The organism is Streptomyces sp. NPDC001513, assembly GCF_042894695.1.
Lineage (GTDB): Bacteria > Actinomycetota > Actinomycetes > Streptomycetales > Streptomycetaceae > Streptomyces.
The window spans coordinates 112101-167615 of the sequence record NZ_JBIAVU010000015.1; the positions used below are offsets into that span (position 1 = coordinate 112101).

The following is a 55515-nucleotide window of genomic DNA, read 5'->3' on the forward strand; positions in this document are numbered from 1 at the left end:
GCCCAGCCAGTCGCGGGACGGGCCCGCACCCTCGGCCTTCGAGGTGAAGACCTCGACCAGGTCGCCGTTGTCGAGCGTGGACTCCAGCGGCACCAGCCGGCCGTTGACCCTGGCGCCTATGGTCCGGTGGCCGACCTCCGTGTGGACGGCGTACGCGAAGTCCACGGGGGTGGCGCCGGCGGGCAGCGCGATGACGTCGCCCTTGGGGGTGAAGACGAAGACCTCGTTGCGAGAGAGGTCGAAGCGCAGCGAGTCGAGGAACTCGCCCGGGTCCTCGGTCTCCTTCTGCCAGTCCAGCAGCTGGCGCAGCCAGGCCATGTCGTTGACCGTGTCCTGGCCGGCGCTGCCCTTGGCGGCCTGCGGGACGTCGGTACGGACCTTGGAGGTCCCCGCGACGGTCTGCTGCTTGTACTTCCAGTGCGCGGCGATGCCGTATTCGGCGCGGCGGTGCATGTCGAAGGTGCGGATCTGCAGTTCGACGGGCTTGCCGCTGGGCCCGATGACCGTCGTGTGCAACGACTGGTACATGTTGAACTTGGGCATCGCGATGTAGTCCTTGAACCGGCCGGGGACCGGGTTCCAGCGCGCGTGCACGGTGCCGAGGGCGGCGTAGCAGTCCCGGACGGTGTCGACGAGGACGCGGATGCCCACCAGGTCGTAGATCTCCGCGAAGTCGCGGCCGCGGACGATCATCTTCTGGTAGACGCTGTAGTAGTGCTTCGGCCGGCCCGTGACGGTGGCCTTGATGCGGGCGGCTCTGAGGTCGACCATCACCTCGTCGGTGACGACGGCGAGGTACTCGTCGCGCTTGGGCGCCCGCTCGGCGACCAGGCGGACGATCTCGTCGTACATCTTCGGGTAGAGGATCGCGAAGGAGAGGTCCTCCAGCTCCCACTTGATCGTGTTCATGCCCAGCCGGTGCGCCAGCGGGGCGTAGATCTCGATCGTCTCGCGGGCCTTCTTCTCCTGCTTCTCCCGCTTGAGGTAGCGCATGGTGCGCATGTTGTGCAGCCGGTCGGCGAGCTTGATGACGAGGACGCGCGGGTCCTTGGCCATCGCCACGACCATCTTGCGGACCGTCTCGGCCTGGGCGGCCTCGCCGAACTTCACCCGGTCCAGCTTGGTGACGCCGTCGACGAGCAGGGCCACGGCGTCGCCGAAGTCGCGGCGCAGGTCCTCCAGGCCGTACTCGGTGTCCTCGACGGTGTCGTGCAGCAGACCGGCCATCAGGGTGGCCGGGTCCATGCCGAGCTCGGCGAGGATGGTGGTCACCGCGAGCGGGTGGGTGATGTACGGGTCGCCGCTCTTGCGCTTCTGGCCGCGGTGCCAGCGCTCGGCGACCTGGTAGGCCTGTTCGAGCTGGCGCAGCGTCGACGTCTCGATCTTCGGGTCGTTGCTGCGGACTATGCGGAGCAGGGGCTCCAGCACCGGGTTGTACGGGTTCGAGCGCTGCACGCCGAGCCGGGCGAGACGGGCGCGCACCCGGTTCGAGGAGCCGGCCGACTTCGCCGGCGCGGGCTTGACCGGCGGGGCCGGCGGAGCCGGCGGGGGCGGCGGGGGCGTAGCGGGAACCGCCGTGGCCGGCTCGGCCTTCGGGTCGGGCTGCGCGGCGGAGATTGGCTGGACCTCGTCTGGCAAGAGCGCTCCTCTGGGGGTCCCCCCGGACGAAGGTGGGGGAGGATCCGGTGCCCGTGTCCGGTCCGGACAACCCATGGTAGCGAGGGTTCGGCCCCCTCGTTCCGCGAGCCCGTTCCGCGTGCGGCGCCGCTGCCGGGGGTCCGGGGGCTGGCCCCCGGCAACCGGCCTGCACCCGGAAAGGAAAGCGGCGGGCACCCGGGATGTCCCGGATACCCGCCGCTCGGCGAGAAAAGAGGTCAGACCACGATCAGCGCATCCAGCGGAGCCCCGTCCAGCGCGGGCGCCAGCTTGGCCCGCCCCGGCAGGAACGACAGTTCCATCAGGACCGCCACGCCCACGACCTCGGCCCCGGCCCGCCGGATCAGCGAGAGCGAGGCCTCGGCGGTACCACCGGTGGCCAGCACGTCGTCGATGACCATGACCCGGTCACCCGCCGCCAGATCCTCCGCGTGGACCTCGATCTCCGCGGTGCCGTACTCCAGCTCGTACGACTGCGCGAGCGTCGCACCCGGCAGCTTCCCGGCCTTGCGCACCGGCACGAAGCCGATACCGGCCTGCACGGCCACCGGAGCCGCCAGGATGAACCCCCGCGCCTCCAGTCCGACGATCTTCGTCGCCCCGTACCGTCCGGCCAGCTCCACCAGCGCGTCCGTCAGGGCCGCGAAGGCCTTAGGGTCGGCCAGCAGCGGGGTGATGTCCTTGAACATCACGCCCGGCTTGGGGTAGTCCGGGACGTCCTTGATCCGTGCGAGCAGCAGGGCCCGTACGTCCTCGGACAGCGGCGCGGTCAACGCCGCCGCCCCGGCCGGCCCTGCGCCACGACCTGCGGCTCGTCCTCGGACGCGTAGCCGTCGTCCGGGGACTCGCCCCTGGCCGCCGCGGCCGCCCGCTTCGCGAGCACCCGCTTCTTCAGGGCCTTCATCGCCGGCTCGCGCTCCTTGAGGTCCACGACCAGCGGGGTCGCGATGAAGATCGAGGAGTACGCACCGGCCGCGAGGCCGACGAACAGCGACAGCGAGATGTCGTTCAGCATGCCGGCGCCCAGGAAGCCGCCGCCGATGAAGAGCAGCGCGGCGACCGGGAGGAGCGCGACGACCGTGGTGTTGATCGAGCGGACCAGGGTGCCGTTGATGCTGCGGTTGGCGACCTCGCTGTACGTCCAGCGGGTCTGCTTGGTGATGTCCTTCGAGCCCTCCTTGAGACCGTCGAAGACGACGACGGTGTCGTAGAGGGAGTAACCGAGGATCGTCAGCAGACCGATGACCGTGCCCGGCGTGACCTCGAAGCCGACGAGCGCGTACACGCCGACGGTGATCGTGAGGTCGTGGATCAGGGCGATCAGCGCGGCGACGGCCATCCGCCACTCGAAGGCGATGGCCAGGTAGATCACCACGAGGACCATGAAGACGCCCAGGCCGGTCCAGGCCTTGTTCGCGATCTGCTCGCCCCAGCTGGGACCGACCAGGTCGGCGTTGATGTCGGCCTCGGTGACCTTGAGGTCGGCGGCGAGGACCTTCTTGACGTCGGTCGCGGCGGCGGTGTCCAGACCGGAGATCTGGATCCTGAGGCCGCCGGTGCCGAGCTCCTGGACGATCGCGTCGTGGCCCGAGGCCTTCTCCGCGGCTTCCGTCGCCTTGGCCACGGAGACGGTCGTCTTCGGGGTGGTGAAGACGGCACCGCCCTTGAACTCGATGCCCATGTTGAGACCCTGAACCGCCAGGGCCACGATCGCCGTGATGGTGATCAGGATGGAAACGCCGTACCAGAGAAAACGCTTGCCGACGAAGTCGTAGCCGACCTCACCGCGGTACAGCTTGGCGCCGAGATCTCCCAGCTTCGACATCTCTCACGCCTCCTTTGCTTCGACGGGGGCGGGGGCGGAACCGGTACGGCGGGAACCGCGCAGCGGGGGCTTGGCACCCAGCCGCTTCGGGTCCAGCCCGGACCACGGGTGACCGCTGGCGAAGAACTTCGTGCGGGCCAGCAGCGTCATGATGGGCTTGGTGAAGAGGAACACCACGACCACGTCGAGCAGGGTGGTCAGACCCAGGGTGAAGGCGAAGCCCTGCACCTTGCCGACGGTCACGATGAACAGCACCGCGGCGGCGAGGAACGACACGAAGTCGGAGACCAGGATCGTGCGCCGGGCGCGCGGCCAGGCCCGCTCGACGGCCGGACGCAGGGTGCGGCCCTCGCGGATCTCGTCGCGGATGCGCTCGAAGTACACGATGAACGAGTCCGCCGTGATGCCGATCGCCACGATCGCGCCACAGACCGCGGGCAGGTTCAGCGCGAAGCCGATGCCCTTGCCGAGCAGCGCCATGATCGTGTAGGTGAGGACCGCGGAGACCAGGAGGCTCAGGATGGCGACGAACGCCAGGCCCCGGTAGTACACCACCAGGTAGATCACCACGAGCAGCAGGCCGATGGCACCGGCGATCAGGCCGGCCCGCAGCTGCTCGCCGCCGAGCGCGGCGGTGACGGTGGTGACGCTGTCCTCGCTGAAGGAGAGCGGCAGGGCGCCGTACGAGAGCATGTTGCCCAGGTCCTGCGCGGACTGCTGGGTGAAGCCACCCGAGATCTGGGCGTTGCCGCCCATGATCGCCTGGCTGACGGACGGGTCCGAGACCACGTCGCCGTCGAGCACGATGGCGAACTGGTTCTGCGGCATCTGCTTGGCCGCGAGCTCGCCGGTGACCTTCGCGAAGGCGTCGGAACCGCGGTCGTTGAAGTCCATCGTGACGATCCACTGACCCGACTGCGGGTCGATGACGCCCTTGGCGCTCTTCACGTCCTTGCCCTCGACGGCGGCCGGGCCCAGGACCCACTTGCCCCAGGCTCCGCCGCGCTGACCGCAGGCGAGCGTCGGGTCCGTGGGCTTGGCGCCCTTGATGGCGGCGCGCTGCTTCTCGTCCGTGCAGTCGAGCGCGGCGAACTTGGCCTGCAGGTCGGCGGCGGCCGCGTCGTCACCCGTCGCGGGAGCGGACGCGGACGGCGACGGAGCCTTGGTGTCGTCTGCCTTCTTCGACTCGCTCGCCGAGGGCGAGGGAGTGGCGGTGGCGGCCGGGGCCTTGAGGGCCTCGCTGAGCGCACGGCCCTGGGAAGTGGCGCTGGACGACGGGGTGGCGGAGGGACTGGCCTTCTTGTCGCCCTCGGCCTTGGGGGCACCGGAGCCGCTCGCGGAGGGGCTCGGGTTCGGGCTCTGGGTGCCCTCGGGCGCGACGGGGGTGCCGTCCGCGAACGCGATGACCGGGCGGAAGTAGAGCTGGGCGGTCGTGCCGACCTGCTCGCGCGCCTGCTGCTCGTTCGTCCCCTTGGGGATGTTCACGATGATGTGGTCGCGGCCCTGGGTCTGGACCTCCGCCTCGGACACGCCGAGACCGTTGACGCGGCGGTCGATGATGCCGACCGCCGTGTTCATGTTGGTCTCGTTGATGGCGTTCTCTTTGCCGGGCTCGCTCTTGGCCTTGAGCGTGATGCTCGTGCCGCCGGCGAGGTCGATGCCCAGCCGGGGAGTCGTCTGCTTGGAGATGAACATCCCCGCGGTGAGCGCCACCATCGCGATCAGGATGATCGCCAGGGCACGCCCCGGCCTCCCCTGAGCCCCCGTGGGCCGCCGGCCCTTCTTCGGTGCTGCCACCTTGTCGTTTCTCCCTGTCCAACCGCCCCGCGCCGGGTCAGCGCGCGGACGGCCACGAAATGTGTGGTGGGGACCCCTGCCCCCCGCAGAAGTGTCACTGACGGGGACCGCGGCGGCCGCCGGTCTGGCGTTCCCACGGTCCCCGGCCGCGCGCTACTTCGCGCCGGCCTCGCCGTCGGTCTTGCCGTCCTTGGGCTCTTCGTCGCCCTCGGCCCCGTCCTTCTTGCCCAGGTCGAGCTTGGGAGCCTCGTCCTCGCCCTCGACCTTGTCCTTGGTGAGGTCCGCCTTCGGCTCCTCGGTGAGGGAGGAGGCGTCGTCCGGGACGACCGGCGTGTCGGTGGTCACGTCATCGGTGATGCCGTGGACGATGCGGTTGTACTCCGCGTCCTCGAGAACGGCGCCGATGGCGTTCTTGGCGAAGATCGCGTGGACGCCGGGAGCCACCTCGAGGGTGACGGTGTCGTCACCGATCTCCTTCACCGTGGCGTACATGCCGCCGATGGTGCGGACCCCGGTGCCGGGCGCCATGTGGTCGCGCATCTGCGCGGCTGCCTGCTGCTTCTTCTTCGCGGAGCGGGTCATCAGGAACATCGCCCCGATGAGCACGATGAACGGGAGGAGTGTCACGAGATTCACGGGACGGAGATCCTTCGCACGACCGCACGCGGACGGCGGCCTTTTCTACGGGGGGTGGGCATACCGACCCGAAGGGTCGGCATCGGCGGAGTCTAGGCGAGTCCGCACCGATGGAACAACGCCCAGCATGGCACCGCAGTTCCTGAGGGGGCGAACCTCCGCGCCGTCAGGCCCCGAACAAGCCCTGTTGTCCGCTTGATCCACTCCCACCGTGCTGCGGCGGGACGAGCCCCAGGTGAGCCCATGCGGCGGGCGTCGCGACCCGTCCCCGGGGGGTGCGCGCGAGCAGGCCCTCGCGGACCAGGAAGGGCTCCGCGACCTCTTCGACGGTCTCCCGTTCCTCGCCCACGGCCACGGCGAGGGTGGACAGCCCGACGGGGCCGCCGCCGAACAGTTTCAGCAGCGCCTCCAGGACGGCCCGGTCCAGCCGGTCGAGCCCGCGCGCGTCCACCTCGTACACCTGGAGGGCGGTACCGGCCACCTCGCGGTTGATCACACCGTCGGCCCGGACCTGGGCGTAGTCGCGGACGCGGCGCAGCAGACGGTTGGCGATGCGGGGGGTGCCGCGGGAGCGCCCGGCGATCTCGGCGGCGCCGTCGGTGTCGATCTCCACGTCGAGGAGGCGGGCGGAGCGGTGGATGACGCGCTCCAGCTCCTCGGGGGCGTAGAACTCCATGTGCCCGGTGAAGCCGAAGCGGTCCCGCAGCGGCGGGGGCAGGAGTCCGGCCCGGGTGGTGGCGCCGACCAGGGTGAAGGGCGGCAGCTCCAGCGGGATCGCGGTGGCCCCGGGGCCCTTGCCGACGATCACGTCGACGCGGAAGTCCTCCATGGCCATGTACAGCATCTCCTCGGCGGGCCGGGACATGCGGTGGATCTCGTCGAGGAAGAGGACCTCGCCCTCCTGGAGGGAGGACAGGATGGCGGCGAGGTCGCCGGCGTGCTGGATGGCGGGGCCGGAGGTGATGCGGATGGGCGCGCCCATCTCGGCCGCGATGATCATCGACAGCGTGGTCTTGCCGAGGCCGGGCGCGCCGGAGAGCAGGACGTGATCGGCGGTGGCCCCGCGCTGCCGGGCCGCCTTGAGGACCAGGTCGAGCTGCTGGCGGACCTTCTCCTGGCCGACGAACTCCCCGAGGTCCTTGGGCCGCAGCGCCGCCTCCACGGCGGTGTCCTCCCCGTCGGCCGAGGCCGCGACGAGTCGCTCGCTCTCGTCTGCGTTGGTCTCGTCGTCCCAGTTCACGGTGTCACTCTGCCTTATCGGTTCGTGCGGTGGTCGGTCGCCCGCGGGCACGCTTCCGGGGCGGAGCCCCGATCCTTGAGGCGCGGCGGCGGCGCGCGGCTAGCGGGCTCGGTTCAGGGACTGGAGGGCGGCTCGCAGGAGCTGCGGAACCGGGGCCGAACCGCCGGCGGCAATGGCGGCTTCGGCCTGCGGCGTCACCGCCGAGACGGCCTCCTCCGCGTCGCGCGACGCGTAGCCCAGCCCGATCAGCGCGGCGGACAGCTGTTCCGTCCACGGGGCGGGCCCACTGGCCACGGCCCGCTGCGCCCCCACCAGCCCGCTCGCGCCCAGCGGAGCGCCCAGCTTGCCCTTCAGCTCCAGCAGCAGCTTCTGCGCGCCCTTCTTGCCGATGCCGGGCACCGCCACCAGCGCCTTCTCGTCCCCCGTGGAGACGGCCAGCCGCAGCGCGTCCGGGCTGTGCACCCCGAGCATCGCCTGCGCCAGCCTCGGCCCGACCCCGCTCGCGCCCTGGAGGAGCTCGAAGACCTGCCGCTCGTCGTCGTCGGCGAAGCCGTACAGGGTGAGCGAGTCCTCCCGTACGACCAGGGAGGTGGCCAGCCGGGCCTGCTCCCCGATCCGCAGGCCGGCGATGGTGTTCGGCGTGCACTGCACGGCCATGCCCACTCCCCCGACCTCGATCACGGCAAGGGTGGGGGCGAGCGCGGCGACCGCGCCGCTGACGAAGGCGATCATCGGGTACGGCCTTTCGAGCCTGAGGCGTGCAGGGCGACCGCCTGCTGGAGGCGGTTCTGGGCGGGGGCCCGCCAGATGTGGCAGATGGCGAGGGCGAGGGCGTCGGCGGCGTCCGCCGGCTTGGGCGGTTCGGCCAGCCTCAGCAGCCGGGTGACCATCGCTCCGACCTGGGCCTTGTCGGCCCGGCCGCTGCCGGTGACGGCGGCCTTCACCTCGCTCGGGGTGTGCAGGGCGACCGGTATCCCGCGGCGCGCGGCGCACAGCATCGCGACGGCGCTCGCCTGGGCGGTGCCCATCACGGTGCTGACGTTGTGCTGGCTGAACACCCGCTCCACGGCGACGACTTCGGGCCGGTGCGTGTCGAGCCATTCCTCGATGCCCTGCTCGATGGCGACGAGCCGGTGCCCCAACTCCGCGTCCGCGGGGGTGCGTACGACCCCCACCCCGAGCATGGTCAGGGGGCGGCCGGCGACACCTTCGACGACGCCGACACCACACCGCGTCAGTCCCGGGTCCACACCGAGTACGCGCACACGTCCCTCCCCAGCTCACGATCAGACGTGCCGCCAGGCTATCCGCTGCCACCGACAACGACGGCGGGCCGGTAGGACGTGTCCTACCAGCCCGCCGAACCGCTCAGCTCGCGGCAGCGTTACGCGTCGACCTTCTCCATGACCTCGTCCGAGACGTCGAAGTTGGCGAAGACGTTCTGCACGTCGTCACTGTCCTCCAGCGCGTCGATCAGCTTGAAGATCTTGCGCGCGCCCTCTTCGTCCAGCTCGACCTGCATGGTCGGCAGGAAGTTGGAGTCGGCCGAGTCGTAGTCGATGCCGGCCTCCTGGAGCGCGGTGCGGACCGCGACCATGTCGGTGGCCTCGCTGATGATCTCGAAGCTCTCGCCGAGGTCGTTGACCTCTTCGGCACCGGCCTCGAGCACCGTCTCCAGGACGTCGTCCTCGGAGAGCTCGCCCTTGGGCAGGAGGACGACACCCTTGCGGTTGAACAGGTACGACACCGAGCCCGGGTCGGCCATGGAGCCGCCGTTGCGGGTCATGGCGACGCGGACGTCGGAGGCGGCGCGGTTGCGGTTGTCGGTGAGGCACTCGATGAGCACCGCGACGCCGTTCGGGCCGTAGCCCTCGTACATGATCGTCTCGTAGTCGGCGCCGCCGGCCTCGAGGCCGCCGCCGCGCTTGACCGCGGAGTCGATGTTCTTGTTCGGGACCGAGCTCTTCTTGGCCTTCTGGATGGCGTCGAAGAGGGTCGGGTTGCCGTCGATGTCGGCACCGCCCATACGGGCCGCGACCTCGATGTTCTTGATCAGCTTCGCGAAGAGCTTGCCGCGCTTGGCGTCAACCACGGCCTTCTTGTGCTTCGTCGTAGCCCATTTAGAGTGGCCGGACATCTGCCTGTCTCCTTCGCGTCACCAAATATGTTCGCCTCAGATCCTACCGGGATGCCGTTACAGCCCCGCGCGCACCATGTCGACGAAGTACGCGTGAACTCGGTCGTCTCCGGTCAGCTCGGGGTGGAACGAGGTGGCGAGGACGTTGCCCTGGCGGACGGCGACCGTGTGGCCGTCGTACGTGGCGAGCACCTCGGCGGCGCCGCCGACGGACTCGACCCACGGGGCGCGGATGAAGACGCCCTCCACCGGGCCGCCCTCGATGCCCGCGAAGTCGATCTTCGCCTCGAAGGACTCGTTCTGGCGGCCGAAGGCGTTGCGGCGGACGATCATGTCGATGCCGCCCAGGGTCTCCTGGTCCTCACGGCCGTCCAGGAGCTTGTCGGCGAGCATGATCATGCCGGCGCAGGTGCCGTACACGGGCATGCCGGCGGCCACGCGCTCGCGCAGCGGCTCCAGCATGCCGAACAGCACGGCCAGCTTCGACATGGTCGTGGACTCGCCGCCGGGGATGACCAGGGCGTCGATCTCGGCGAGCTCCTCGGGACGCCGGACCGGCCTGGCCACGGCGTCCGCCGCGGCCAGGGCGATCAGGTGCTCCCGTACGTCGCCCTGAAGGGCCAGGACTCCAATGACGGGGGTGGTCATGTCCGACTACCAGCCGCGGTTGGCGTAGCGCTCGGCCTCGGGGAGGGTGTCGCAGTTGATGCCGACCATGGCCTCGCCCAGGTTGCGGGAGGCGTCCGCGATGATCTTCGGGTCGTCGTAGAAGGTGGTGGCCTTCACGATGGCGGCGGCACGCTTGGCCGGGTCGCCCGACTTGAAGATGCCGGAGCCGACGAAGACGCCCTCGGCACCGAGCTGGCGCATGAGCGCGGCGTCGGCGGGGGTGGCGACGCCACCGGCGGAGAACAGCACGACGGGGAGCTTGCCGAGCTCGGCAACTTCCTTGACGAGCTCGTACGGGGCGCGCAGCTCCTTGGCGGCGGCGAACAGCTCGTTGTTGTCGTAGCCGCGCAGGCGGGCGATCTCGTTCTTGATCTGGCGCAGGTGGCGGACGGCCTCGACGACGTTGCCGGTGCCGGCCTCGCCCTTCGAGCGGATCATGGCCGCGCCCTCGGCGATGCGGCGCAGGGCCTCGCCCAGGTTGGTGGCACCGCAGACGAAGGGGGTGGTGAACGCCCACTTGTCGGAGTGGTTGACCTCGTCGGCCGGGGTCAGGACCTCGGACTCGTCGATGTAGTCGACGCCGAGGGACTGCAGGACCTGGGCCTCGACGAAGTGGCCGATGCGGGACTTGGCCATGACCGGGATCGAGACGGCCTCGATGATCTCTTCGATCATGTTCGGGTCGGACATGCGGGCCACGCCGCCGTCCTTGCGAATGTCGGCGGGCACCCGCTCCAGGGCCATGACGGCCACGGCGCCCGCGTCCTCGGCGATCTTCGCCTGCTCGGCGTTGACCACGTCCATGATCACGCCGCCCTTGAGCTGCTCGGCCATGCCGCGCTTGACGCGGGAGGTGCCGATGGCCGACTCAGCGGACTGGGGGGAGGTGGGAAGCGTGCTCACGGATTGACCTCACTCGAAGGGAACTCGAAAGGAAGACGGGTACTACCTGCCCGAGGAAACCTCACGGGTCAGTCCACTACAAGGGCCAATGTGGAGCCTGTGGCTCCTTCATTTGTCCCTCACGGCCCTAGGTGGGCCGGTCGGCAAGATCCACCGGGGGTTCGTCGTCCATTTCGAAGGCCAGCGGGAACGGTGCGTGCCCGGCCAGTCTGAACCAGCGGACCTTGCGATGGCGGCGCAGCGCGCGGGCGGCCCGTACGGCGTCGTTGTGGAACCGGCGGGCCATGGGCACGCGGCGGACGGCCGCCGCCAGCTCCTCGGTGGCCTGCGCCCCGCCGGGCGCCGCCTTCAGCACCTCGACCTGGTCGGCGTCGGCGAAGACCGCCCGCAGCGCCTGGCTGAGCTCGCTCTCGGCGACCTCCCGGTGCTCCTCCTCGGCCTGCCGGGCGGCGTGCGCGGCCTCGTACAGCACCAGCGAGGAGGCGGGGTCCAGCACCCCGGAGGTGGCCACCTCCAGCACCACGGAGGCCCGCCGGACGAGCTGCGCGTCGAGCGCGGCCCGCGCGGCGTCCATCCGCGAGTGCAGCCGGTCCAGCCGACCGGCGGTCCAGCTGAGGTAGACCCCGACGACTCCGAGAGCCAGGGCAATCCAGACAAGGGTTTCGATCACGCTGCGCGACCTTACCGCTCCCCGGGGCCCCGGCCCCCATCGCCCCTGACGGGCGGCGGGACCTCAACGCCGGGTGGTGAGCCTCAGGAGGAGGAGGTGTCCTTCGAGAAGCCCAGGCGGGTGCGGAGGCTGGTGCTGCGGTCGTCCTCGGCGACCGCGGCCGCGCCGTCCGTGACCGTTTCGTAGACCGCCAGGATGTCCGCTCCGACCGTGGACCAGTCGAAGCGGCGGACGTGCGCCGAGCCGCTGGCGCTGAGCTTCGCGCGGCGGGCCGGGTCGCGCAGGAGGGTGATCGCCGCCGTCGCCAGGGCGTCGGCGTTCTCGTTGGCGAAGAGGTCACCGGCCCCGCCCTGGTCCAGGACCTGCGCGAAGGCGTCCAGGTCCGAGGCCAGGACCGCGGCGCCCGCCGACAGGGCCTCGACCAGGATGATGCCGAAGCTCTCGCCGCCCGTGTTCGGGGCGACGTACACGTCGACGCTGCGCAGCAGCCGCGCCTTGTCCTCGTCCGAGACCATGCCGAGGAATTCGACCCGCGGGCGGAGTTCCGCGGGCAGCGAGGCCACCGCCTCCTCCTCGTCGCCGCGGCCCGCGACCAGCAGCCGTACGTCCGGACAGGCCTCCACGATCTTCGGGAAGGCCGCCATCAGCACCGGCAGGCCCTTGCGCGGCTCGTCGATGCGGCCGATGAAGCCCAGGGTCTGCCCGGACCAGTCGGGGTTCGGGTCGGCCTTGGCGAAGAAGTCCACGTCGACGCCGTTGGGGATGACGACCGCGTCGCCGCCGAGGTGCTCGACCAGCGTGCGCCGCGCGTACTCGCTCACCGCGATCCGCGCGCTGATCTTCTCCAGCGCCGGCTGGAGGATCGGGTACGCCGCGATCATGGCGCGCGAGCGCGGGTTCGAGGTGTGGAAGGTGGCCACGATCGGGCCCTGCGCCGCCCAGCAGGACAGCAGCCCCAGCGAGGGCGAGGCCGGCTCGTGGATGTGGATCACGTCGAAGGTGCCGTCGTGCAGCCAGCGGCGTACCCGCGCGGCGGAGAGGAACCCGAAGTTCAGGCGGGCCACCGAGCCGTTGTACGGCACCGGCACCGCCCGCCCGGCCGAGACCACGTAGGGCGGCAGCGGGGTCTCGTCGTCCGCCGGGGCCAGGACCGACACCTCGTGGCCGAGCCGGATCAGGTGCTCGGCCAGATCCCGGATGTGGAACTGGACGCCGCCCGGCACGTCCCACGAGTACGGGCACACGATGCCGATCTTCACTACGCGCGCTCCTCCAGGTCGTCCAGCCACAGTCGCTGCAGCATGTGCCAGTCCTCCGGGTGCTCGGCGATCCCCCAGGCGAAGGCGTCCGCCAGCGCCTGTGTCATGACGGCGGTCTTCTCGATCCGCGTGCCGGTCTTCGGCACCTCCACCTCGGGGTGGATCCGGCCGTACATCGTCGGCGTGTCGCCGTAGTGCAGGGTGGCAGGGAGCAGGACCGCACCGGTCTGCTGGGCCAGCAGCGCCGGCCCGGCCGGCATCCGCGCCGTGGAGCCGAAGAAGTCCACCTCGACCCCGGAGGCCGACAGGTCCCGGTCCGCGACCAGGCAGACCAGGCCGCCGGAGCGCAGCCGGCGGGCGAGCGTGCCGAAGGCGGCGCCGCCGCTGTGCGGCAGGACCTCCATGCCCAGGCTCTCCCGGTAGGCCACGAAGCGGTCGTAGAGGGTCTCGGGCTTGAGCCGCTCGGCGACCGTGGTGAACGGCACCCCGATGTGGCCGATGGCCCAGGCGCCGGCGAGGTCCCAGTTGGCGAGGTGCGGCAGCGCGACGACGACCCCGCGCCCGGAGGCGAGGGCGTCGCGCAGCAGGTGCTCGTCCGTGAACACGACGTCCGTACTGAACCGCTCCGGGTCCATGGTCGGCAGCCGGAAGGACTCCATCCAGTACCGCATGTACGAGCGCATGCCCGCCTGGGACAGCTCGCGCAGCCGCTCCGGACCGGCGTCGGGCACCACCCGGGCCAGGTTCGACTCCAGCCGCAGCACGCTCTTGCCGCGCCGCTTCCACGCGAAGTCCGCGATCCGCCGGCCGAGGGCCACCGCGGCCGGTTCGGGCAGCTTCTTGACCCCGGCCCAGCCGAGCCCGTACAGCCCGCTGACCAGCTTGTCCTGTGCGCTGCCCATCAGGCGGCGCCGCCGTCGGCGGCAGCCTCGGCGTCGGCCTCGGCCGACTCGCGGCGTACGGTGACCACCCGCTGGATCAGCGTGACGAGCGAGCCCACGGCCACGATCCACAGCGCGATCGGCAGCAGCACCCCGATCCAGGACGGCACCCCGAAGATCTGCAGCCCCGACAGGCCGGCCGCGACCAGCGAGATCACCAGGCGCTCCGCCCGTTCGATGAGCCCGTTGACGGCCACCGGCAGGCCGATCGACTCGCCGCGCGCCTTGGTGTACGAGACCACCTGGCCGCTGGCCAGGCAGAAGATCGCCACCGCGCAGAGCACGTTGTCGTTCCCGGATCCCGCGTACCAGAGCGCGAGACCGCCGAAGATCGCCGCGTCCGCCACCCGGTCGAGGGTGGAGTCGAGGAAGGCTCCCCAGCGGCTGGAGATCCCGGCCTGGCGGGCCATGTTCCCGTCCACCAGGTCGGAGAAGACGAAGAGGGTGATGGTGATCGTGCCCCAGAAGAACTCGCCCCGGGGGAAGAAGAACAGCGCTCCGGCCACCACTCCGGCCGTGCCGATCAGGGTGACCGCGTCCGGGCTCACCCCCCGCCGGAGCAGAAAAGCGGCGAATGGCGTGAGAACACGCGTGAAGAATGCACGCGCGTACTTGTTCAGCATGGCCTTCCCGGAGGGTCGCTGGGCCGCACGGCCACCACGGCCACCGGCTGGCCCATCGTAGCCAGCGCGCCGCCGCCCGAACGCCGCGCACCCACCGGTTCGTGCCACGTAAGACGTACTTCACGTCACGGACGGCCTCCGGTGCGCCCCGGGTACGTGCCCGGTACGACGTATGGACGCGGTGTGACAGCAGTGCAAAGCTCGAAGAACCCCGTGTTCCTCATCCGAGGAGCCGCGCAGGGAACCGATCGGGAGACCCCTCGGGAAATCCGTCGGGAAACCGATCAAGGAACCCACCCTCCTCACCGTCACCACCGGGAGGTACGAGCACCATGGGAGCCACATCACACCACGCCGGAGCCGCCGGCAGGGCACTGACGGCCGACCGCCCCTCCTCCATCCGGAACGTCGTGCTGGTCGGCCACAGCGGATCGGGCAAGACCACGCTGGTCGAAGCCCTCGCCCTGACCGCCGGAGCGGTCAACCGGGCCGGCCGCGTCGAGGACGGCGCGACCGTCTCCGACTACGACGAGATCGAGCACCGCCGACAACGCTCCGTCCAGCTCTCCCTCGTCCCCGTCGAATGGGGCGGAATCAAGATCAACATCCTGGACACCCCCGGATACGCCGACTTCGTGGGGGAACTCAGGGCCGGTCTGCGCGCCGCGGACGCGGCCCTTTTCGTCGTCTCGGCCTCGGACGGCATCGACGGGGCCACCCGCATGGTCTGGGACGAGTGCGAGGCCGTCGGCATGCCCCGCGCCATCGTCGTGACCCACCTGGAGGCCGCCCGCTCCGACTACGCGCAGATGACCACCGTCTGCGGCGAGATCTTCGGCGCCGAGGACCCCGACGCGGTCGTCCCCCTCTACCTCCCCCTGCACGGCCCCGCCGGCCCCGACGGCCACGCCCCCGTGACCGGCCTCCTCGGCCTGCTCTCCCAGCGCGTCTACGAGTACTCCTCCGGCGAGCGCGTGGAGCGCGACCCGGACCCCGCCGAGCTCGCGCTCATCGCCGACGCCCGCTCCCGCCTCATCGAGGGGATCATCGCGGAGAGCGAGGACGAGAGCCTGATGGACCGCTACCTCGGCGGCGAGGACATCGACGTCAAGACCCTCGTGGACGACCTGGAGCGGGCCGTCGCCCGCGGCACCTTCCACCCCGTCCTGATGGCCGCGCCCGCCGGCGACGGCGCCCGCCAGGGGCTCGGCACGGTGGAACTCCTCGAACTGGTCACCGGCGGCTTCCCCACCCCGCTGGAACGCGCCGCCGTCACCGTCACCCGGCCCGACGGCTCCGCCCGTCCCGAGGTCACCTGCGATCCCGCCGGCCCCCTCGTCGCCGAGGTCGTCAAGACCTCCTCCGACCCCTACGTCGGCCGCGTCTCCCTCGTCCGCGTCTTCTCCGGCACCCTGAACCCCGAGGAGACCGTCCACGTCAGCGGCCACGGGCTCGCGGACCGCGGCCACGAGGACCACGATGTCGACGAGCGGATCGGCACCCTCACCGCCCCCTTCGGCAAACAGCAGCGCGCCCTCACCCGATGCATCGCCGGCGACCTGGCCTGCGTGGCCAAACTCACCCGCGCGGAGACCGGCGACACCCTCTCCGCCAAGGAAGACCCGCTCCTCATGGAGCCCTGGACCATGCCCGACCCGCTGCTCCCCCTCGCCATCGAGGCCCACAGCAAGGCCGACGAGGACAAGCTCTCCCAGGGCCTGGCCCGGCTCGTGGCCGAGGACCCCACCATGCGCCTGGAGCAGAACCCGCACACCCACCAGGTCGTCCTGTGGTGCCTCGGCGAGGCCCACCAGGACGTCGCCCTGGAGCGGCTGCGCACCCGCTACGGCGTCCAGGTCGACCCCGTCCCGCACAAGGTGAGCCTGCGCGAGACCTTCGGCGCCAAGGCCGCCGGCCGCGGCCGGCACGTCAAACAGTCCGGCGGCCACGGCCAGTTCGCCATCTGCGAGATCGAGGTGGAACCGCTCCCGCCGGGCAGCGGCATCGAGTTCGTCGACAAGGTGGTCGGCGGCGCCGTGCCCCGCCAGTTCATCCCGTCCGTGGAGAAGGGCGTACGCGGCCAGGCCGCCCGCGGGGTCGCGGCCGGCTACCCGCTGGTCGACGTCCGCATCACCCTCCTCGACGGCAAGGCCCACTCGGTGGACTCCTCCGACGCCGCCTTCCAGACGGCCGGCGCCCTCGCGCTGCGCGAGGCCGCCGCAGAGGCCCGCATCGACCTGCTCGAACCGGTCGCCGAGCTCGCCGTCCTCATCCCCGACGAGTACGTGGGCCCGGTCATGAGCGACCTCGCCGGCCGCCGCGGCCGCGTCGTCGGCACCGACCAGGCCGGCCCGGGGCGCACCCGGGTCCGCGCCGAGATCCCCGAGATCGAGATCGGCCGCTACGCCGTGGAGCTGCGGTCCGTCTCGCACGGCACGGGCCGCTTCGCCCGGGCCTACGCCCGCCATGAGCCCATGCCACCCCAGATCGCGGAAAAGGTGCGCGAACAGGCCGAGAAGGGAAGCTAGTTGACATAGCACCGGGAAGGCCGCCCACCCAACCAGCTTGCGGTGGGCGGCATTTCCCTGTCCCATGACCATGGGGCGAGATCCGCCGATAGGCTCGTCGGCGCGCCAAAAGAGCACGAACGCACAGCGATGGGGGCAGCGGTGGCGGACGACGGATTCGACTTCAGGCCCGGAGCGCAGATTCCTCTCCAGGGTGGCGGTGGGCAGACGGCGGCGACCAACGCCCTCGCCTCGGCCGCGTACCGCGACGGCGGCAAGGACACCAGGCTGGACGTCATACTCGGGGCCAACAGCGATCTCCACCCGGCCACGGTCAAGCCCCCGAAGATCTCCCTCTTCGAGCCCAGCCTCGGCGAGGCCTTCTGCCGGGCCGTCGAGGCCCGCACGCTCGGCTCGGGCCGCAAGCCGCTGATCCAGTCCTTCGGAGCCGATCCGCAGACGGTGGTGGAGCACTGCCTGGCCGCCTCCCGCATCCGCAAGGAGCGCGACCGCCGGCTCCGGCTGATCACACTGGTCTGCGGTGTGCTGTTCCTGCCCGGCCTGCTGCTCTGGCTGGGCCTGTTCCAGCTCCGCAAGAGCCTGGCCGGCAAGGGGCGCGGCTCCTGGATCGGGACCGCCGTCCTGGTCGGCATCGGCATCGTGGCCGCCGTCCTGATGTTCAGGCTGCCGCTCACCGGCTTCCTCGGGCTCTACGCACGCGGCATGATCATCGCCCCGGCCCTGGGCTGGCTGCTCGCCCGCCGGACCTGCGAGGCCACCGCCAGGGACCTGCGCGCCCGCTGGGACGGACTGCTCTCCGGCGACGGGATCGGCGCCAAGATCCCCGAGGCCGTGCCGGGCAACCCCGACGAGAAGGCGCGCGAGGACCTGCGCCACCAGCTCGCCAAGCTCACCGCCGAGGACCGCAGCAACCAGGTCTTCTACGCGGGCCCCAAGGGCATCCTCGGCATGGGCACCCGGTGGGGCAGCTGGCAGATGGCCGAGGAGCTCGCCCCCAGGAAGGAGGGGATGGAGATCCACCCCTTCCGCAGCTGGGACGTCATACGCGGGATCGACGCCCAGCTCCGCAAGCTGGAGCGGGGCCCCCTGCACACCGGCGGCTTCCCGCCCGCCGCGATCCAGCACTGGATCGTCACCCCGGTCGGCGAGGGCGCGGGCGAGGTCGCCCGCCCCACCGGCGAGAACGTCGACGCCTTCCTCATCAAGCCGCACGAGATCACCCGGATCTGCAACGAGCAGCAGTTCAACGCCGGGAACCGGCACTACCTGGGCATCCAGTACCCGCTCTGGGACGGCCAGCTGGTCATCAACATGCTGGTCACGGTCACCGTGCTCTACAAGACCCTGCGCGTGGACGTCACCGCGCACGCCCTGGGCCCCGTACACGGCCTGTTCACCACGAAGTCCAAGGCCCCGGTGGTGGAGGTGCCCAAGAGCATCCGCTTCTGGGAGACCGTGGAGCGCCCGCTGCCGCTGGTGGACGTCCAGGAGGTGGTACGGCTGGCCGTGCGGGCCCCGCTGACCTGGTACCCGCCGATCCTGGACTTCTTCGGCGGCAAGCTGGTCCTGCCGGAGCCCTTCGGCCTGCGGCACGTCTGGGCGAGCTCGATGTGGCGCCACCGGTTCATGGCCGACGACGCCCTGCGCACGGTGGCTCCGGTCCTGCGGTCGATCCACGCCGCGACCTTCAAGGTGCTGGAGGAGAACGGCGTCGACACCGACCGCTTCACCAACCGCTCCTCGATCATGAGCGGGCTCATCCAGGAGCCGTCGCCGCGCAAGGCCGACGTCTACGACGCGTGAACCGGCGCGTGGGTACGCTGGAGGCGCGGACAGCAGGGGCAGCGGGCAGGGCACCCCACGATCCGGAGGAGCGGCCGTGACCGAGCGCAAACCGCCTGGCGTCAGCGTCGAGTCCTTCGTGGACCGGCAGATCCGACAGGCCGCCGAGCGGGGCGAATTCGAGAACCTGCCCGGCTACGGCAAGCCGCTGGCCTCCCTCGACGCCCCGTACGACGAGCTGTGGTGGATCAAGGGCAAGCTGCACGGCGAGGGGTTCGCCGTCCTGCCTCCGGCGCTCGCGCTGCGCAAGGAGGCGGAGGACGCCCGGGAGGCCGCCCTCGCCGCGCGCTCGGAGCGTCAGGTGCGGGACGTCCTCACGGCGGTCAACGAGAAGATCCGCGCCGCCCTGCTCAGGCCCCCGCCGGGACCGCCCCTGGGCCTGACCGAATTCGACGTCGAGGCCGTACTGGAGACGTGGCGCGAGAGCCGCGGAACCCGCGGGGACCGGCCGGCCGGCTGATCAGTCGACGGGCCAGGCGTCGGCGAGCATCTGGCGGGTGTCCGCGAGCAGTTGCGGCAGCACCTTGGTGTGGCCGACGACCGGCATGAAGTTCGTGTCCCCGCCCCAGCGGGGCACGATGTGCTGGTGCAGGTGCGCGGCGATGCCGGCCCCGGCCGCGGCGCCCTGGTTCATGCCGATGTTGAAACCGTGCGCGCCCGAGGCCTTGCGCAGCGCGACCATCGCCCGCTTGGTGAGGTCCGCGAGTTCGGCCGTCTCCGGCCCGTCGAGCTCGGTGTAGTCGGCGACGTGCCGGTACGGGACGACCATCAGGTGGCCGCCGTTGTACGGGTACAGGTTCAGCACGGCGTAGACGTGCCTGCCTCGGGCGACGACCAGGCCGTCCTGGTCGGACATCTCCGGAATCCCGCAGAAGGGACAGCCGTCCCCGGCCTCCGGGCCGGTCGGCTTGTTCTCCCCCTGGATGTAGGCCATCCGGTGGGGCGTCCACAGACGCTGGAACGCGTCCTGCGTGCCCACACCGATCTGCTGCTCCGGCTCAATCGTCATGGCGGCAAGCATATGACCTTGCCTTCGCGTACGAGGAAGGCCCCCGGAAGTGATCACTTCCGGGGGCCTTCCTCGTACGCATCGGCGCACGGCTCGCGCGCGGATCCGACCTGTGCGGATCAGACCTGGACGCGGTCCGCGACGACCTTGGCCAGCTTGGCCAGCGCCTCGTCCTTGCCGATGCCGTTCTCCTGCGAACCGTCGCGGTAGCGGAAGGAGACGGTGCCCGCCGCCATGTCCTCGTCACCGACGATGACCATGAAGGGGACCTTGAGCTTCTGGTGGTTGCGGATCTTCTTCTGCATGCGGTCGGAGGAGGCGTCCACCTCGACCCGCAGGCCCTGCTTCTTCGCCGCGGCGGCGAACTCCTGCAGGTACTCGACGTGCCCGTCGCCGATCGGGATGCCGACCGCCTGGACCGGGGCCAGCCACGGCGGCATGGCGCCCGCGTAGTGCTCCAGCAGCACGGCGAAGAACCGCTCGATCGAACCGAACAGCGCGCGGTGGATCATGACCGGGCGCTGGCGGGAGCCGTCCGGGGCGGTGTACTCCAGGTTGAAGCGCTCCGGCAGGTTGAAGTCCAGCTGCACGGTCGACATCTGCCAGGTGCGGCCGATGGCGTCCCTGCACTGCACCGAGATCTTCGGACCGTAGAAGGCGGCGCCGCCCGGGTCCGGGACCAGCGGGAGACCCTGCTTCTCGGCGACCTGCGCGAGGACGGCGGTCGCCTCCTCCCAGGCCTCGTCCGAGCCGACGAACTTCTCCGGGTCCTTGGTGGACAGCTCCAGGTAGAAGTCGGTCAGACCGTAGTCGCGCAGCAGGTTCAGCACGAAGGTGAGGGTGCGGTCGAGCTCCTCGGCCATCTGCTCACGGGTGCAGTAGATGTGCGCGTCGTCCTGGGTGAACCCGCGGGCGCGGGTCAGGCCGTGCACCACGCCCGACTTCTCGTACCGGTACACGGTGCCGAACTCGAACAGGCGCAGCGGGAGCTCGCGGTAGGAGCGGCCGCGCGCGTCGAAGATCAGGTTGTGCATCGGGCAGTTCATGGGCTTGAGGTAGTAGTCGGTACCACCGTCGAGCTGCATGGGGGGGTACATGCCCTCCGCGTACCAGTCCAGGTGCCCGCTCTTCTCGAAGAGGGCGCCCTTGGTGGCGTGCGGGGTGTAGACGAACTCGTAGCCCTCCTCCTCGTGCCGGCGGCGCGAATAGTCCTCCATGGTCCGGCGGATGATGCCGCCGCGCGGGTGGAAGACGGCGAGGCCGGAGCCGATCTCGTCCGGGACGGAGAAGAGGTCGAGCTCGTTGCCGAGCTTGCGGTGGTCGCGCTTCTCGGCCTCGGCGAGGAAGTCGAGGTGGGCCTTCAGCTCGTCCTTCGAGGGCCACGCGGTGCCGTAGATGCGCTGGAGCATCGGGTTCTTCTCGCTGCCGCGCCAGTAGGCGGCGGCGTTGCGCATGAGCTTGAAGGCCGGGATGTTGCGGGTGGTGGGCAGGTGGGGACCGCGGCAGAGGTCCTTCCAGCACAGCTCGCCGGTCTTCGCGTCGAGGTTGTCGTAGATGGTCAGCTCGCCGCCGCCCACCTCGACGTTCGCGCCGTCGTCGGTCGACGCGGAACCCTTGATGCCGATGAGCTCCAGCTTGTACGGCTCGTCGGCGAGCTCCTCGCGGGCCGCCTCGTCGGTGACGACGCGGCGGGAGAAGCGCTGGCCGCGCTTCTGGATCTCCTGCATCTTCTTCTCGACGGCCTTCAGGTCCTCCGGGGTGAAGGGCCGGGCCACGTCGAAGTCGTAGTAGAAGCCGTCCCGGACCGGCGGGCCGATGCCCAGCTTGGCCTCGGGGAAGAGCTCCTGTACGGCCTGCGCCATGACGTGCGCGGTCGAGTGGCGCAGGATGTTCAGGCCGTCCTCGGAGGAGATCTCCACCGGCTCGACGGTCTCGCCGTCCTTCACCTCGTACGCGAGGTCCTTCAGCTCACCCGCGATGCGGGCGGCGACGATGGTGCGCTCGCCGGCGAAGAGCTCGGCCGCCGTAGTGCCCGTGGCCACCACGCGCTCGTCCCGCTCGGAATCGCGTTGGATGATCACACGGACGTCTGACACCGGTCTCTCCTGAACTCTGGGGGTGCGCGAGCGAACACTGCGCGCGTTGAATCGTACCGAGCGGAGTGGCCGCGCCGCTAAACGGTTACCGCGCGGGCCGGGGCGGCGCCCCGCCCGAAGTAGCCTGGGCGGCATGCCGAGCCCACGGATACGCCGACTGGACCTGACCGACGACGCCACCGCGACGGCCGTGCACCGGATCGGGCGGGCCGCGTACGCGGTCGAGGCGGAGCTGATCGGCTTCGACGGCATCCCGGCGCTGGGCGAGAGCCTGGCGGAGATGCGCTCGCAGGAGCTGAACTGGATCGGCGCCGTCTGCGACGGGGACGGGGAGCTCGCCGGCTTCCTCGCCTGGGAGGAAGAGCCGGGTGGGGACGTCTCCCTGGACCGTGTCTGCGTGTCCCCGGCCTGGTTCCGCCGGGGCATCGCCTCCCTACTGCTCCGCCACGCCCTGACCGACCTCTTCCCTGGCCGCCCCGTCAAGGTCACCACGGGCGCCGCCAACACCCCCGCGATCTCCCTCTACACCCACCTGGGCTTCACCCGAGGCCCCGACTTCTCCCCCGCCCCGGACTTGACGATGGCCGCCTTCCGTTTCAGCCCCGCCGGCGTTTGAGGCGCTCTTTCAGCCCCGCCGGCGTTTGAGGCGCGGGGTCCGGGGCGGAGCCCCGGCAGCGGCGCCGCACCCTAGTCGTCCGTCGGCAGGACATCCGCGGGGTCGAAGGGCTCGTCCAGCGCCTTCATGAGCCGATCCCGCTCGACCTCGTCCAACGGCACCGGCGCCACCCCCGTCGCGTCCGTCAGCCGGCGGAAGCCACCCCGCCGCTGCAGCCGCCCGCCCACGCGGATCGGCAGGCCCACCAGGTGCGCGTGCCCCGCCACCCGGTACGCCTCCTCGTCCAGCGCGGCGCGTACGTACGGGACCTCCGCCCCCGCGAGGACCCGCAGCCGGACCGTGCCCCCGCCCCCCGGGGCCGAGCGCCGCATCCGGACCACCGCCCCCGCGATGCGGACCTGGACGGCCGGCTCGTCCCGGGTGTACCGCGCCGCCGCGTCCCGCAGCACCGGCAGGTCGCCCGGTGAGAACTCCACCGGCTCCGGCCGGGCCGCGCAGCCCGCCGGGACCCCCGCCGCCGGCGCCCAGGCCAGGGCGATCCGGGCTCCCTCCGTGCCCCGGACCAGCGCGATCAGCGCCTCGGCGAGCTCCCGGCTGACCCCGGCCCGCACCGCGGCGTCGAAGGCCTCCATGCCGCCGGTGGCCCGCCGGTAGTCCACGGCCTCGCGGGCCGCGTGCAGGGCGTGGTGCAGCCGGGTCACGGTGCCCCGGCCACCGTCGACCGGGACGTACGCGGTCAGCCGCCGGCCGCCCGGATTCGGGCCCACCAGGACCCCGTCCAGGGCCCGTTCGGCCTGGGTCCGGTGCCGGGCCCCGTAGTACCCGGCGCGGGCCCGTTCGGCCAGGGCCCCGGCGAGCAGCAGCTGCCGGGCGGCCGAGCGCAGCTGTTCCTGCACGGTCCACGCGGCCTCGCCCTGGAGCCCGTACGCCCCCTGCGGTATCTCCCGGTCCCAGCGGATCTCGTCGCTGGGCACGCTCAGCCCGTAGAGCACCTCCCGCGCGGAGGGCAGGCCGCTGCGGGTGAGCGCGGTGATCGCCTCTTCGAGCAGGTCGGCGCAGTCGGGGAAGGTGCGGCTCTCGGGGACGAGCAGGCTGGTGGCGGCGCGGGCCGTCGGGTGCGTGGCGGGCGGGGTCCAGCGGCCGTAGCGTCCGGCGGCCCCGCCCCGGCGCAGCCAGCCGTGGCGGTGCAGCAGCGCGCCGAGCACGGCCGGATCGACCTGTGCGGGATCGGGTGCGGCGGTGTGCGCGGGGTCCGCGAACCCGCCGTAGTCCGGGGACGGCAGCGGTTCCAGGTTCGGTGAGTGCCAGTGCATCAGGGTGTCCCTCCCGACCCGACCCGGGTCATGATCTCGCAGAGCGCCCGGTCGTCGAAGATCCGCGTGGTGGGGATCCGTACGGTGGTCCGGCGCCGGCCGGTCACCGGGTGTCCGGCGAGATTGGTCCAGTAGCAGCAGTGCCGCAGGTCGAGCCGGTCGTGCCCGGCGGCGAGCCACTGGTCGCGCTCCCGCGGGACGAGCATCACGACGAGGATCTTGTGGACGGCGACCGGGGTGCGGGCCAGTTTCACCAGGTGCTCGTTGTCGAGGGTGAAGGAGAAGGTGGGCCCGGCCGGCCGGGGCGGTATCTGGTAGGTCGCCTTCAACTGCACCTTGATGGTGACCTCGTCGTCGACGACGTGCTCGGGGGCGCCGTGGCTGACGTGCCAGTCGATGCCGTTGTCCGGAAAGGGCTGGGAGAGCGAGCAGCCGGCCGCGGCGGCGACGGCGTGCAGGTATCCCACCTGAAGGGTCTCCATGCAGGCGGTGGTGGCGAGTGTGCCGCGCAGCGGTCCGCTCCGCGCGTCGTCCGGTGTTCCGGTGCGCGGATCGATCTGCAACGCCGGCACCCCGCCCGGTTCGGGCTGCGCGAGCGCCATGGCCGGCTCCCCATGCCTTCCGGGCTCTGCCGTCGGTGGTGGGTGGGGTGATGACCGGTCATGTGTGCGGCCCCCCATGGGTGTTGTTGCCGCACCCGGGTCCCCGCAAACGGCGTACGGGGCAAACAGCCCGGGTATCACCGATGCGGGCGAAGGTGTGGCGTGATCCGAGTGCGCCCCATCTGCCGACCGGGGACGAGGAGTTCGCCATGACACGCTGGTACGAGGGCCCGCTGGCCGCATTCGACACGGAGACCACCGGGGTGGACGTCGAGCAGGACCGGATCGTGTCCGCCGCGCTCATCGTGCAGGAGTGTGCGGGGGGCCGGGTCCGCACCACTCGCTGGCTGGTCAATCCCGGAGTTCCGGTGCCCCCGGGGGCGACGGAAGTGCACGGGCTCACCGACGAGCACCTGCAGCGTCACGGACGCTGGCCGGCGCCGGTGGTGGAGGAGATAGCGCGTGCGCTCGGGGAGCAGCAGGTGGCCGGCCGGCCGGTGGTGGTGATGAACGCGCCGTTCGATCTGACGCTGCTGGACCGGGAGTTGCGTCGGCACCGGGCCTCCTCGCTGGCCCGGTACCTGGACAACCGGCCGCTGACGGTGCTGGATCCGCGGGTGCTGGACAAGCACCTGGACCGGTACCGCAAGGGGCGGCGGACGCTGACGGATCTGTGCGCGCACTACGGGATCGAGCTGGAGGGCGCGCACGACGCGGCGGCGGACGCGATGGCCTCGCTGGAGCTCGTACGGGCGGTGGGGCGCCGGTTCGCGTCCCGGCTGGAGCGGCTGTCGCCGGCGGAGCTGCACACGCTGCAGGCGGTGTGGCACGCGGCGCAGGCGCGGGGCCTGCAGGCGTGGTTCGCGCGGCAGGGGACGCCGGAGCCGGTCGATCCGCACTGGCCGCTGCGGCCGGACCTGTCGACGGCGGCGTAGGTCGCGGCAGGGCCCCGTACATGCGGAAGGCCGGTCCGTCTTGCGACGGACCGGCCTGTCCCGGTGGGCGATACTGGGATCGAACCAGTGACCCCTTCGGTGTGAACGAAGTGCTCTCCCGCTGAGCTAATCGCCCGGGAACGCACTGAACAATACAGAAGGCGCGCGGCTCGTTCAAACCGCTTCCCTCCCTGTGTGTACTCAGTGCGGATCTGAGTACGCACGCCCATGTCCTGACGGCGTGACCGGCGCCACACTCCCGGTATGAACACCCCTCTGCCGCCGGCCGAAGAGCTGGCGCTCATCGACCGTGAGCTGGCACAACTCGATGCCCGGCGGGTCCATTTGCTGGCCCGCCGCGACTGGCTGCTGCACATCCTCCGGCAGCCCGGCCACGTCCCCGCTCCCGCCGGCTGGGGGCCGGTGCCCGCCGGACCGCCGAAGGAGACCTCGGCCCCGAGCGCGCAGAACGTGCTGCTCGCCCTGGGCGCCGTGCTGCTGGCCGTGGCCGCGCTGGCCTTCACGCTGGTCAGCTGGGGGTCGATGGGGATCGCCGGGCGCTCGGCGGTGCTGGCCGCGGTGACGGCGGCGGCGCTGTTCGCGCCCGTGCCGCTGCTGCGCCGGGGGCTGGGGTCAACGGCGGAGTCGGTCGCCGCGGTGGGGCTGCTGCTGACGGTGCTGGACGCGTACGCGCTGTACGCGGTCGGCATGCCGGACGCCGACGGCTTCGGGTACGCGGCGGGGGCGGCCGCGGTGCTGGCGGCGGGGTGGGCCGGGTACGGCTCGGCCCTGCGGAAGCTGCGGCTCCCGCTGCCGGCCGCGGTGCTGGCGGCGCAGTTCCCGCTGCCGCTGGCGGCGCTGGCCGCGCAGGCGGGCCCGCCGGAGCTCGGCTGGGCGCTGCTGGCGACGGCGGCGCTGGACGCGGCGCTCGCCCTGCGGGCCCGTGCGGCGGCGGTCCCGGCGGCCGTGCTGACCGCGGTGGCGCTGCTGATCGGCGTGGCCGAGTCCTGGTCGGCGGGGTCGGCCGGGCAGGCCCTGGCTCCGGCGGCGCTGCTGCTGGCGGGCGCGGCCCTGGGCGTTGCGGCGGCCTGGCGGGAGCCGCGCGCCTGGGTCGCCGCGCTGGTGGGCGGTCTGGCGGCGGTGGTGGCGCTGGGCGGCCTGGCCCGGCCGGGTCTGACGGATTCGGTGGGCGACGGCGCGTGGGTGGTGCTGGTGCACCTGCTGGTGGCGCTGCCGCTGCTGGCGGCGGTACGCGTCTCCGCGCTCCCGGCGGCGGTACGGCGCGGCCTGGCGCGGGCCGGGGTGGCGGTGGCGGCCCTGGCGGCGCTGTCGGCCGGTGCCGCGGTGGTTCCGACGCTCCTGGCCCGGCTCCGGGTGCTGGAGGAGGTGTGGGCGGTGACCACCCCGGCCCCGACGGCGTACGCGCCGGGCGCGGCGGGTGTGCTGGTCCTGCTGACGGCGGCGGGCGCGGCCTGGTGGCTGTCCCGGGTGCTGGCGCGGCCGGAGCCCGGGGTGGTGGCGGTGGTCCTGGCCTGGGCGGGGCTGTTCACGGCCCCGGTGCTGCTCGGCTTCCCGGCGGCGGCGGTGTTCGCCGCCCAGCTGGCGGTCACGGGCGCGGCCGGGGTGCTCGCCCTGCGCTCCCCCGGGCGCGGCGCCGGGATCGCGGCGGCGGTGTGCGCGCTGGTCGGCGCCGCGAACGTGTCCGTGGGCGCGCTGGACGGCCGGGCGGCGACCTTCGCGGTGTGGGGGCTGCTGGGTGCGGCCTGCGCCGTGGGGGCGGCGTACGGGCCCGCTCCGCGGTGGGTCCGGGCCGGAGCCGCGGTGTGCGCCGTCGGGTACGCCACCGGGCTGCTGGTGGCGGCGGCCGCGGTGACGGACCTTGCGGTCGTCTGGTGGGCGCTGCCGGTGCTCGCGGTCCCGGCACTGGCGGCGGTGCTCGGGCCGCGGCTGGGCGGCGTACGGGTGCCCGTGGAGATCGCGGCGGCCGTGGCGGGCGTCTTGGCGGTGGCCCTGTCGGCCGGGCGGACGGGAACGCTGGCGCTGGTCCTGGCCCTGGCCGGGGTGGTCTGTGCGGGGGCCGCGGTGCGCCCGGAGCGGCGCGCGGTGGGCTGGGCGGCGGGGGCGCTGTTCGTGGCGGCCACCTGGGTCCGGCTGGCCGACGCCGGGGTCACGACGCCGGAGGCCTACACGCTGCCGGTGACGGTGCCGGCCCTCGTGGTGGGCTTCCTGCGGCGGCGCAGGGACGCGGAGGCCTCGTCCTGGACGGCGTACGGCCCGGGTCTGGCGGCGACCCTGCTGCCGAGCCTGCTGATGGTCCTGGAGGACCGAGACTGGGTGCGTCCGCTGCTGCTGGGGCTGGCCGCGCTGGCGCTGACCCTGATCGGCGCCCGGCGGCGGCTGCAGGCCCCGCTGCTGCTGGGCGGTGCGGTGCTGGCGGTGGTCGCGGTGCACGAGCTGGCCCCGTACGTGGTGCAGGTCGCGGGGGCGCTGCCGCGCTGGGTGCCGCCGGCGCTGGCGGGCCTGCTGCTGCTGGCGGTGGGAGCGACGTACGAGAAGCGGCTGCGCGACGCCCGGCGGCTACGGGACGTGATCGGACGGCTGCGGTAACGCCAGAGGCCCGGAGACTGTGAAAGTCTCCGGGCCTCTGGTCCGGGTGGGCGATACTGGGTTCGAACCAGTGACCCCTTCGGTGTGAACGAAGTGCTCTCCCACTGAGCTAATCGCCCGGACGCACCGCAAACATTACCGCATGTCAGCGGTGCTCTTTGACCATCACTGGTCCTTGAGGTTCCAGGGCAGGACGAGCCCGTACTTCCACAGGTAGAAGCCGATCAGCGCGCCCGCGATGACGAGGCCCACGCTGGTCAGGATGATGTTGCGGCGGCGGACCTTCGGGTCGAGCGCCTTCTGCGCCGCCTCGGTGACCTTGCGCTTGGTCCAGCGCAGCACGAGGTGGGCCCAGGCGAACTCGGTGGCCCAGATCGCCAGGCCCGCGAAGATCGCGACCCAGCCGGGGCCGGGCAGCACGAGCATGGCCACACCGGCGGCGATCACGGCGAGACCGACGACGAAGACGCCGACCTGCCAGCTGAGGTGCAGGCTCCTGCGGGCCTTGATGAAGGCGGGCGCCTTCGAGACGTGCGGCGCCTCTTCCGCGGCTTCCGAGCCCTCGGCGGCACCCTCGGTGGCTTCCGTGGCGCGCACGGCGGATTCCTCGTCGGCGGACTCGTTGGTTCCGCGGTCACTCCCCGTATTCATGGGGTCGAATCTACCGGAGCCCGAAGCACACGTGAATGCCGGTTTGGATCCGCCGTCCGAGGGACCCAGAGGTCCGCAAAACGGTCAGAGGGGTTTACAACGGCACCGTAGGTGGCATGTCGATTTCGCCGACGTGCGAATCCCCGAGCGCACACTGAGCGAAAGGCCCTGGCGCTTATGAACACCACGGTCAGCTGCGAGCTGCACCTGCGCCTCGTTGTGTCGAGCGAGTCCTCACTGCCTGTTCCCGCGGGCCTGCGGTATGACACGGCCGACCCCTACGCCGTGCACGCCACCTTCCACACCGGCGCCGAGGAGACGGTCGAATGGGTATTCGCCCGCGACCTCCTCGCTGAGGGCCTCCACCGGCCCACCGGTACCGGCGACGTCCGCGTCTGGCCGTCCCGCAGCCACGGTCAGGGCGTCGTCTGCATCGCCCTGAGCTCACCGGAGGGAGAAGCACTGCTCGAAGCACCCGCCCGAGCACTCGAGTCGTTCCTCAAGCGGACGGACGCCGCGGTTCCACCCGGGACCGAGCACCGGCACTTCGACCTCGACAAGGAGCTCTCCCACATCCTGGCCGAAAGCTGAGCCAGGCCTACAGCCGCTCGACACCGTCCGACTCGGGGCGACGGTGCGGGTGGGACAACCACATACGGCACTGCCGGCGCTGTTCCCGCGGGATCCACCCGCGAGGACGGCGCCGGTGTGCTTTCGCGGGACCCGCTATTGTCGGGCGGCAGCGGCGGCGCCTCCCGTCGCCGCAGGCCCGGCCCCCTAGGGAGACCCCGTGCAGATCCCCCACGACACCCGTCGCGCGCTCGACGTCGTCGTCGCGCTGGTGAACACCACGGCCGAGGCCGACCAGCCCGACGGGCTCTCGGACGTCGGCGCGCTGCGCGGTTTCGTCCAGGAGTACGCGATCAGTGACGTCGGCGAGCTCGGCGCCCGCGACCTGGCCGGCGTACGGACGGTGCGCTCCAAGTTCGCCCAGGTCTTCGCGGCACCGAACCCGCGTGCGGCGGCCGCACTCGTCAACGAGCTCGTGGCCACCGCGGGCACCACCCCGCAGCTGACCGACCACGACGGCTACGACTGGCACGTGCACTACTTCGCGCCGGGCGCGTCGGTGGACGACCACCTGGCGGCCGACGGCGGCATGGCCCTGGCCTTCATCGTGGTCTCCGGAGAGCACGAACGGCTGCGCCGCTGCGAGGCCCCGGACTGCCGGCGCGCCTTCGTGGACCTGTCGCGCAACCGCTCCCGGCGCTACTGCGACAGCCGGACCTGCGGGAACCGGCTGCACGTCGCGGCGTACCGGGCCCGGCGCAAGGAGGCCGACGCGGGGTTGTCAGAGCATGAAGAGGTCGTGCACGGCGGCGAGCAGCAGCAGGATGCCGATCACCGCTAGGAAGATCATCAGGGGTGGCTGGGAGAGCGCGAAGAGGCAGCCTCGCGGCTCCTCCACGACGGGGGCGGGTACCGGCACGGGCACCGAGGGCTCACTCTGCGATGTCTCGAGCATGTCGGGGCGATGATGGCGCAGCGAACGCCCGTCCGCCCCTCAACACGCCAACAACCGTGCGGTAGTTCGCCCGATCTTGTGGACGCGGGTCAGATGCCGTGCTTCTTGAGGATGGCCTCGATGTCGGAGAAGTCGTCCGCGGGAGCGGCGGCTGCCGGCTTGCGGCCCGGCGCGGGCTCGCGCTGCGCACCGGTTCCGGCGGCGCCGAGGGACGGCGCCGAAGCGGCCGGGGCCACGGCCTCCGGGGCCCGGCCCCGCTTGACCTTCTTCTGCGCGGGCTCCTCCCCGGACGCGCCGAGGCGGCGGCGCTCGACGGCCCGCGTGGTGGCGAAGAGCACCCAGGACAGCGCCAGCAGCCCGAAGCCGGCCCAGACGCTCGGCTTGAAGACCATCCCGGACACCCACTCCACGACGCCGGTCAGGACGAGGCCGATGGGGACGAGCGCGTACGCGGTGATCCGCGCGGCGGCCAGGAAGCGCTTGCGGTAGGCGGTCAGCGCGGCGATGCCCAGGCCCGCCGCGGACACCGCGGAGCAAATGGTCTCGGCAAGCATGCGGTCCTCCGGACTGTGGGCGGCAAGGCGATCTGTCCCTATCCATCCTGCACCGCCCGTCACCGCGGGGGCCAGGTCCACGGCCACCCCCGGACGGATCTCCGGGACATCTCCGGGTCGCACCTCCTCCCCAGGTCCCGTTCGGTGGGACGGGCGGCGGCTGGGAGACTGTGCGTATGACCGATTCCGTGATCCTCGACGTCTGGTGCGAACTGCAGTGCCCGGACTGCCACCGCGCCCTGGACGACGTACGCGCCCTGCGGGCCCGCTACGGCGACCGGCTGGACATCCGGCTGCGCCACTTCCCCCTGGAGAAGCACAAGCACGCCTTCGCCGCGGCGCAGGCCGCCGAGGAGGCCGTCGAGCAGGGGCAGGGCTGGCCCTACGCGGAGGCCGTCCTGGCGCGCACCGCCGAGCTGGCCGAGCGGGGCGAGCCGGTGCTGCTGGACGTGGCGCGCGAACTCGGTCTGGACGTCGAGGAGTTCGACACCGCCCTGATCGACGGGCGGCACATCCTGATCGTCGACGCCGACCAGGCCGAGGGCAAGGCGATCGGCGTGACCGGCACCCCGACGTACGTGATCGACGGAGAGCGCCTCGACGGCGGCAAGAGCCAGGACGGCCTGCGCGCCCGCATCGAGGAGATCGCCGACCGCCTGCTCGGTTCCTAGATCAGCTCTTTGACGGCGTTCACCGTGGTGTCCCGGTAGCCGAGCGACTCGTAGAGCCGTCGGGCCGGGGTGTTGCCCTCGACCACGTGCAGCGCCAGGTGGCGGGCGCCGGCGGCCAGTGCGCCGTGCTCGGCCAGCAGCATCAGGGCCCGGCCGTGACCCTGACCGCGGTGTCCGGGCTCGACCCGGACGTCGTACACGTAGGGAACGGTGCCGAGGCCGGGCAGTTCGCGCTCCCCGACCCACACGCTGCCCACGATCGCGCCCTCCGGGCCCTCCACCACGCGCAAGGCCGTGCCGGGGGTCTCCCGCCCGGCCGGCAGCATCCGGGCGTGTTCGGCGCGGGACGCGGCCACGCCCTGCTCCGCGGTCATCCCCGGGGAGACGAGGCGGGGGCCGTACTCCACGATCTCCACCTCCAGCCAGGCCTCGAACTCGGCCTGCGTCATCGGGCGGCCCGTGCTGCCCGCGGGGAGCGCGGGCGGTTCGGCCGGCAGCTCCTTGACCATGACCCGGCCGGTCTCCCGGTAGCCGAGGACGGTGGCCATGCGCAGCGCCGGCGCGGCGTCGGCGGGCACCGACACGGCGATACAGGTGCAGCGCCAGGAGCGCAGCACCTCCTCGGCCGCGAGCGCGGCGACCGTGCCGCGCCCGCGCCTGCGGTCCGGTTCGTCGATCCACAGGTCCTGGATCACGCCGATCGCGGGCTGGGCGGCCGATCTGGTGGCCAGTTCGAGGGTGCCGACGTGCCGGCTGTTGACCCGCACCTCGTAGGTCCGCGAGCGGGTTCCGTCACTGTTCTGCTGGAGCGGCTGCGCGGGCCGCAGGGTGGTGGTCATCACTTCGAGTTCTACCTTCCCGGCGGCCCCGCGTCACCAGGGTTCACGGATCGATGTCCGATCCGGCCTTCACCTCGAAGATCCGCATCACCTCGGCCGTGACCGGCCCGGGGCCCGTGCCCAGCTCGCGGTCGTCGATCCGGACGACCGCCTGGGCATCGCGCAGGGAGGAGGTCACGAAGATCTCCTCGGCCTGTTCGAGGGCCTCGAAGGGCAGGTCGGTCTCCTTGGCGCCGGCCCAGTCGACGACGAGGGCCCGGGTGATGCCCGCCAGGCAGCCGGAGCTCAGGGGCGGGGTGTGCAGTTCCCCGTCGACGACGACGAAGACGTTGGAGCCGGTGCCCTCGCAGAGCCGGCCGACGGTGTTGGCGAGCAGGGCCTCGGAGGCCCCGGCCCGGTGCGCGGCGGCGAGCGCGACCACGTTCTCCGCGTACGAGGTGGTCTTCAGGCCGGCCACGGCGGAGCGCTCGTTGCGCACCCAGGGGACGGTGACGACGGCGGTGGTGTCCGGGCGGCGGGCGGACGGGGCGACGGCGGCGATCAGGGTGGTGCCGGCGTCGCCGCGGTCGGAGCCGAGCGGGGCGATTCCGCCGGTGTAGGTGAGGCGCAGCCGTCCCTGCTCCACCGGGTTGGCCTCCAGTACGGCGGCGCAGGCCCGGCGCACCTCGTCGAGGTCGGGGTCGGGCAGGCCGAGTCCCCGGGCGGAGCGGGTCAGCCGCTCCAGGTGGCGGGTGAGGGCGAAGGCCCGGCCGCGCTCCGCCTTCAGCGTCTCGAAGACGCCGTCGCCCACGGTCAGCCCGTGGTCGAGGACGGACACGTGCGCGCTGTCGACGTCCTTCAGCGCTCCGTCGAGCCAGATTCTCATGGTGCGGTCCTTCCGATCGTCCCGTTCGTCCCCTGGATGCCGGTGGTCTCGTGGCCCGCCGCGACCCGCAGCAGCCGGGCGGCCTTCAGTTCGGTCTCCGCCCACTCGCGGTCGGGGTCGGAGCCCCAGGTGATGCCGGCGCCGGTGCCGAAGAGCAGGCTGGGGCCGCCGGGGGCCTCGCGGTCGATCCAGAAGGTGCGGATGCCGACGGCGAGCTCGGCGGTGCCCTGGTCGGCGTCGACCCAGCCGATGCCTCCGCAGTAGGGACCGCGCGGGGCGGTCTCCAGCGCCTCGATGATCCGCAGGGCGGAGGACTTGGGCGCGCCGGTGACGGAGCCGGGCGGGAAGGTGGCGGCGAGCAGCTCGGGCCAGCCGGCGCCGTCGGCGAGTTCGCCGCTCACGGTGGAGACGAGGTGGACCAGGCCCGGGTGCTCCTCGACGGCGCACAGCTCGGGGACGGTGACGGAGCCGGTGGCGCAGACCCGGCCGAGGTCGTTGCGTACGAGGTCCACGATCATCACGTTCTCGGCGTGGTCCTTGGGGAGCAGGTCGGCGGCGGTGCGGCCGGTGCCCTTGATGGGGCCGGACTCGATGCGGCGGCCGGTCCGGCGCAGGAAGAGCTCCGGGGAGGCGGTGGCGATCTCCACGCCGTAGGCGGCCAGCCGAATCGTTCCTGCGAAGGGTGCGGGGTTGCCACGGGCGAGGAGCGCCGTGAGGGCGTCGACGTCGGCGCTCTCCGGGTGGGGCAGCGGCGCGGACATCACGCGGCAGAGATTGGCCTGGTAGACCTCGCCTGCGGCGATGTGCTCGCGGATGCGGCGCACGCCGTCGACGTACGCGGTCCGGTCGAGCGAGGAGGTCCACTGGTCGGCGTCCGGGCCGCGCCAGGCGCCCGGGACGGGCGCGGGGACCGGGTCGGGGCGCACGTCCCCGAAGCGCGCGCAGACCAGCCGCCCTTCGAAGCCGGCGGCCACGGCCCAGAAGCCGGTGGAGTCGAGGGCCGCGGGATCGCTGGTGACGTCCCGGAGGTCGGTCGCGAGGAGGCCGCCGAAGCGGGCCATGGGGGGCAGGTCGTGCACGGCTGCGAGTCTATGACCGGTGACGACGCGGCGCCGGTGGGGTGACGGCGGGGTGACCTGTGGTGATCGAGCGGCAGCACGCTGCGGAAACGCGTTTTTGAGCTGGCCCGGGAATCCGCTAGAGTTCAACTCGTCGCCAGGGAGCGAAGGGGGAACACCCCGGAGTGAACACGGTGACCTGCGGACGTAGCTCAGTTGGTAGAGCACCACCTTGCCAAGGTGGATGTCGCGAGTTCGAGTCTCGTCGTCCGCTCGAAGTGGGGGATCTTCCCGAGAACCCCTGCAGCTCCATGGTGGAGTGGCCGAGAGGCGAGGCAACGGCCTGCAAAGCCGTCTACACGGGTTCAAATCCCGTCTCCACCTCCAAGGACGATTAGCTCAGCGGGAGAGCGCTTCCCTGACACGGAAGAGGTCACTGGTTCAATCCCAGTATCGTCCACTGATCCGCAAGGATCCCCGCGCGATTAGCTCAGCGGGAGAGCGCTTCCCTGACACGGAAGAGGTCACTGGTTCAATCCCAGTATCGCGCACGCAGCACCTGGCATCACATGCTTGACCTGCGGCTTCCGAGCCGTGGTTCCCGCGCGATTAGCTCAGCGGGAGAGCGCTTCCCTGACACGGAAGAGGTCACTGGTTCAATCCCAGTATCGCGCACCGAACGAAAGCCCCGGCCGTTTCCACGGCCGGGGCTTTCGCGTTCCCGGTATGAAAAAGGGTGCTGCCCGTCCGACTCCCCAGTCGTACGGGCAGCACCCTTCACCTGCCGTCCGTCCGTCGCTCCCCCGTCCCCACGGGGTTCGACGACCGATGTCCCGGCCCGGACCGCTCTCCCGGGCCCGGAGCGCCGCTCAGCGCCCCGGCATCAGACCCACGGACGACGCCTGTGCCGCCAGCTGATCGAAGCCTCCGAAGAGGAAGAGCAGCAGGGCGGCCAGGGGGAGCACCATGGCCGCGGCCACCAGCGGGTGGCGGGTGCCGGACTCGTGGCCGTTGAACGCGAATGCCTTGCGTCCCTGCCGTGCGATGTCCGCCATGGCCCTCTCCCTGTCGTTTGGCAGCGGCGGGCTTGTGACCTCGGGGGACGAGTGCGCCACCCGCCGCTTGTCTTCAACACTAGGCGGGCGGAAGGCCCCTGGCCTCATGCCTTCGTACCCATTGCCGGGCCTCCAGGAGGATGACGGGACCTCGTCCGTGTACTCCCCTGGGTGGAGGCCACTCCCCCGCTGTCGGGGTCTTCCCGGAGGGGATGACCGGAGGGTAGTGACTTCTCTCACTTCCGTCACTTTCCGTTGATGCGTGTCCGTCCACCGGCCCTCGGCAAGATCCACTCGCGCGTGGGTGGCGTACGGGTGCACCCGCACCCACCCCCTGTCCTCAACCCCCTTGATCCAAGGGCTGCTTGGGCTTGCCGAGCACGCACTCGGCGCTGCCGCCCGGCGCCCCTGAGGCTCCCTCAAGTGTGCTGTGCCGCACTGACAATCGAATCCCACGGCGAGGGCGCGGCCTCTGAGCACGCATGCCGGATGGTCCGTAAGCTGTGCCAGGTCAACAGGACGACCGGTCAGCGGGGTGGACATGGCGATGATGCGGCTCCGGCGCGAGGACCCGCGTGTCGTCGGCTCGTTCAGACTGCACCGGCGGCTCGGTGCCGGCGGCATGGGCGTGGTCTACCTGGGATCGGACCGGCGCGGGCAGCGCGTCGCCCTCAAGGTCATCCGGCCGGACCTGGCCGAGGACCAGGAGTTCCGCTCGCGGTTCGCCCGCGAGGTGTCCGCCGCACGGCGGATCCGGGGCGGCTGCACGGCGCGGCTGGTGGCGGCGGACCTGGAGGCCGAGCGGCCGTGGTTCGCCACCCAGTACGTGCCCGGGCCCTCGCTGCACGACAAGGTGGCCGAGGAGGGTCCCCTGACGGCCGCGCAGATCGCCGCCGTCGGCGCCGCGCTCTCCGAGGGACTGGTCGCCGTGCACGAGGCCGGGGTCGTCCACCGGGACCTCAAGCCCTCGAACATCCTGCTCTCCCCCAAGGGCCCGCGGATCATCGACTTCGGGATCGCCTGGGCCACCGGGGCGAGCACGCTCACCCATGTGGGTACGGCCGTCGGCTCCCCCGGCTTCCTCGCGCCGGAGCAGGTGCGCGGCGCGGCCGTCACCCCCGCCACGGACGTCTTCGCCCTCGGCGCCACCCTCGCCTACGCGGCGACCGCCGACTCGCCCTTCGGGCACGGCAGTTCCGAGGTCATGCTCTACCGCGTGGTGCACGAGGAACCGCACCTCCAGGGCGTCCCGGACGCGCTGGCGCCCCTCGTACGGGCCTGCCTGGCCAAGGATCCCGAGGAGCGGCCCAGCACGCTCCAGCTGTCGATGCGGCTCAAGGAGATCGCGGCCCGCGAGGCACAGGGGCTGTCGGAGGGCCGCCCGCCGGCGCAGCGGGCCCGGACCGAGCGGCCGACGGGCCGGCTCCCCGAGGACTACGCGGAGCAGCGCGCGGAGCGTCGTACCGGCGGCTCCACCACGCCCCGGGCCCCGGGCGGATCCCCCGGTGGATCCCCGGGCGGGCCGCACTCGCGGCCCTCGTCCTCCCGCAATCCGCTGGGCCCCGGCGGCCCGTCCTCCCGGCCGACCTCGGGCCGTACGGGCGGCCGCCCGGCGCCCAGGACGACGGGGACGGGACGGCGGCCGTCGCGGCCGGACCCGCGGCTGATGCGGCAGCGGCTGATCGTGTTCGTCGTGGTGACGCTGATCGTCGCGCTGGGCATCTGGGCGGCCCAGAAGCTGTAGCGGCGCTACTGCGCGGGGCGGCCCTGGGCCACCGCGTAGAAGGCGACGGCGGCCGCCGCGCCCACGTTCAGCGAGTCCACGCCGTGCGCCATCGGGATCCGGACCCACTCGTCGGCGGCGACCAGCGCCTGCGTGGACAGACCGTCCCCCTCGGCGCCGAGCATCAGCGCGACCCGTTCCAGGGTCTGCGGCGCGGCCACGTCGATCGGCGAGGCCTTCTCGTGCGGGGTGAGGGCGAGCAGCTTGAAGCCCGCCTCCCGCACCGAGTCCAGGCTCTTGGGCCAGGCCTCCAGGCGGGCGTACGGGACGGAGAACACGGCGCCCATGGAGACCTTCACCGAGCGGCGGTAGAGCGGGTCCGCGCAGTCGGGGGACAGCAGCACCGCGTCCATGCCGAGGGCGGCGGCGCTGCGGAAGATGGCCCCGATGTTGGTGTGGTCGTTGACCGCTTCCATGACGACCACGCGGCGGGTCGTGGCGAGGAGCTCCTCGGCCGTGGGCAGCGGCTTGCGCTGCATGGAGGCGAGGGCGCCGCGGTGCACGTGGTAGCCGGTGACGCGTTCGGCGAGCTCGGGGCTGACGGCGTAGACCGGGGCCGGGAGCTCGTCGATGACGTCGCGCATGACGTCGACCCACTTGGCCGAGAGCAGCATCGAGCGCATCTCGTAGCCGGCGTCCTTGGCACGTCTGATGACCTTCTCGCCCTCGGCGATGAAGAGTCCTTCGGCGGGCTCGCGCCGGCGCCGCAGTTCGACGTCGGTCAGGCCCGTGTAGTCGCGCAGGCGCGGGTCGTCGGGGTCCTCGACGGTGATGAGATCAGCCACAGGGTGATACTGCCTTGTCCTGGGTGCGGTGCCAACGGCCTGTCAGGCGCTGGTGCTGGGGGCGCTGGTGCCGGGGGCGCTGGTGCCGGGGGCGCTGGTGCCGGGGGCGCTGGTGCCGGGGGTGTGGACGCGGACGACCTCGCCGATGACGATGACGGCCGGCGGGCGGACCTCCTCGGCGCGGACCCGCTCGCCGACCGTGGCGAGGGTGGCGTCCACCCGGCGCTGGGTGGCGGTGGTGCCCTCCTGGACGACCGCGACGGGGGTGTCGGCCGCGCGGCCGTGCCGTACGAGCGCCTCGGCGATCAGACCGATCTTGTCGACGCCCATGAGGATCACCAGGGTGCCGGTGAGCTTGGCGAGGGCGGCCCAGTCCACGAGGGAGCGCGCGTCGTCGGGCCCGACGTGCCCGCTGACCACGGTGAACTCGTGGGCCACACCGCGGTGCGTGACCGGGATGCCGACGGCGCCGGGCACCGAGATGGAGCTGGAGATGCCGGGCACGACGGTGCACGGGATGCCCGCCTCCGCGAGGGCCTGGAGCTCCTCCATGCCGCGGCCGAAGACGTACGGGTCCCCGCCCTTGAGCCGCACCACGGCCTTGCCGGCCTTGGCGTGCTCGATCAGCGCGTTGTTGATGGCCTCCTGGGCCATGAACCGGCCGTACGGGATCTTCGCGGCGTCGATGACCTCGACGTGCGGGGGGAGCTCGTCGAGCAGGTCGCGGGGGCCGAGCCGGTCGGCGATGACCACGTCGGCCTCGGCGAGGAGGCGGCGGCCGCGCACGGTGATGAGGTCGGGGTCGCCGGGCCCGCCGCCGACGAGGGAGACGCCGGGGGTGCGGGGGCGGGCGGCGGTGAGGGTGCCGTCGCGCAGCCCCTCGACGACGGCGTCCCGGACGGCGGCGGAGCGGCGCGGGTCGTTGCCGCTCAGCACGGCGACGGTGACGCCCTCCACGCGGCCGGTGGCCGGGGTCCAGGCGGTGGCGGCCTCGGCGTCGTCGGCCCGGACGCACCAGATCCGCTCGCGCTCGGCCTCGGCGGAGGCGGCGTCGTTCGCGGACCGGTCCCGGGTGGCGACGAGGGCGTACCAGGCGCCGGCCAGGTCGCCGTCCTCGTAGCGGCGGCGCTCCCAGCGGATCTCGCCGGTCTCGGCCATGGCGTCCACGGACGGGGTGGCGGAGGGCGAGACGAGCAGGACGTCGGCGCCGGCCGCGACGAGCGCGGGGAGGCGGCGCTGGGCGACCTGGCCGCCGCCGATGACGACGACGCGGCGGCCGGCGAGTCGGAGTCCTACGGGGTAGGCGGGGGTGTCGGCCATGGCGGTTGCGGCTCCTGGGGGCGGCGGTGCGGTGCTCTTGCGTGCCGCTGCGGCGCTGGAGCGGCGGGGTACTGACGTGCGGTGATGCGGTGCTGGTCCACCATACGGCGCGGGCCGTCCCGCAGCGCGGACGGGTCCCACCGGGGCCCCGCCCTATACCCGGCCCGGGTCGCCCTGTCAGCACCTCACCCGGGATCCCGGCCATGAGGCACGGGTCCCGGGGGGGCGGCCGGGCTCTGCGGGCCGACGCCTAGCCCGGGATCCCGGCCGTGCGGGTCGGGTTCCAGGGGGCGGCCGGGCTCTGCGGGCCGATGCCTAGCCTGGCTCGGCACCTAGCCCGGGATCTCGGCCGTGAGGCACGGGTTCCGGGGCAGCGGCCGAGCTCCGCGAGCCGACGCCCCTCCCGGCTCGACACCCTGCCCGGGATCCCGGCCATGAGGCACAGGTTCCGGGGGCAGCCGAGCTCCGCGGGCCGACGCCTTGCCCGGGGCGGCACCTAGCCCGGGATCTCGGCCGTGAGGCACGGGTTCCGGGGCAGCGGCTTCGGGGTGGGGCGGTGCCCCTCCGGGACGTCTCCTCGGCTCGCGAACCCTGAGCCTGACCGGCCCGTTGCCCGGCGATGGGTTCGCTCGACCTGCGGGGACGCCCCGGAGTGTCCCCACCCCACGGCCCAGTCCCCTCCGAACAGCCAACACCCCCGCACGACCCACCCGACCGTCGCGCAATCCCCCCGAACCGTCTGCTCTTGCCCCCCAGCGTCCGGCCTCGCCCCACCATCCGGTCCCGCCCCGCGCCATCCGGTCTCGCCGCACCATCTGGTCTCGCCGCGCAGCATCCGGCCTCGCCGCGCACAGTTCAGCCTCGCCGGCGTTTGAGGCGCGGGGTACGGGGCGGAGCCCCAGGCAGTAAGCCGCACCCGCCCAACCCGGCAGCTCACCCCGCACCGTCCGGCCCCACCACGCACCATCCGGGGCTCGCGCCGCCAAACCAGCCTCGCCGCGCCCGATCCGCCCTCGCCACGCACACTTCAGCCCCGCCCAGCGCAATTCAGCCTGGCCCGGCACAGTTCAGCCTCGCCGGCGATTGAGGCGCGGGGTACGGGGCGGAGCCCCGGGCATTGGGGTGCACCCGCCTAACCCGGCAGGCGCCCCACCGCACATCGGCTGGGCTCGCCGCGCACATTCAGCCTCGGCGGGGGTTGAGGGGTGGGGCTGCCGGGTTATTTTTCTGTGACGCCGGCCGAGTCGAAGGTGGCGACCTCGTGCATCGCGCGGGCCGCGCTCTGGACCAGGGGGAGGGCGAGGAGGGCGCCGGTGCCCTCGCCGAGGCGGAGGTCCAGGTCGACCAGAGGACGCAGGCCGAGCTTGTTCAGGGCCGCCACGTGCCCCGGCTCCGCGCTGCGGTGGCCCGCGATGCACGCCGAGAGGGACTCCGGGGCGATGGCCCGGGCGACGAGGGCCGCCGCGCCGGCGCTGACGCCGTCCAGGATGACCGGGGTGCGGAGGGAGGCTCCGCCCAGGAGCAGGCCGACGATCGCCGCGTGCTCCAGGCCACCGATGGCGGCCAGGACGCCGATCGGGTCCGCCGGGTCCGGCTGGTGGAGGTCGAGCGCGCGGCGCACGACCTCGACCTTGCGGGCGTGCGTCTCATCGTTGATGCCGGTCCCGCGGCCGGTGACCTCCGCCGGGTCTACGCCCGTGAAGACCGAGATCAGGGCCGCCGAGACCGTGGTGTTCGCGATGCCCATCTCGCCGGTGAGGAGGGCCTTGTTGCCCGCCGCCACCAGGTCGCGGGCCGTCTCGATGCCGACCTCGATGGCCGCGACGGCCTCCTCGCGGGTCATCGCCGGGCCGACCGAGAGGTCGGCCGTGCCCGGGCGGACCTTGCGCGGGAGCAGGCCCGGCGTGGCCGGGAGGTCGCCCGCGACGCCCACGTCGATCACGCAGACCTCGGCGCCGACCTGGTTCGCGAACGCGTTGCAGACCGCGCCGCCGCCCAGGAAGTTGGCCACCATCTGCATGGTGACCTCCTGCGGCCAGGGGGTGACGCCCTGGGCGTGCACCCCGTGGTCACCGGCGAAGATCGCGACCGCGGCCGGCTCCGGGATCGGCGGCGGGCAGACCCGCGAGAGGCCGGACAGCTGCGCGGAGATGATCTCCAGCATGCCCAGGGCCCCGGCGGGCTTGGTCATGCGCTTCTGCCGCTCCCACGCCTCGCCGAGCGCCTTCGCGTCGAGCGGGCGGATGCTGGCGACCGTCTCCGAGAGCAGGTCGTGCGGCTCCTCGCCGGGCAGCGCGCGGCGCCCGTACGTCTCCTCGTGGACGACCCACGAGAGCGGCCGCCGCTGGGACCAGCCGGCCTGGGCCAGCTCGGGCTCCTCGGGGAACTCGTCGACGTAGCCGACGCACAGGTAGGCGACGACCTCCAGGTGCTCCGGCAGACCGAGCGCGCGGACCATCTCGCGCTCGTCGAAGAAGCTGACCCAGCCGACGCCGAGGCCCTCGGCGCGGGCGGCGAGCCAGAGGTTCTCGACGGCGAGGGCCGAGGAGTACGGGGCCATCTGCGGCTGGGTGTGCCGGCCGAGGGTGTGGCGGCCGCCGCGGGTGGGGTCGGCGGTGACGACGATGTTCACCGGGGTGTCGAGGATGGCCTCGATCTTGAGTTCCTTGAACTGCTTCGCCCGGCCCTTGGGCAGCGACTTCGCGTAGGCCTCGCGCTGGCGCTGGGCGAGCTCGTGCATCGTCCGGCGGGTCTCGGCGGAGCGGATGACGACGAAGTCCCAGGGCTGGGAGTGGCCGACGCTGGGTGCGGTGTGGGCCGCCTCCAGGACGCGGAGCAGCACCTCGTGCGGGATGGGGTCGGTACGGAAGCCCTTGCGGATGTCGCGGCGCTCGCGCATGACGCGCAGGACGGCCTCGCGCTCGGCGTCGTCGTAGGCGGGGGCCGGGTCGCCCGCGTGCTCGGCGGGGGCGGGTGCCTCGGGCTGGGCTTCGGGCTGGGCCTCCGCGGGGGCGACCGGCTCAGGCTGGGCCTCGGCGGGCTCCGGCTGTACCGGCTCGACGGCGATGGCCTCGACGGGGGCCACGGGCTCGGGCGCGACCTCGACCTCGACCGGCTCAGGCTGCGCTTCGACGGGCTCCGGCTGTACCGGCTCGACGGCGACGGCCTCGACGGGGACCACGGGCTCCGGCGCGACCTCGATCGGCTCCGGCGTCGCGACGGGCTCGACCGGCTCGGGTTGGACGGGCTCGACCGCGACGGCCTCGACCGGGGCGACCGGCTCGGGCTGGGCCTCGACGGGCTCCGGCCGGACCGGCTCGACGGCGACGGCCTCGACGGGGACCACGGGCTCCGGCGCGACCTCGATCGGCTCCGGCGTCGCGACGGGCTCGACCGGCTCGGGCCGGACGGGCTCGGCTGCCGCGGGCGCCGCCTCGGCCACGACGGCCTCGGGCTGCTCGGGCTGCGGCTCGGGCTGAACCACCGTTTCTGCGGGGACGGCGAGCGGCTCCGGCTCCACGGGCGGCTGCGCGGGCTCGGCGGCCTGCGCGGGCGCGGCCTCCGCCACCGGCTCGGGCGCGACCTCGACCTCGACCTGCTCCGGCGCGGCCACCGGCTCCGCCGCCCAGGGGGCCCCGGCCTGCGGCGGGATCTCGCCCGGCTGCGGGGCGGGGGACGCGACGGCCTCGGCGCGCGGGACGTCCAGGTACTCCGGGCCCACGGTCGGGGGCCCCGCCTGGCGGAGCGGCGCGGGCACCGCCGGAGTGCTCAGCACGGCGGCCATCGGCGCGGCCGGAGCGGGGGCCGCGGCCGGGCCGCGGTCCGCGAGGGAACGTACGACTCCGCCGGTGGCCTCGGGCACGGGCGGGCCCATGTGCAGGGGGCGCCGGACAGGGGTCGCGGGGGCCACCGGGGCGGCGGGGGCCACGGGCGGCGGGACGACGAGCCCACCGAGGTCGAGCGCGCCGGAGTCACGGCCGCCCGCCTCGTGCGCGCCCGCGCTGTAGCCGCTGTCGGGGAAGGAGGGCTGCGGGAAACCGGGGTACGCGGCGGGCTCGGGGTATCCGGCCGGCTCGGTGTACACCGGGGCCTCGGGGTATCCGGTCCCGGCGCCGTAGGACGCGTCGGTGTACACCGGCGGCTCGGGGAACTGGGGGTCCACGGGGAAGACGGGGGCCGGCGGGACGACCTGCGGGTCGCTCCACGCGCCCTGGCCGCTCGGCATCAGCAGCAGTTCCTCGTCCTCCGGCTCGGCCGGGTTGTCCATGAGGTCCTGGAAGGCGTAGCCGCCGGGAATCGGTGCCGGGATCTGGACCGGAGCGGGGACGCCCTGCTGATCCACCATGCCCGCACTGTCCGGGAGACCCTCGCCCGGTACCTGGCCGGTGTCAGTCATGCTTACCCCTCGCCCATCGGTTCTGCCTCGTCGGTCGCCCGGTCGCCCACGAGGCCTCCAAGCGGAGTTGCCGTGCGGGGGCCGGCGTGCGACGGGTCCGTCTCACATCCGCCCGCACGACAACCACTAAGCATTGTCGCGCCCGTTAGCCATCGTGGCGGCCATAACCGCCGTGGTCCTCTGTGGACTGCGCCACGTCGCGCGTTCCGGCGGTGTCGCGATGCCCGAAACGTCGAGGCAGTACGACGATCGGCCAGCCTACCCCGGCCCTCGTCTCAGCGGGTCACAGGGCGTTCTGCCGACAGGAGGAACACCACGGAACGGTCCTGTTCGGCCCAGGTGCGGGGGTCCAGGGCGACGGACTGGAGCAGCGCGCACTCGACGGCGTATCCGTGGTCGGTGAGGGCGCGGCCGATGGCCTCCGCCTCGTCGCGGGTGGAGGCGTGGCTGACGATCCGTTCGGGGCGGCGGTCGGCGACGGCTGCGACGACCTCGGCCCCGCCGCCGCCGACGCGGACGACGTCGGGCTCGGGCAGGTTCTCCAGTACGTGCGGTGCGCGCCCGGCGACGACCTGGAGCTGCACTCCGCGCTTGCGGGCGGCGGCAGTTGTGCGTTCGCAGGCGCGCGGGTCGGCGTCGACGGCGATGACGGCGGCGCCGAGGGCGGCGGCGTCGACGGCCACGCCGCCGGAGCCGGAGCCGATGTCCCAGACGAGGTCGCCGGTGCGCGGGCCGAGCCGGGCGAGCTGGGCGGCGCGCAGTTGCGCCGACTCGCCTTCGCCCGTGTCGGGCTGCGGGCGGGCCCAGCCGCGGTCGGTGGAGAGGGCGGTGCTCTGGCCGAGCAGCCAGCCCGGGTCGGCTGCCGGGGCCTGTCCGCCGCCGCCGATGACGATGACGACGTTCGGGTCGCGCCAGCTGTGGTCGGCGGCCTTGTCGGAGGTGAGGACGCTCACCTGCTCCCGGTCGGTGCCGAGTTCCTCGCAGACGACGAAGGTGCGGTGGACTCCGTCGAGGAGCAGCGCGAGTTCGGCGGGGCCGGCGCCGGGCGAGGTGAGGACGGCGACCTTGGCGTGGGCGCGGCAGACGTTGACGGCGCGGCGCAGGGTGCGGGGGTGGGCGACGACGACCTGGGCGTCGTCCCAGGGCATGCCGGCGCGGGCGAAGGCGGCGGCCACGGAGGAGACGGCCGGGACCACCTCGACCTCCAGGCCGTGCTCCGGGGCGCGCAGGGTGCGTACGACGCCGAAGAAGCCGGGGTCCCCGTCGGCGAAGACGACCGCGGTGCCGCGGTGGCCGGCGATGCGGCGGGCGGCGAGGCCGAGGCTGCCGAGGCGGATGCGTTCGGCGGTGGGCGGGACCTCGGGGAGCGCGAGGTGGTGTGCGGCGCCGGCCACGAGGGTGGCGGCGGAGAGCGCGGACCGGGCGGCCGCGGTCAGGGGCGAACCGTCCCAGCCGATCACCGTGACCCGGTCGGCCATCGTCGTCAGTCTCCTGGTGTGGGGGCGGGGCGAAGCTCGGTCGGGGCGGGCACGGTGAGACTACCCGGTCATAGGTTCAGTTCCAGTCGGCGCCGACGGTGCGGACGTGCGCGTCGGCGCGCTGTCCGAAGGCGGTGCTGCCCGCGTAGCCGTCGTAGGAGTCGTAGCCGTCGTATCCGTCGCCTTCGTCGAGGTCTTCGGGGACGAGGCTCCAGATGATGAGGTCGGTGCGGGTGTCGGTCCAGCCGCCGTCGGGGGTCTGCGTGCGCACTATCCACGCGTTGCGCAGGACGCCTTCGCTGATGCAGCCGATCTTCTGGGCCACCTGCTGGGAGGCGGTGTTGTCGGCGGCGGTGCGCAGTTCGAGGCGCTCGAACCCCTGGTCGCGGAAGAGCCATTGGGCGACGGCGAGGACGGATTCGCTGGCGTAGCCCTCGCCGCGGGCCCAGGGGGCGGTGACGTAGCCGACCTCGGTGGCGCGGGTGCGCCAGTTGGTGTTCTGGAGGTGGACGATGCCGACGAGGCGCTGGGTGAGGAACTCGGTGACGGCGAGGACGATGCCGCGGCCCTCGGTGCGTTCGGCGTGGGAGTCCCGGGTGGCCCAGCGGTGGGCGTCGGCCTGGGTGTAGGGGTGCGCCGCGGTGGTCCAGGCGGTGACGTGCTCGTCGTTCATCATCTCGGTGAGCGCGGTGACGTCCTCTTCCTCGAAGGGGCGCAGCACCAGCCGGTCCGTGCTGATGGTGACGTCCGGGAAGGTGGTAGTCATGCGCAGCTCCATGCCTGAGAACGTGGTGCGACCGTGGGGCGATGCGACCGTGGTGAGGGACCGTTCATGCGGGACCGCCTCTACGGGTCGTAGGCCACAGCATGCAGCATCGACCGGGGGATGTGCAGGGCCGGGTTGCCCGGAAGCGGGCAGAGCTCGGCCCCGCGCGCCGTCAGGGGCGTGCGGGGCCAAGATTCCTGACCGCGGGGCCGGGCCCTGGGGGCTGCCGGCCCGCCGGCTCAGGAGGCCGGGGTGCCGAAGGCCGGGATGACCGAGCCCTGGTACTTCTCCTCGATGAACTTCTTGACCTCGTCGGAGTTCAGGAGCTTGGCGAGCTTCTGGATCCGCGGGTCGTTCTGGTTGCCGTCCTTGACCGCGAGGAAGTTGGCGTAGGGGTTGCCCTCGGCCTTCTCCAGGATCAGCGCGTCCTTGGCGGGCGACAGCTTGGCCTCGATGGCGTAGTTGCCGTTGATGACGGCGGCGTCCACGTCGTTCAGGGCGCGCGGGACCGTGGCGGCCTCCAGCTCCTTGAACTCCAGGCCCTTCTTGTCGGTGATGTCGGACAGCTTGGCGCTGGTGCCGACACCCTCCTTGAGGGTGATCAGGTTGTTCGCGGCGAGCAGCTGGAGCGCGCGGCCCTCGTTGGTGGTGTCGTTGGGGACGGCTATGGTCTGGCCGGCCTTGATGTCGGAGATCGCCTTGACCTTCTTGGAGTAGAGGCCGAGGGGCTCCAGGTGCACGTTCACGACGGGCACGATGTGCGTGCCGTTCTTCTTGTTGAAGTCGTCGAGGTACGGCTTGTGCTGGAAGAAGTTGCCGTTGACCTGGCTCTGCTCGGTGGCGGTGTTCGGCAGGACGTAGTCCGTGAACTCCTTGACGTCGAGCTTGAGGCCTTCCTTCGCCGCGAGGTTGTCCTTGACGAAGTTGAGGATGTCGGCGTGCGGGCTCGGGGAGGCCGCGATGACGAGCGGCTTGCTCTCGTCGGCCTTGCCGCCGTCGGCCTTGGTGGAGGACGGGTCCGAGGAGCTGCCGCAGGCGGTGAGGCCGAGGGCGAGCGCGGTGGCCGTGGCGGCGAGGGCGGTGAGCTTGATGTTCTTACGCACGAAGAGTGCCTTTCTTGCTGAACAAGTACCGAGGACTTGCTGGTGGTGGCCCAAGCACGACAAGTGCGGGCTCTGTGGGGTGGGAAAGTCGGGGGGGGCGGCCGGTGGGGCCGGTCAGGCGGTGCGGCCGCGGCGGGCCAGGAGGCGGACGAAGCCGTCGCCGATCAGCTGGATCACCGTGACGAGGACGACCAGGACCGCGACGGTGGCGACCATGAAGCCGGTCTCGAAGCGCTGGAAGCCGTAGGTGATGGCCTTGGAGCCGAGTCCTTCGCCGCCGACGGCGCCGGCCATGGCCGAGTAGCCGACGAGGGTGATGACGGTGGTGGTGACACCGGCGACCAGCGAGGGCAGGGCCTGCGGCAGGAGCACCTTGCCGACGAGGGTGGGGACGCCGCCGCCCATGGACTCGACGGCCTCGATCAGGCCGTGGTCCACCTCGCGGACGGCCGTCTCGACGAGCCGGGCGAAGAAGGGGACGGCGCCGATGGCCAGCGGGACGATCATGGCGGTGGGGCCGATGAAGGTGCCGACGACCGCGGTGGTGACCGGGATCAGGAAGATCAGCAGGATGATGAACGGCAGCGAGCGGCCTAGGTTCACGATCACGCCGAGGACCTTGTTGAGCGGCTGGTTCTGCAGCAGGCCGCCCTTGTCGGTGAGCACGAGCAGGATGCCGATGGGCAGTCCGCCGAGCACGGTCACCAGGGTGGACCACAGCACCATGTAGAGGGTGTCGTACGTGCCCTGGGTGAGCAGGGGCTGCATCTCGGACCAGGTCACTTCGCACCATCCTTGACCAGCGCGGCCAGTTCGTCGTCGATCTCGCCGATCTGCTCGGCCTCGTCGATCACGTCGACCTGGAGGCCCTGCTCGCGCAGGAAGCCCACCGGGACGACGTTGTCCTCGTAGCGGCCGGGCAGTTCGATGCGCATGCGGCCGATGAGGCGGCCGGCGACGGTGTCCATCGCGGCGCCGAGGATCGAGATGTCGATGTTGTACGTGCGCGAGAGCTGCGAGATGACCGGCTGGGCGGCGGCCTCGCCGTGGAAGGTGACGTCGACGACCGTGCGGTCGGGGCCGGTGGCGGCGCCGGTGACCGGGAAGAGCTCGCCGGCGAGCTCGGAGCCGGGGGTGGCGAGCAGTTCGGCGACCGTGCCGGATTCGACGATGCGGCCGTTCTTCATCAGGGCGGCCGAGTCGCAGACGGTCTTGACCACGTCCATCTCGTGCGTGATGAGCAGCACGGTGAGGCCGAGCTGCTGGTTGAGGTCGCGCAGCAGCCCCAGGATGGAGCGGGTGGTCTCGGGGTCCAGGGCGCTGGTGGCCTCGTCGGAGAGCAGCACCTTGGGGTCGCCGGCCAGGGCGCGGGCGATGCCGACGCGCTGCTTCTGGCCGCCGGAGAGCTGGGTGGGGTAGGCCTTGGCCTTGTCGGCGAGGCCGACCAGGTCGAGGAGTTCGAGTGCCTTGCGGGAGCGCTCGCGGCCGGAGACGCCGAGGATTTCCAGGGGCAGTTCGACGTTGCCCTGGACGGTGCGCGAGGACAGCAGGTTGAAGTGCTGGAAGACCATGCCGATGCGGCTGCGGGCTTCGCGGAGCTCCTTGCCGGCGCGGCGGCCGCGGCCGGCGAGCGCGGTGAGGTCGACTCCGTCGACGCTCACGGTGCCGGTGGTGGGGCGCTCCAGCAGGTTCACGCAGCGGATCAGGGAGGACTTGCCGGCGCCGCTCTGGCCGATGACTCCGTAGACCTCGCCCTCGCGGACGTGGAGATCGACGCCGTCCAGGGCGGTGACCTCACGGCCACGGGACTGGTAGACCTTCGTGAGGCCCGATGTGGTGATCACAGGATTTCCGTCGCTGTCGAGTGCACGGCGCAGCGGGGTGCCGGCACGGGGCGAACATCTGGGGACGCGATACGGGACGAACCGTCAGAAAACGATGGCTTGGACGCATGCGCGGGGCAGGAGTGAGCCGTGCTGTTCATCAGCGGGTGACGCTCTGGCGCGGCTGGTCTCGCTTCGGGGCGCGAGGCTCAGGAAGGGGCCCTCAGAAGGCGCACATTCGACACATACAACGAGCACCGGGCGTCATCGTCGCCTCGGTCGCAAGGGTGCGGCTGCTCGTCGTGGTCATGGGCCCAAGTAAAGCAGACGTCCCCCCTGACCGATCAACGCTGTCCGGATAGCGGACGACTTCCGCCCGCATACCGGACGGCATCGCCCCCTGCCGGTCACCGCGCCAACACCCCTGACCTGGGCCGACGCGGCACGCGGCCCCCGTGCGCACGCAGCGGTCCGCGGCCCGGTGGGAGGGGGCGTTGTGGTCAAGACCACGGTCCGCACACCGCGCGGACGCGGGGGCGGGGGGCCGGCCGGAAGGGGCGCGCGCATCGGGTCTTTCGGCCCGTAATACCCTCGCTGCATGCTCGACGCCCTGACGGTCGCCATCGGCGTGGCCGCACTCGCCCTCGCCGCCTGGTGCGGCCACGCCGCATGGCGGGACCAGCCGACCAAGGACTGGCATTTCATCGGCATGGCCGTCGTGACCGTGCTGGTCCTGGCCCAGCTGGTGATCGGCCTGGTCAAGCTGGGGCAGGGCGAGAAGCCCGACGAGGGCACGGTGATCTTCGTGTCGTACCTGCTGGGCGCCTTCGCGGCGGTGCCGGCGGCCGGCATGCTCTCGCTGACCGAGCGGACCAGGTGGGGATCGGTGACGGTGGCCGCCGGCGCGGTCGTCCTCGCCGTCCTCGAAGTACGGCTCTACGACATCTGGGGAACCACCGGTGCCTGACGCTGAGACGAAGACCGTCACTCCCGCCGCGCGCAAGCGGCTGGTCTCCGGGCCCGGTCTGCTGCTGGTGTGGCTCTACGGGGTGATGGTGGTGGGCGCGGTCTCGCGCTCGGCCTTCCAGATCTCCACCGAGTTCGACAAGGCCCCGCTCGCCTACTCGCTGTCGGCGGTGGCGGCGCTGGCCTACGCGTTCATCACGTACTCGTTGGTGCGCGGCGGGGAGACGGCCCGCAAGGCGGCGCTGGTCTGCTGCGCCGCCGAGCTCGCCGGCGTACTGGCCGTGGGCACCTGGACCCTGGTGAATCCCGACGCCTTCCCCGACACGACCGTGTGGTCGGCCTTCGGGATGGGCTACCTGTTCATCCCGGTGATCCTGCCGATCACCGGGATGCTCTGGCTGCGCACGAAGCGCTGAACTGCCACGCGCTGAACCGCCACGCGCCGAACGGCTACGCGCTGACCGCGAAGTCGGTCGGGTCCTTGGCCTCCTTCTCCAGGATCACCAGCTGGACCCCGTCGGAAGCCGTGCGGCCGCCGACCTTGACGTAGCCGGCCTTGCGGTAGAGACGCAGGTTGGACTCGCTCTTGTGGCCGGTGTGCAGACGGAAGCGGGTGGTGGTGCCGGGGCTCGCGAGGGCCTCCTCGACCGCGCGCAGCAGGCGCGCGCCGAGCCCGTGGCCCTGCAGGCGCGGGTGGACGCACAGCTTGGCGATCTTGGCGGTGCCGTCCTCGTCCACGTTGCCGCGCACGGTGCCGACGATCTCGTCGCCGAGCCGGGCCACCAGGACGGTGTCCGTGGCGAGCTCCCCCTTGAGGGAGTCCAGGGACTGGGTGAGCGGCTGGATGAGGTAGTTGCCGTACAGCTCGGCCTCGCGCTGGAAGGCCAGGTACTGCAGTTTGAAGATCTGCTCAGCGTCCTCGGCAGCCGCCGCCGAAATGGTCACGCTCATGCCCATGTGCGCATGCCTCCAGCTCACCTGGTAGCCCGTTGGTCTACCGCTCCTTTCCCCGAAGGCCAGGAGCCGCAACCTCTGCAGCCAGCATTCTGCGCAGACATCCCAGGCAACGGGAACGGACGGGCCCCAAACTTCCTTGTGAGATACCCAACTCTCCTGCGATTTCACGGTAAGTGAGGTCTCTGGGCGAAAGAAATGCCTTCATCAGCTCCGGACAGCGTCCGGGCAACCGGGCGACCGCCGATCGGAGTGCGCGGTTCACCTCCCGGTCCAGAAGGGCGTCTTCCGGTTCGGCCCCCGCGGCCGGTTCGCGCCCGGCGGCCGGTTCGCCCCCCGCGCTGTCGCCGGCCGACGGGCCGTCGTACGGGATCTCCCGCCTGGCCCGGCGCCGGGCCAGGCGGGCCTCCGCCCGTACCGCCCGGCGCAGCCAGCGCGCCGGCTCCGCCGGCTCGGCCGGATCGGGGGCGCGCCGGCCGCTCTCCAGCAGCCTGACCCAGACGGCTTGTTCCAGGTCGGCGGCGTCCACCCCGGTGCCCGCGGCCTCCGCCGCCGCTTCCGCGGAGAGCAGCGGGCCGAGCTTCTCAAAGAGGTCAGCCTTCAGCAGGTCCATGCCGGGCGGGACGAGTGGGCCGGGCCCGGCGGTTTCCCCGCCGGGCCCGGCCCACTCGTTCGGGAAGCCGCGCTCAGCCGTTGACGGGGCGTCGGCCCGGGCGGAAGGCCTCGGCCGCGAGCAGTCCGGTGTCCGGGTTGTCGGTGAAGATCCCGTCGATGCCCTGTTCGAAGTAGGTCCGGAAGGCGGCGAGGGCATCGCCGTAGGCGGCCGGATCCGTGCCCTTGCGGTACTCGGCCGGCAGGAAGCTGTTCTCGTTGCGCGCGGTGTAGGGGTGCAGCACCAGTCCGCGCGCGTGCGCGTCCTTCACCAGGGTGGTCGGGGTCCCGAGCCGGCCGTCCGCCGTGCGCGGGAGGATCAGGTCCATGGTCGGGCCGATGCCCTGGGCGAAGCCGGAGATCCACTTCAGGCCCTCGGGCTTGACCAGGTCCGCGACCGTCCGCGGGTCCTTGGCCTGTTCGAAGTCCCACGGACGCGTGTTCGCGGCGGAGAGCAGCACGACGCGGGGTGCGGAGACCAGCCGGGAGAGCCGCTGGATGCTGGAGGGCTCGAAGGACTGGAGGAAGACGGCCGAATCGTGGCGGTCCCGCCCGTACCGGCGCAGCAGCTTGGCCAGGGGCTCCTCCAGGCCGAGGCCCAGCGCCCGGAAGTAGCTGGGGTGCTTGGTCTCCACGTGCAGCCACACCTGCTTGTCGCGGCGGCGGCCCTCCCGGTTGGCCCAGCGCAGGACCTCCTCGAAGGTGGGCACCGCCCACTGGCCGTCGTAGAGGGTGTTGCGCTGGCGGACGGCGGGGATGCGTTCCTTCGCGCGCAGGGTCTTCAGCTCGGCGAGGGTGAAGTCCTCGGTGAACCAGCCGGTGACGGAGACCCCGTCGACGGACTTGGTGGTGCGGCGCGCCGCGAACTCGGGGTGGTCGGCAACGTCCGTGGTGCCGCCGATCTCGTTCTCGTGGCGGCACACCAGATGCCCGTCCTTGGTGGGGACGAGGTCCTGCTCGATGACGTCGGCGCCCAGGTCGAGTGCCAGCTGGTAGGAGCCGAGCGTGTGCTCCGGCCGGTAGCCGCTGGCCCCGCGGTGGCCGATGACCGTCGGGTAGGGGAGGTCCCGGTACCCTCCGCCGCCGTGCCCGCCGCTCGCGGCGGACGCGGATCCCGCCGCGAGTCCGGTGATGCCGCCCCCGGCCGCCAGGACGGCCGCCCCCAGGACCGTGCGCCGCGCTGCCCCACCCTGTGTCATGAGTGCCACTCCTCGTCGTCGTGACGGGCGCGCGGTCCCGGGATCTCTGATGTCTCGGCAGCTCGCGGCCCGTGATCGGCGTGCCGATGGTAGGCAAAACGCGGTGGCCGGAGGGGGTGCGGCGACGGCACATCCGGGGAACTTGGCGGAAACGTGTGTCAACACTCCGTATCCGACACGTGAACCCGATGTGCGCTCGGACGTGACCCGCGAGTATCGTCCTCACCTGCACCACCGCCGTGTGGTGGGTGCCAGAACCGCTTTTCGATGCCGGAGGGCCCACGTTGTTCCGTACGCGCCTCATCAAAGCCACTGTCGGACCGATCATGCGCATGATGTTCCGCACCCGTGTGGAGGGCATCGAGAACATCCCCGGCGAAGGAGCGGTGATCCTGGCGGGCAACCACCTCACCTTCATCGACTCGATGATCCTTCCGCTGCTGTGCGACCGTACGGTCCACTTCATCGGCAAGGACGAGTACGTGACCGGCAAGGGCATCAAGGGCCGCGTCATGGCCTGGTTCTTCACCGGCTCCGGCATGATCCCCGTCGACCGTGACGGGGCCAACGGCGGAGTCGCGGCGCTGATGACCGGCCGCCGGATCCTCGAAGAGGGCAAGATCTTCGGCATCTACCCCGAGGGCACCCGCTCCCCCGACGGCCGGCTCTACCGCGGCCGCACCGGCATCGCCCGCCTGACCCTGATGACCGGGGCCCCCGTGGTGCCGTTCGCGGTGATCGGCACCGACAAGCTCCAGCCGGGCGGCGCCGGCATGCCGCGCCCGGGCCGGGTCACCGTCCGCTTCGGCGAGCCGATGGAGTTCTCCCGCTACGAGGGCATGGACCGCGACCGCTACGTGCTGCGCGCCGTCACCGACTCGGTGATGGCCGAGGTCATGCGGCTCTCGGGCCAGGAGTACGTGGACATGTACGCCACCAAGGCGAAGGCCGCGTAGCGGTCACTGCCTGCGCAGGGACCGGCTGACTCCCGCCGCCGTGGTGGTGGCGAGGATCCAGCCGGTCACGATCAGCAGGTACGACAACCACTGGTACCAGCCGCTCGGCGCGTAGGCGGACTCCTGCCCGAAGCCGATGATCGGCAGCATCAGGTCGATCGTGTAGAAGACCGCGTTGAAGTCCGGCGCCTCGCCCTGTTTGAGCGGGCGGGGCGGGGCGAGCGAGTAGGCGATCGTCCCGGTCAGCAGCAGCGCCAGCAGCCAGCCCGTGGCCCGCAGCGGCCGGAAGCCGTAGCCGACGGTGGCGTCCTGGAGGAGCCCCCACAGGCGCGTGTGCCTGGGCAGGGTGCGGCGGTGCCGGCGGAGCTTGGCGAGCTGGACGGTCCGGGCGGCCGCCTCGTCGCCCGCCGTGCGGTAGGCCGCGGCCAGCTGCTCGTAGGCGTACGGGAGGTAGCCCGACTCCTCGCGCTCCAGGACGGCCAGCCGCTGCTCGGCGGGCAGGTGCGGGCTCATCGCCCGGTAGCTGAGCCCGGCCAGTCGCACCATGTCCGGCCAGGTCTCGGGCTCTATGTGCAACAGGTCGAACTGGGAACGGCGCAGGTTGACCGTGCCCTGGATGGTGTCGCAGTTCCGCAGCCAGAACTCGCCGACGGTGCAGCTGCTGGCCCGCAGGGCCACGCCGCCGGGATTGACGAACCGGGCGTACGCGAAGTTGACCTGGCCCGGTACGCGGGACCCGGTGAGGTTGACCCGGCCGTGCAGCTCCGCGCGCATCGCCCGCAGGTCGGTGCCGACGGTCAGGGTCTCCGCGTGCAGGGCCGTGCCGCCGGGCACGTGGAGACGGGCGTGGTCCATGTTGATCTGACCTCCGACGACCGCGCCGTTGATACGCGTCTGGCCGTGTACGGTCAGCCCGGAGGCGATGACGTCGGTGCCGATGGTGGCATGGTTGAGCTGGAGCGCGGCTTCGCCGGCCAGTTCGCCCCCGACCGGGCCGATCACGGCGTCCTGGAGGAAGAGACCTCCGGATATCTGGGCCCCCGCCAGGCGCACCGGCCCGCTGATCCGGCAGCATGACAGCCGCAGCACGACCTCGATGCGGACGGTGGCCGCGGTCAGGCCCGGCAAGCAGGACTCGGTGAGGACGAGTGCGCGCAACCGCGCCCCGTAGAGCCCTGGTTTGCGTTCGAACCAGCAGCCGCGCATCCGCATCGGGACGTCGATCGCCGCGTACTTGAGGTCCAGTTTCCCGGTGACCTTGGCGCCCTTGATCTTGAGGCCGGCCACTTGGCCGGCCTCGCTGGGTCCGCTCAGCAGCAGCGCCATGAGCACCTCGGCACGCACGGTGCGCTCCGGCCCCCAGGAGGCTCCGTCGGCGGCTTCCTCGTCGGGAGCTTCGCGGAAGTCGACGCCCTCACCGCGCGGGAAGGCGTCCCAGATGCGGCGCTCGGCCGGGGTCAGGTCGTTGATCTCCATCGCCGGGATGGTGTCCCGCGGTTCGACGGACTGTCAACTCCGTTCGGGACACCACCCTCTGGCGGGACGTCAGTGCTCGATGCCGTCCTGGAGCCGCTGGCCCTTCAGCAGGAACCAGGCGGCCGCGGCGGTGGCCAGCAGCACGGCCGCACCGACGCCGGAGGCGAGGCGCAGGCCGTCCACGAAGGCGTCCTGGGCGGCGCCCACCATCTGCGTGGCGGTGGCCGGGTCCAGTGCCTTGGCGGCTTCGACGGCCCCGCCGAGGGATTCGTGCGCGGCGTCGGCCACCGGCTCCGCGACGCCGGCCGGGGCGGTGAAGCCCTGGTAGACGCCGGTGACGATGGAGCCGAGCAGGGCGATGCCGAGGGCGGCGCCGAGTTCGTACGCGGTCTCGGAGACGGCGGAGGCCGAACCGGCCTGCTCCTTGGGCACGCTGGAGAGGATGACGTCGGCGGTGACGGTGAAGGAGAAGCCTGCGCCGAGGCCGACGACGAGCAGGGCCGCGCCGAGCACCGGGTAGCCGCTCTCCTTGTGGATCACGGTCAGGACGGCCAGGGCCAGGCCGATGGCGGCGAGGCCGCCGGCCACGATGGACCGTACGGAGTACCTGCGGGCGTACCTGCCCGCGATCAGGCCGGTGACCACCGCGCCGACGGCGGCGGGCAGTTCGGCGAGGCCGGCCTCCAGCGGGCCGCGGCCCTGTACGAGCTGGAGGAACTGCGAGAGGAAGAAGACCA

52 protein-coding genes and 7 tRNA genes (2 of these 59 running past the window's edge) are annotated in these 55515 nt (G+C 72.2%); 18 read left to right on the forward strand and 41 right to left on the reverse strand.

The genetic code is table 11. The features are described from left to right. The 15 genes from ACFYZ4_RS30600 to pgsA form a co-directional block, all read right to left on the reverse strand. On the reverse strand, positions 1 to 1638 hold the 5' portion of the coding sequence (locus ACFYZ4_RS30600; RefSeq protein ID WP_390785355.1) for a RelA/SpoT family protein. The gene continues 804 nt to the left of window position 1, outside the view; 1638 of the gene's 2442 nt are visible here — the first part of the coding sequence; the start codon lies at positions 1636 to 1638; its stop codon lies beyond the left edge, outside the window. Between the two features lie 236 nt (positions 1639 to 1874). Continuing rightward, positions 1875 to 2429 (reverse strand): adenine phosphoribosyltransferase, encoded by a 555-nt coding sequence (locus ACFYZ4_RS30605; RefSeq protein ID WP_351289671.1) that lies wholly within the window; start codon positions 2427 to 2429, stop codon positions 1875 to 1877. Continuing rightward, entirely contained in the window at positions 2426 to 3481 is a 1056-nt protein-coding gene (gene secF, locus ACFYZ4_RS30610; protein WP_351289669.1) for a protein translocase subunit SecF, read from the reverse strand. The genes ACFYZ4_RS30605 and secF overlap by 4 nt, the downstream gene beginning before the upstream one ends. A 3-nt stretch (positions 3482 to 3484) precedes the next feature. Continuing rightward, positions 3485 to 5278: a protein translocase subunit SecD gene (gene secD / locus ACFYZ4_RS30615; RefSeq protein WP_351289667.1), complete on the reverse strand. Its 1794-nt coding sequence runs from the start codon at positions 5276 to 5278 to the stop codon at positions 3485 to 3487. A 153-nt stretch (positions 5279 to 5431) separates the two neighbouring features. Further along, a complete protein-coding gene (yajC, locus tag ACFYZ4_RS30620) occupies positions 5432 to 5914 on the reverse strand; it encodes a preprotein translocase subunit YajC (protein WP_351289665.1) in 483 nt (160 codons plus the stop codon). 166 nt (positions 5915 to 6080) lie between these two features. Continuing rightward, positions 6081 to 7154: a Holliday junction branch migration DNA helicase RuvB gene (gene ruvB, locus ACFYZ4_RS30625; RefSeq protein ID WP_030706273.1), complete on the reverse strand. Its 1074-nt coding sequence runs from the start codon at positions 7152 to 7154 to the stop codon at positions 6081 to 6083. A 99-nt stretch (positions 7155 to 7253) separates the two neighbouring features. Next, positions 7254 to 7886, reverse strand: a complete 633-nt coding sequence (gene ruvA, locus ACFYZ4_RS30630; RefSeq protein WP_384347146.1) for a Holliday junction branch migration protein RuvA — start codon at positions 7884 to 7886, stop codon at positions 7254 to 7256. After that, the gene (gene ruvC, locus ACFYZ4_RS30635) at positions 7883 to 8419 is read right to left on the reverse strand and encodes a crossover junction endodeoxyribonuclease RuvC (RefSeq protein WP_351289661.1); all 537 of its coding nucleotides are present in this window, start codon (positions 8417 to 8419) and stop codon (positions 7883 to 7885) included. Before ruvC ends, ruvA begins: the two co-directional genes overlap by 4 nt. Positions 8420 to 8538: 119 nt before the next feature. Next, positions 8539 to 9291 (reverse strand): YebC/PmpR family DNA-binding transcriptional regulator, encoded by a 753-nt coding sequence (locus ACFYZ4_RS30640; protein WP_008740481.1) that lies wholly within the window; start codon positions 9289 to 9291, stop codon positions 8539 to 8541. A gap of 57 nt (positions 9292 to 9348) precedes the next feature. Beyond that, the gene (pdxT, locus tag ACFYZ4_RS30645; RefSeq protein WP_351289659.1) at positions 9349 to 9939 is read right to left on the reverse strand and encodes a pyridoxal 5'-phosphate synthase glutaminase subunit PdxT; all 591 of its coding nucleotides are present in this window, start codon (positions 9937 to 9939) and stop codon (positions 9349 to 9351) included. Between the two features lie 6 nt (positions 9940 to 9945). Then, the gene (pdxS, locus tag ACFYZ4_RS30650) at positions 9946 to 10863 is read right to left on the reverse strand and encodes a pyridoxal 5'-phosphate synthase lyase subunit PdxS (RefSeq protein ID WP_030706266.1); all 918 of its coding nucleotides are present in this window, start codon (positions 10861 to 10863) and stop codon (positions 9946 to 9948) included. Positions 10864 to 10990: 127 nt separating this feature from the next. Beyond that, entirely contained in the window at positions 10991 to 11533 is a 543-nt protein-coding gene (locus ACFYZ4_RS30655; protein ID WP_319721116.1) for a hypothetical protein, read from the reverse strand. An 83-nt stretch (positions 11534 to 11616) separates the two neighbouring features. Next, positions 11617 to 12792 carry a glycosyltransferase family 4 protein gene (locus tag ACFYZ4_RS30660; protein ID WP_351591351.1) on the reverse strand — a complete coding sequence of 392 codons (1176 nt, stop codon included), beginning with the start codon at positions 12790 to 12792 and terminating at the stop codon, positions 11617 to 11619. Further along, positions 12792 to 13694 carry a phosphatidylinositol mannoside acyltransferase gene (locus ACFYZ4_RS30665; protein ID WP_351591354.1) on the reverse strand — a complete coding sequence of 301 codons (903 nt, stop codon included), beginning with the start codon at positions 13692 to 13694 and terminating at the stop codon, positions 12792 to 12794. Before ACFYZ4_RS30665 ends, ACFYZ4_RS30660 begins: the two co-directional genes overlap by 1 nt. Then, complete coding sequence (pgsA, locus tag ACFYZ4_RS30670) at positions 13694 to 14356, reverse strand: phosphatidylinositol phosphate synthase (RefSeq protein WP_351289652.1); 663 nt, start codon at positions 14354 to 14356, stop codon at positions 13694 to 13696. The genes ACFYZ4_RS30665 and pgsA overlap by 1 nt, the downstream gene beginning before the upstream one ends. A gap of 332 nt (positions 14357 to 14688) precedes the next feature. On the opposite strand from pgsA, the gene ACFYZ4_RS30675 reads away from it, so the two are divergent. From ACFYZ4_RS30675 to ACFYZ4_RS30685, 3 genes are all read left to right on the forward strand, one after another. Beyond that, positions 14689 to 16884, forward strand: a complete 2196-nt coding sequence (locus ACFYZ4_RS30675) for an elongation factor G-like protein EF-G2 (protein ID WP_390785356.1) — start codon at positions 14689 to 14691, stop codon at positions 16882 to 16884. A 141-nt stretch (positions 16885 to 17025) separates the two neighbouring features. Beyond that, a complete protein-coding gene (locus ACFYZ4_RS30680) occupies positions 17026 to 18687 on the forward strand; it encodes a hypothetical protein (RefSeq protein WP_351591360.1) in 1662 nt (553 codons plus the stop codon). A 76-nt stretch (positions 18688 to 18763) separates the two neighbouring features. Then, the gene (locus ACFYZ4_RS30685) at positions 18764 to 19186 is read left to right on the forward strand and encodes a DUF1992 domain-containing protein (RefSeq protein WP_351289646.1); all 423 of its coding nucleotides are present in this window, start codon (positions 18764 to 18766) and stop codon (positions 19184 to 19186) included. Here ACFYZ4_RS30685 and ACFYZ4_RS30690 read toward each other — a convergent pair whose 3' ends face one another. Continuing rightward, entirely contained in the window at positions 19187 to 19747 is a 561-nt protein-coding gene (locus ACFYZ4_RS30690) for an HIT domain-containing protein (protein WP_351289644.1), read from the reverse strand. It lies immediately after the preceding gene. Positions 19748 to 19854: 107 nt separating this feature from the next. Continuing rightward, the gene (thrS, locus tag ACFYZ4_RS30695) at positions 19855 to 21831 is read right to left on the reverse strand and encodes a threonine--tRNA ligase (protein WP_390785357.1); all 1977 of its coding nucleotides are present in this window, start codon (positions 21829 to 21831) and stop codon (positions 19855 to 19857) included. A gap of 133 nt (positions 21832 to 21964) precedes the next feature. Between thrS and ACFYZ4_RS30700 the strand changes: the two genes are divergently transcribed. After that, complete coding sequence (locus ACFYZ4_RS30700) at positions 21965 to 22447, forward strand: GNAT family N-acetyltransferase (protein ID WP_390785358.1); 483 nt, start codon at positions 21965 to 21967, stop codon at positions 22445 to 22447. Positions 22448 to 22518: 71 nt separating this feature from the next. On the opposite strand, the gene ACFYZ4_RS30705 is transcribed toward ACFYZ4_RS30700, so the two are convergent. Next, positions 22519 to 23760, reverse strand: a complete 1242-nt coding sequence (locus ACFYZ4_RS30705; protein WP_390785359.1) for a hypothetical protein — start codon at positions 23758 to 23760, stop codon at positions 22519 to 22521. Next, entirely contained in the window at positions 23760 to 24362 is a 603-nt protein-coding gene (locus tag ACFYZ4_RS30710; protein ID WP_351289636.1) for a DUF4365 domain-containing protein, read from the reverse strand. Before ACFYZ4_RS30710 ends, ACFYZ4_RS30705 begins: the two co-directional genes overlap by 1 nt. Positions 24363 to 24571: 209 nt before the next feature. On the opposite strand from ACFYZ4_RS30710, the gene ACFYZ4_RS30715 reads away from it, so the two are divergent. Continuing rightward, positions 24572 to 25297, forward strand: coding sequence for a 3'-5' exonuclease (locus ACFYZ4_RS30715; RefSeq protein ID WP_351289634.1), 726 nt, complete (start codon positions 24572 to 24574; stop codon positions 25295 to 25297). Between the two features lie 64 nt (positions 25298 to 25361). Here the strand turns inward: ACFYZ4_RS30715 and ACFYZ4_RS30720 are convergent. Continuing rightward, positions 25362 to 25433 (reverse strand) — tRNA-Val (locus ACFYZ4_RS30720). A 128-nt stretch (positions 25434 to 25561) separates the two neighbouring features. Here ACFYZ4_RS30720 and ACFYZ4_RS30725 point away from each other — a divergent pair. Further along, the gene (locus tag ACFYZ4_RS30725) at positions 25562 to 27904 is read left to right on the forward strand and encodes an SCO7613 C-terminal domain-containing membrane protein (protein ID WP_390785360.1); all 2343 of its coding nucleotides are present in this window, start codon (positions 25562 to 25564) and stop codon (positions 27902 to 27904) included. A 47-nt stretch (positions 27905 to 27951) separates the two neighbouring features. On the opposite strand, the gene ACFYZ4_RS30730 is transcribed toward ACFYZ4_RS30725, so the two are convergent. Continuing rightward, positions 27952 to 28023 (reverse strand) — tRNA-Val (locus ACFYZ4_RS30730). 46 nt (positions 28024 to 28069) lie between these two features. After that, a complete protein-coding gene (locus ACFYZ4_RS30735) occupies positions 28070 to 28555 on the reverse strand; it encodes a TIGR02611 family protein (RefSeq protein ID WP_351289630.1) in 486 nt (161 codons plus the stop codon). 177 nt (positions 28556 to 28732) lie between these two features. On the opposite strand from ACFYZ4_RS30735, the gene ACFYZ4_RS30740 reads away from it, so the two are divergent. Together ACFYZ4_RS30740 and ACFYZ4_RS30745 are read left to right on the forward strand one after the other, a co-directional pair. Further along, positions 28733 to 29146, forward strand: a complete 414-nt coding sequence (locus tag ACFYZ4_RS30740) for an SsgA family sporulation/cell division regulator (protein ID WP_030011909.1) — start codon at positions 28733 to 28735, stop codon at positions 29144 to 29146. Positions 29147 to 29345: 199 nt separating this feature from the next. Beyond that, positions 29346 to 29966 carry a CGNR zinc finger domain-containing protein gene (locus ACFYZ4_RS30745; protein WP_351289628.1) on the forward strand — a complete coding sequence of 207 codons (621 nt, stop codon included), beginning with the start codon at positions 29346 to 29348 and terminating at the stop codon, positions 29964 to 29966. On the opposite strand, the gene ACFYZ4_RS30750 is transcribed toward ACFYZ4_RS30745, so the two are convergent. Then, entirely contained in the window at positions 29907 to 30080 is a 174-nt protein-coding gene (locus ACFYZ4_RS30750) for a hypothetical protein (protein WP_327412940.1), read from the reverse strand. The two genes, ACFYZ4_RS30745 and ACFYZ4_RS30750, sit on opposite strands and share 60 nt — an antisense overlap. An 89-nt stretch (positions 30081 to 30169) precedes the next feature. Further along, a complete protein-coding gene (locus ACFYZ4_RS30755; RefSeq protein ID WP_351289626.1) occupies positions 30170 to 30634 on the reverse strand; it encodes a hypothetical protein in 465 nt (154 codons plus the stop codon). Between the two features lie 176 nt (positions 30635 to 30810). Between ACFYZ4_RS30755 and ACFYZ4_RS30760 the strand changes: the two genes are divergently transcribed. Further along, the gene (locus tag ACFYZ4_RS30760) at positions 30811 to 31305 is read left to right on the forward strand and encodes a DsbA family protein (protein WP_351289624.1); all 495 of its coding nucleotides are present in this window, start codon (positions 30811 to 30813) and stop codon (positions 31303 to 31305) included. Here ACFYZ4_RS30760 and ACFYZ4_RS30765 read toward each other — a convergent pair. From ACFYZ4_RS30765 to ACFYZ4_RS30775, 3 genes are read right to left on the reverse strand one after another with little or no spacing between them, the layout of a single operon-like run. Beyond that, a complete protein-coding gene (locus tag ACFYZ4_RS30765; RefSeq protein WP_351289622.1) occupies positions 31302 to 32144 on the reverse strand; it encodes a GNAT family N-acetyltransferase in 843 nt (280 codons plus the stop codon). The genes ACFYZ4_RS30760 and ACFYZ4_RS30765 overlap by 4 nt on opposite strands. A 43-nt stretch (positions 32145 to 32187) precedes the next feature. Further along, positions 32188 to 33009 (reverse strand): aminodeoxychorismate lyase, encoded by an 822-nt coding sequence (locus ACFYZ4_RS30770; protein ID WP_351289620.1) that lies wholly within the window; start codon positions 33007 to 33009, stop codon positions 32188 to 32190. Next, positions 33006 to 34088, reverse strand: a complete 1083-nt coding sequence (locus tag ACFYZ4_RS30775) for a chorismate-binding protein (protein ID WP_351289618.1) — start codon at positions 34086 to 34088, stop codon at positions 33006 to 33008. The genes ACFYZ4_RS30770 and ACFYZ4_RS30775 overlap by 4 nt, the downstream gene beginning before the upstream one ends. Positions 34089 to 34268: 180 nt before the next feature. Here ACFYZ4_RS30775 and ACFYZ4_RS30780 point away from each other — a divergent pair. From ACFYZ4_RS30780 to ACFYZ4_RS30800, 5 genes are all read left to right on the forward strand, one after another. Continuing rightward, a tRNA-Gly gene (locus ACFYZ4_RS30780) sits at positions 34269 to 34341 on the forward strand. A 39-nt stretch (positions 34342 to 34380) separates the two neighbouring features. Continuing rightward, positions 34381 to 34454, forward strand: a tRNA-Cys gene (locus tag ACFYZ4_RS30785). Between the two features lies 1 nt (position 34455). Next, positions 34456 to 34527 (forward strand) — tRNA-Val (locus ACFYZ4_RS30790). 19 nt (positions 34528 to 34546) lie between these two features. Continuing rightward, a tRNA-Val gene (locus tag ACFYZ4_RS30795) sits at positions 34547 to 34618 on the forward strand. Between the two features lie 52 nt (positions 34619 to 34670). Then, positions 34671 to 34742: transfer RNA gene (locus tag ACFYZ4_RS30800), tRNA-Val, on the forward strand. 194 nt (positions 34743 to 34936) lie between these two features. On the opposite strand, the gene ACFYZ4_RS30805 is transcribed toward ACFYZ4_RS30800, so the two are convergent. Then, the gene (locus ACFYZ4_RS30805; protein ID WP_030706226.1) at positions 34937 to 35122 is read right to left on the reverse strand and encodes a hypothetical protein; all 186 of its coding nucleotides are present in this window, start codon (positions 35120 to 35122) and stop codon (positions 34937 to 34939) included. Between the two features lie 535 nt (positions 35123 to 35657). Here ACFYZ4_RS30805 and ACFYZ4_RS30810 point away from each other — a divergent pair. Then, a complete protein-coding gene (locus tag ACFYZ4_RS30810; protein ID WP_390785361.1) occupies positions 35658 to 36866 on the forward strand; it encodes a serine/threonine-protein kinase in 1209 nt (402 codons plus the stop codon). A gap of 5 nt (positions 36867 to 36871) precedes the next feature. On the opposite strand, the gene ACFYZ4_RS30815 is transcribed toward ACFYZ4_RS30810, so the two are convergent. The 8 genes from ACFYZ4_RS30815 to ACFYZ4_RS30850 all read right to left on the reverse strand — a co-directional run bounded on the left by ACFYZ4_RS30815 (position 36872) and on the right by ACFYZ4_RS30850 (position 48597). Beyond that, positions 36872 to 37690, reverse strand: a complete 819-nt coding sequence (locus ACFYZ4_RS30815; protein WP_351289614.1) for an RNA methyltransferase — start codon at positions 37688 to 37690, stop codon at positions 36872 to 36874. A gap of 42 nt (positions 37691 to 37732) precedes the next feature. After that, on the reverse strand, positions 37733 to 39010 hold the full coding sequence (gene cobA, locus ACFYZ4_RS30820) for a uroporphyrinogen-III C-methyltransferase (protein WP_390785362.1): 1278 nt from the start codon (positions 39008 to 39010) through the stop codon (positions 37733 to 37735). Between the two features lie 1219 nt (positions 39011 to 40229). Further along, positions 40230 to 43406, reverse strand: a complete 3177-nt coding sequence (cobT, locus tag ACFYZ4_RS30825; RefSeq protein WP_390785363.1) for a nicotinate-nucleotide--dimethylbenzimidazole phosphoribosyltransferase — start codon at positions 43404 to 43406, stop codon at positions 40230 to 40232. A gap of 275 nt (positions 43407 to 43681) precedes the next feature. Beyond that, entirely contained in the window at positions 43682 to 44884 is a 1203-nt protein-coding gene (cbiE, locus tag ACFYZ4_RS30830; protein WP_351289608.1) for a precorrin-6y C5,15-methyltransferase (decarboxylating) subunit CbiE, read from the reverse strand. A 76-nt stretch (positions 44885 to 44960) separates the two neighbouring features. Further along, positions 44961 to 45650, reverse strand: coding sequence for a GNAT family N-acetyltransferase (locus ACFYZ4_RS30835; RefSeq protein ID WP_351289606.1), 690 nt, complete (start codon positions 45648 to 45650; stop codon positions 44961 to 44963). 239 nt (positions 45651 to 45889) lie between these two features. Then, positions 45890 to 46753: a MetQ/NlpA family ABC transporter substrate-binding protein gene (locus ACFYZ4_RS30840; RefSeq protein WP_390785364.1), complete on the reverse strand. Its 864-nt coding sequence runs from the start codon at positions 46751 to 46753 to the stop codon at positions 45890 to 45892. A 114-nt stretch (positions 46754 to 46867) separates the two neighbouring features. Continuing rightward, a complete protein-coding gene (locus ACFYZ4_RS30845; protein WP_351289602.1) occupies positions 46868 to 47536 on the reverse strand; it encodes a methionine ABC transporter permease in 669 nt (222 codons plus the stop codon). Beyond that, a complete protein-coding gene (locus tag ACFYZ4_RS30850; protein ID WP_351289600.1) occupies positions 47533 to 48597 on the reverse strand; it encodes an ATP-binding cassette domain-containing protein in 1065 nt (354 codons plus the stop codon). The genes ACFYZ4_RS30845 and ACFYZ4_RS30850 overlap by 4 nt, the downstream gene beginning before the upstream one ends. A gap of 577 nt (positions 48598 to 49174) precedes the next feature. On the opposite strand from ACFYZ4_RS30850, the gene ACFYZ4_RS30855 reads away from it, so the two are divergent. After that, complete coding sequence (locus ACFYZ4_RS30855; RefSeq protein WP_351289598.1) at positions 49175 to 49543, forward strand: hypothetical protein; 369 nt, start codon at positions 49175 to 49177, stop codon at positions 49541 to 49543. Then, complete coding sequence (locus ACFYZ4_RS30860) at positions 49536 to 49958, forward strand: hypothetical protein (RefSeq protein WP_390785365.1); 423 nt, start codon at positions 49536 to 49538, stop codon at positions 49956 to 49958. The genes ACFYZ4_RS30855 and ACFYZ4_RS30860 overlap by 8 nt, the downstream gene beginning before the upstream one ends. A gap of 34 nt (positions 49959 to 49992) precedes the next feature. Here ACFYZ4_RS30860 and ACFYZ4_RS30865 read toward each other — a convergent pair whose 3' ends face one another. From ACFYZ4_RS30865 to ACFYZ4_RS30875, 3 genes are all read right to left on the reverse strand, one after another. Beyond that, the gene (locus ACFYZ4_RS30865) at positions 49993 to 50499 is read right to left on the reverse strand and encodes a GNAT family N-acetyltransferase (protein WP_351289594.1); all 507 of its coding nucleotides are present in this window, start codon (positions 50497 to 50499) and stop codon (positions 49993 to 49995) included. A 37-nt stretch (positions 50500 to 50536) separates the two neighbouring features. After that, complete coding sequence (locus tag ACFYZ4_RS30870) at positions 50537 to 51109, reverse strand: RNA polymerase sigma factor (RefSeq protein ID WP_384347094.1); 573 nt, start codon at positions 51107 to 51109, stop codon at positions 50537 to 50539. Positions 51110 to 51182: 73 nt separating this feature from the next. Next, complete coding sequence (locus ACFYZ4_RS30875; protein ID WP_390785366.1) at positions 51183 to 52346, reverse strand: glycerophosphodiester phosphodiesterase; 1164 nt, start codon at positions 52344 to 52346, stop codon at positions 51183 to 51185. A 326-nt stretch (positions 52347 to 52672) separates the two neighbouring features. On the opposite strand from ACFYZ4_RS30875, the gene ACFYZ4_RS30880 reads away from it, so the two are divergent. Beyond that, on the forward strand, positions 52673 to 53302 hold the full coding sequence (locus ACFYZ4_RS30880; RefSeq protein WP_351298005.1) for a lysophospholipid acyltransferase family protein: 630 nt from the start codon (positions 52673 to 52675) through the stop codon (positions 53300 to 53302). Positions 53303 to 53305: 3 nt separating this feature from the next. Here the strand turns inward: ACFYZ4_RS30880 and ACFYZ4_RS30885 are convergent, their stop codons facing one another. Continuing rightward, complete coding sequence (locus tag ACFYZ4_RS30885; RefSeq protein WP_390785367.1) at positions 53306 to 54778, reverse strand: membrane-associated oxidoreductase; 1473 nt, start codon at positions 54776 to 54778, stop codon at positions 53306 to 53308. Positions 54779 to 54847: 69 nt separating this feature from the next. Next, a protein-coding gene (locus ACFYZ4_RS30890; protein WP_390785368.1) for an MFS transporter crosses the window boundary here: on the reverse strand, positions 54848 to 55515 show its final stretch. The gene runs 877 nt beyond the window's last position; 668 of the gene's 1545 nt are visible here — the last part of the coding sequence; its start codon lies off the right edge, out of view; it ends in the stop codon at positions 54848 to 54850.

Bases quoted from the DNA above. Each gene is read 5' to 3' on its own strand.
- secF (WP_351289669.1), bottom strand. From the start codon at position 3,481: ATGTCGAAGCTGGGAGATCTCGGCGCCAAGCTGTACCGCGGTGAGGTC.
- ruvA (WP_384347146.1), bottom strand. From the start codon at position 7,886: ATGATCGCCTTCGTCAGCGGCGCGGTCGCCGCGCTCGCCCCCACCCTT.
- ACFYZ4_RS30640 (WP_008740481.1), bottom strand. From the start codon at position 9,291: ATGTCCGGCCACTCTAAATGGGCTACGACGAAGCACAAGAAGGCCGTG.
- pdxT (WP_351289659.1), bottom strand. From the start codon at position 9,939: ATGACCACCCCCGTCATTGGAGTCCTGGCCCTTCAGGGCGACGTACGG.
- ACFYZ4_RS30665 (WP_351591354.1), bottom strand. From the start codon at position 13,694: ATGGGCAGCGCACAGGACAAGCTGGTCAGCGGGCTGTACGGGCTCGGC.
- pgsA (WP_351289652.1), bottom strand. From the start codon at position 14,356: ATGCTGAACAAGTACGCGCGTGCATTCTTCACGCGTGTTCTCACGCCA.
- ACFYZ4_RS30675 (WP_390785356.1), top strand. From the start codon at position 14,689: ATGGGAGCCACATCACACCACGCCGGAGCCGCCGGCAGGGCACTGACG.
- ACFYZ4_RS30690 (WP_351289644.1), bottom strand. From the start codon at position 19,747: ATGCTTGCCGCCATGACGATTGAGCCGGAGCAGCAGATCGGTGTGGGC.
- ACFYZ4_RS30700 (WP_390785358.1), top strand. From the start codon at position 21,965: ATGCCGAGCCCACGGATACGCCGACTGGACCTGACCGACGACGCCACC.
- ACFYZ4_RS30705 (WP_390785359.1), bottom strand. From the start codon at position 23,760: ATGCACTGGCACTCACCGAACCTGGAACCGCTGCCGTCCCCGGACTAC.
- ACFYZ4_RS30710 (WP_351289636.1), bottom strand. From the start codon at position 24,362: ATGGCGCTCGCGCAGCCCGAACCGGGCGGGGTGCCGGCGTTGCAGATC.
- ACFYZ4_RS30715 (WP_351289634.1), top strand. From the start codon at position 24,572: ATGACACGCTGGTACGAGGGCCCGCTGGCCGCATTCGACACGGAGACC.
- ACFYZ4_RS30725 (WP_390785360.1), top strand. From the start codon at position 25,562: ATGAACACCCCTCTGCCGCCGGCCGAAGAGCTGGCGCTCATCGACCGT.
- ACFYZ4_RS30735 (WP_351289630.1), bottom strand. From the start codon at position 28,555: ATGAATACGGGGAGTGACCGCGGAACCAACGAGTCCGCCGACGAGGAA.
- ACFYZ4_RS30740 (WP_030011909.1), top strand. From the start codon at position 28,733: ATGAACACCACGGTCAGCTGCGAGCTGCACCTGCGCCTCGTTGTGTCG.
- ACFYZ4_RS30750 (WP_327412940.1), bottom strand. From the start codon at position 30,080: ATGCTCGAGACATCGCAGAGTGAGCCCTCGGTGCCCGTGCCGGTACCC.
- ACFYZ4_RS30755 (WP_351289626.1), bottom strand. From the start codon at position 30,634: ATGCTTGCCGAGACCATTTGCTCCGCGGTGTCCGCGGCGGGCCTGGGC.
- ACFYZ4_RS30760 (WP_351289624.1), top strand. From the start codon at position 30,811: ATGACCGATTCCGTGATCCTCGACGTCTGGTGCGAACTGCAGTGCCCG.
- ACFYZ4_RS30765 (WP_351289622.1), bottom strand. From the start codon at position 32,144: ATGACCACCACCCTGCGGCCCGCGCAGCCGCTCCAGCAGAACAGTGAC.
- ACFYZ4_RS30770 (WP_351289620.1), bottom strand. From the start codon at position 33,009: ATGAGAATCTGGCTCGACGGAGCGCTGAAGGACGTCGACAGCGCGCAC.
- ACFYZ4_RS30805 (WP_030706226.1), bottom strand. From the start codon at position 35,122: ATGGCGGACATCGCACGGCAGGGACGCAAGGCATTCGCGTTCAACGGC.
- cobA (WP_390785362.1), bottom strand. From the start codon at position 39,010: ATGGCCGACACCCCCGCCTACCCCGTAGGACTCCGACTCGCCGGCCGC.
- cobT (WP_390785363.1), bottom strand. From the start codon at position 43,406: ATGACTGACACCGGCCAGGTACCGGGCGAGGGTCTCCCGGACAGTGCG.
- cbiE (WP_351289608.1), bottom strand. From the start codon at position 44,884: ATGGCCGACCGGGTCACGGTGATCGGCTGGGACGGTTCGCCCCTGACC.
- ACFYZ4_RS30835 (WP_351289606.1), bottom strand. From the start codon at position 45,650: ATGACTACCACCTTCCCGGACGTCACCATCAGCACGGACCGGCTGGTG.
- ACFYZ4_RS30855 (WP_351289598.1), top strand. From the start codon at position 49,175: ATGCTCGACGCCCTGACGGTCGCCATCGGCGTGGCCGCACTCGCCCTC.
- ACFYZ4_RS30865 (WP_351289594.1), bottom strand. From the start codon at position 50,499: ATGGGCATGAGCGTGACCATTTCGGCGGCGGCTGCCGAGGACGCTGAG.
- ACFYZ4_RS30870 (WP_384347094.1), bottom strand. From the start codon at position 51,109: ATGGACCTGCTGAAGGCTGACCTCTTTGAGAAGCTCGGCCCGCTGCTC.
- ACFYZ4_RS30875 (WP_390785366.1), bottom strand. From the start codon at position 52,346: ATGACACAGGGTGGGGCAGCGCGGCGCACGGTCCTGGGGGCGGCCGTC.
- ACFYZ4_RS30880 (WP_351298005.1), top strand. From the start codon at position 52,673: ATGCGCATGATGTTCCGCACCCGTGTGGAGGGCATCGAGAACATCCCC.
- ACFYZ4_RS30885 (WP_390785367.1), bottom strand. From the start codon at position 54,778: ATGGAGATCAACGACCTGACCCCGGCCGAGCGCCGCATCTGGGACGCC.